Source organism: Streptomyces sp. NPDC107471 (genome assembly GCF_055582845.1).
This window is the reverse complement of the sequence record NZ_JBVJPC010000002.1, coordinates 55928-112955: the sequence shown is the minus strand read 5'-3', so window position 1 is coordinate 112955 and position 57028 is coordinate 55928. Positions and strand designations below refer to the sequence as shown.

Below are 57028 nucleotides of genomic sequence, written 5' to 3'. Positions count from 1 at the left end.
CGTGACCTCCTCCCACGTGAGCCTTCGAGCCTCGTCCGCCGGAAAGTAGGAGGTGGCGGACTCGAAGTCGCCTTTCCATAGCTGGTGCAGCTCGGCAAGGACCTTGGAGGAGGCGGCGCCGTACCGGTCCCGGAGGCTGCTCTGCAGGAGACGTACGTAGTCGTCGACCTGGTTCCTGACATGGCCCTGCACGTTGGTGAAACGGGTGACGTGCACGAGCATCGAATTGTGCACGTTGACTTGGCCGCGGGCACGGCGTGCGGCACACGTAAGGACGAACGAATGGATCGCTCTTACGAGGGTGTCCGGCAGATCCGTGCTTGGGGCGTGGGTCGACTTGTGCTTGTCCGGTATCCACGCCGCAGCGTCCTCGACGTGTCGCACGAGCGGCAGCGGATCGATGTCGTCCTCGTCCTCAACGAAGGCGCGTAGCCCGAAAAGGCGTTCCGGCCCGAGGTAGTTGGACGGCGCCCGAAGGGTCCGGATGAAACTGTCGGGGAACAGGTCGGAGCCGAGGAAGTCGTGGTCGGCGTCGGGATTAATGTAGATGTTGGCGAACGGGGTGGCGGTGTAACCGACGTATGACGCCTTGTCGAAACTCTGCACGAGGTCGCGGACTGCCGCGTTAATTTTCGTCGGGTCGGCCTCGGGGTCGGCCGTGTTGATGGACGCGTTGTCCGCCTCGTCGTCGATGACGAACAGAGGCACGTCTCGTACCATCTTCCGCCCCTTGCCGGAATCCCAGTCACCGTGCACCTCGGTGACCCAGGTCCGCAGGTAATTGATGATCTTGGGGTGCTTCTTCACGACGAGGACGACGGGGAAGTTCCCGATGGGAAGGTTCGCCTTCGAGGCGGTCTTCCGGTCGAAATCACCCTTCTCGGCGCTGTTGGTGAGTGACGCCGCGGGGAGTCGCTCCGATCCGGCCATGGCTCCCACTCCGATGTACCGGTTCGCGCCCTCCTCGTCGGAGCGCAGCTGGTACTGGGTGTCGAAGCCGAGCAAACCCTCGTCGATCCGCAGCTGTGTCTGGGCGCGCAGGTCGTTGTGGACCCCCGCAAATACGACGATCAGCCGGTAGCCGACGTCTGCGGCCTTTGAGGCCAAGCCGATGAACTGTCCAGTCTTCCCGGACTGGACCTGTCCGATGACCAGGCCGGTGCGGCGCCACGGCCCGGGGCGTTGCGGGTCCTCCAGTTCACCGAGAACCTCGTCCGTGCTGCGGTCGATTCCGCGGACGACCGACAGCGGCATGTCTCGTACGTATGTCAGGAAGCGCTCATACCGCTGCCAGAACGACCAAGTACGGTCGTTCTTCGCATCCGCTAGCCATGGCACGTGGTCTTCGTCGCTCCGCAGACCCGACGAGTCCTCCTGAAAGACGTTCGTCCGACCTTCCACGATCTTCGTCAACATCGCTGGGTCGACCGTGACGCCTTTCAATCCAACCACGGCAATGGCAGTCGACACCGCGGTCGCCACATCGGCCGGGGTGGCCTGCCGGTCCTCGGGCAGGAACTGGATCGCAACCTTCAGGGCGTATGCCAGTTCCTCACCGATGGTCGAGTCCACGGAGTCTCCTGATCGGGTGGGATAGGACGGTCAAGAAGCAAAAACCGTTATAAGTAAAACTTCTGATGAAAATTCAATTATTCCAGAAGCCGATTAGCTGATCGAACGGTTGTGTCGTGCTGATCACCTTCCGCGCCTCTTCCGGAGACCTCCCCTGGGAGACCAAGACGTCGAACATCTGATGAGCCACCTCACTGGCGTGATCGTCGGCCTCTCCAGGTCCGCCGAACGGCTCTGGGTCGTCTGCCGTGTCCGCCTCGTGCAGCACCCGCAGCGCCGACACCGGAACCGTCTCCTCCAGCAGACGCAGCAAGGCGCGTACGCGGGCAGGCTCACCGCCCCCTTCTTGAAGCACGCCCTTCACGAGTGGATGGTTCCGGTTCACGCGGCAGCTGATCTTCCCGTCAGAACGACGCACGTTCCACGCGAACGCCAGGTTCCCTCCGTGCTGTCGGGCCGCGATCTGGCCGCGGGTCCGTACCGCCTCGGAAGCCGAGGCGCGTACAAGCCCAGCGATCCGCGTCAGGTGTCGGCGCAGCGCCACCGGCGGCACCACCACCGCCTTTCGCACATCGACCTGCCAATGGGCGTCTGTCTCCGCGGGAATGTCCACGGCGACGCGTGCCAGGTTGTACCGCTCCTCGCGTCGCAGTCCTCGCAGACCCAGCCAGCTGCCGGACAGGATCAGCCGGTCCCGCCGATATACGTAGAACCCCTGCTGCCGCAACCAGCCTCTCGGACCGCCGGCCCGTTCGGCCTCCAAGCCCGAAAGGCGTTGCGGTCCGGGCAACACGAAGGGCCGCACCGTAACGGTGTGCCCGTCGAGTGGGAGTTGCTCAACGGGAAGTCGTCGCACCGACGGGTGGATTGACAGGAACGGGTCCCACGGCGGCACCACTACGCCGACAACTCTCAGTGCCAGCGGTGACGAGCCGGTCAAGAACCGGGCATACACCAGGCCAAGGTGGGCACCGACCTTCTCCGACTCGTCATAGAACTGCTGCTGGGTCTTCTGGTCGTCGACGGCCACACCGCGGTAGCCGGAAAGCCGTTGCCACAGCACCACTGTTCCGTGATTCAAGCCCTCGGTTAGGCGATCGAGGAGTGCCCCGGTCCCAGAGGGGGGCTCATGCAGCAGTCGCCACTCGCCAGTCCGCTCCACCACGTCCAAGTCCCACGTGCGGGTACACCAGCTTCCGTCAATCTTCGCCGTGCAAACGGTCAGCAGTCGGCACTGGGAGAACGAGGCGGACTTTAGGCCCACACCGTACCTTCCGAGGTCCGTGGTCGACCTGTCGGTCGCGGGACCGCGGGCGGCCACAGTCATTGCCGTGACCAAGGCACCCTCGGACATGCCATCGCCATCGTCAATGACCGCGATCCAGGAGTCGGCGCCATTCCATGTGAACTCGACGTCGATCGTGCGCGCACCAGCCGAGACGCTGTTGTCGACCAGGTCCGCGAGGGCATCTGGCAGGGAGTAGCCGAGCGAACTGAGAGAAGCCACCATGCCGGCGGGCTCGGGTGGAGCGAGGTCATACCCCATTAGTCCCTGTCCTGTAAACAGCGTCTTTCAACCTGCACGAAGAGAACCGCGGGCCGCGAGATCAAGGCTGAACCTGCGTGCGCACAGTTCCGCATTTTCATCTACGCTCCCTCTCTTCGTTTGCGTTCGCCGGCGTTACCGTGGAGAAGCCGGGCAATATCTAGCCCGTTTGTGCAATCTCAGCCAGTCGGCTCTAGATCTTCTGAGCCGTCACTAGCCAGTGAAGATTGCAGACGCTGCATGACAGTTGTTATCGATAGATCGGGGGTGCCCATTCTTCCGAGGTAGCGCGTGAATTGAGAGATTAGCGATTGAGAGTATGGGGAGTCGAGTGTTGCCAAACGGCGAGATTCGAGAATCTTCTCATATTCGACATGAATGATCTGCTGGAAGTCCACGACTAGATTGGGCGTATCCCAAGCTGCCGGAAGAAAGTAGAAACGTTCGCGCTGGCCACCCCGGTTGTTGCCGATCAGTTTCTCCATCGAGCTGACTGCGCCCGTTGTGGCTCCTCCAGTACTGCTAGTTTGTGAGCTCCACTTGCGATATTCTGGCGTATCTTCAAGCGGCAGGCATCGGGCCATTACAACAAATTCGGCCTTTCGACGTTCCTCCACTAGATCGCAAGCTGGTGTCAGCATTACCCAATAGTGAGTTGCCGTTTCCTGTACTTCTGTACCCTGAACGTCACCTCGGTCTTCATCCTCGTCTGCTGCCAGTTGAGGCTTTGAATCTGCTGAGTATTCAAGTATATCGCCTGTGGTCCAAGAGCCGACCGGAGGGACTATGTACATTCTCATAGGGTGTATCTTGGAGTTGTCGGTTCCATGATAATCAAAGGCGTCCAAGTACGGAGCCAGCGCTGGTGCGCCTTCGGTCAAGGACATTGCTAGTCGGCGTACCAGCAAATGAGCCAGATCTCCCTGGTTTTGTCTTCCGCCAAACGTAGACCAATGTTTGCGAACGAACTCAGACATGAATTGTCGATGTAGTGATTCGACATGCGAGCTGAGTGCTCTGTTTAGCTCCGGGAGGCCAGAGTCAAATGCTTCCATGACAGCTTTTCTTATCTTGGCCTCATCTTCGTCCAGTTTTGATACAACCGACGTGAAGGGGGGCGAATGCAAGTCGGCTGCGAGGTCTGGGAGCGCCGTATGAAAGACAACCGGAACGAATCGCTTTTGCTTGATTGCTTCATAAGCGTCCAATCCCCGATCAGCGGCTGTTACTGCGTTTCCATCAGGCGGGAGACCCTGGCTGGCGGCCATTCCTTGATCACGGATATCGAGAATTAGCAGGTCATATTGTTCATGCTCCAGGATGTTGAGTGCCGAAGTGAAGCTCGTCGTCGTTTCGACTCGGCATCGATCCCCCTGACTGGAAACTGCCCGTCGTTCCAGAAGGTCTTTAATCGAGGAAACCGAGGTCTCGTCGTCGTCGACTGCAAGAATGTTCCAGGTCTTCACTTCCCCACCCTTCGGCGTAGAGTTGCACGGAAAGTCGCACCACCAAGCGGCCCTGATGGTTCGAGTTCTAGTTCTCCACCGTAATAATCTGAAACAATCTCCCCGGCGATCGTCAAGCCAAGTCCCATACCGCCATCGCGGTTGGAGAAGTACGGGTCGAAGATTTGAGCACGGATCTCAGGGGGCACGCCGGGGCCCGAATCCGAGAAGATGAGCGAGAGTTCGTTCTCCGAAATTCTTTGAAGCGCGATCTCGATCTTTCGTGGGTCCCCAGCAGGCATCCGTGACACCCAGTAGATGCTATTTGATAGCAGGTTGATCACGACTTCTTGGATCTCCGTGTTGTCAACTTTTACAGGCGTCTCGCTCTTTGGGAGGGAGACATCGACTTTGGCCTTTCTGATGTCACCTTCGAGGATATGCGCGGCATCCGCGATAGCCTTTTCTAGAACAATAGTATGAGGCCTGCCCCGCCTCCTGCCGCCGAATGGAGTGAAGCGATGTAGTACATCATTAATTGCGCCCGCCTGTTGACGGATCATCTCAAACTTCTTGCGAGTACCTTCTAGGGTCTCATCTAGACTAGGCTTGCCATCTGAAAAAGGAGGATTGAACCAATCCTCGATTACTTCGATACCTGCTAGGGCCGCTTTCCGGCAGGCAGAGACTGGTTGCCCAACTTCATGCACCACTTGGTCAATCAATTGTCCAAGCGTCGCGAGTCGCTGATAGCGCGCTAGGACCTCTCGGATTTCAGTGTCCCGAGCTTCAATCTTTTCCTCGGCGTCTTGGACCAGACGCAGCAATGAGTCATCACTTCTTGAGGCCAAAACCTCTTTGATCTCGGACAGTTCATTTCGTTCGAATAGACGACCGATCGGCTCTCGTGACTTCTTTCGAGGTCGGAGGGCGTTTCGACGGCTCTCAAGCTCGGTGATCAGTTGCCTAACCTTGAACTGTAGGTCAGAAAGGGCTGGGCCGGACACCAGTCCCTCTCTGTTGGTTTGGTCCACAAGGTCAGGATTGTCATCGCGGCTAATGATAAGTTGGCCGACAATTTGATTATTTGACAGTCTTCGGCTGGGCGAGTTAATCCTCCGGCGGTCCAAGGCCAACCAGTCATCGCCAGGCTCGCCGTATGGGAGAACTCGAAATCCATCTCGATAAACAGAGATTCCGGATGCTGCGTCAAGTACTTCCCGGATCTCCTTGTAGTTTGCTGCCCCCCCTCCCGACTCAAGTGAAAGGCGATCTCTATCCCAGACTCTTAGGTGAAGTTCGAACGGGCCGCACGTCTCTTTGCCTGAAGGGAGTCGGGTATCGAAATTCACGGATTTTTGCTCTCCGCGAAGCCGAAGTTTGACTTGGGCATGTCCTGATCGATTTACTTTTGCCTCAAGCTGGTAATGCGGTGATCCAAGTTCCTCGGGAGGCCCAACGAGCCCCGAAAATTCAGATAGTCTTGCCGGGAGGTCAAGCATGATACGGAAGTCGGAAGCCGTTCCGTGTCGCGCTCTGTCGGCGAAGGGAGAAATAAGCCGCGTGAGTGACCGCTGTGCTTCCTTTACTTCTTCGGCGGTCCAATCGCTATGGAGTCCTGTAATCCTTACGAGTGTTCCATGCCCGCTTTTTGGCTTCGGCAGGCCGGACTGATCGGAAACGTGGCTAGTTGGAAGCTCTGCAAGGGTAGAGGTCCAAAGCCGTGTTGCTGCACCTTGAGGATCGAAATAATGTGCTGGCCGTGATTCTACGGGAACTTTAATTTCGTCCAAGTAGGCGTCTTCGTCTTGGAAGTCGCTCCAGTCCAAAGAAAGCTCCACTTCGCTGGCGCTTCCTTGGTGGCGACTAACAATCGTCAGGAATCGGCCCAATTTGGCGGCAGCGAAGCGTCCAACGCCCTTTTCCCCCAAAACCCGTCGCCCGCTTGGACTTTTTCGGGAGCGGCGCCGATTAGGGGTAGCTGGCTCGAGCCATGTCCGCGAGACAGCGTCCAAGCTCATTCCCGTACCATCATCGAGAACGGTGATTGAGGGGGGCTCAGGTCCGTCCGTCTCTTCGAACTTGATCAGGACATAGCTGGCGTCTGCGTCGTAGCTGTTCTTCACGAGCTCAGCGAGCGCCACTGTCGGACTGCTGATCAGCTCGGACCCTAGGGTCAGCATCAATCGCGCCCGTGGACGGAAGGCCTGTGACCCGCTGTCAGTTTCCTTCACGCAACCTCCCCTTGCAGATGGGAAAGTTTAGCGGCTCCCGCACTTGCGGGAGGGCATGTTGATCAGGTTGTGGCTGCTGTGGCGGCACTCGCAACGGCTGTCGTTGTGAGCCTCTTGCGCAGATTGCCGTGTTTGGGACGCAATAGTCGACTTGTTCGTCGCAGTGGGCTGTGTCAGATGATCCATGGGATCGCTCAGAGCCGCAATTGCTGATGGAGCGGGAAGCCTCCACGTGCCGCCATGGTCCAGGTCGGTGGAGCGGCTTTGGGGTGGCGCTGCTTTGGCGCGAGTGATCATGGCCCCGTAAGCTTCCGGCGCGTCGGGCAGTCTGTGGACCTGCCCGGTAAAGCACGACGTTGGGGCCATGATCTTCGAGGCTCGCGCCAAAGTGGCTCCGTAAAGCCGTGGAGCCGACCGCCCCAGCCACGACGTACCCCTTCTCTGGCATCAGGCGGTTACATGCTTTGAGCGCGGCACGGGCGCTGGCCGGGCTGGAGCGGGGCGGAGACAGGAGTGCAGGCCCGGCCGGGGGCCGGGCCGCGCGCGGGGAGCGGAGCGAGCCGCCTTGAACCCGTGAAGAAGGTTGTTACTCAGTCGCGGCTGGGACGCTCCAAAGCGGCGCACAGTATCGCTCCGGTCGGCTGCTGATGAGTAGCTGGCGTAGATCGTCCCGCTGGGTGCCGCTGAGGTTCAGGACCTCTGTCAGATGGCGGAAGGTCGTGTGGGTGACTCCGCGGCTTCGGGCCTCGTCCTCGAACGCATCGAGCTCCGAGAGCACGGTGTCCGGATCGAGCTTCACCGCTGGCTGCTCCTTGAGCCAGGCCGCCTTGTTGCGTTCGTAGTCGATCTCCGAGTACCCGCAGATCTCTCGGCTGCGGGACTCGGCCTCGACCAAGCTGGTGGTCGACAGGACGGCGCGGGCCAGCTCGTTGCGGTGCAGAGCGTCGTCCATGTCGACTTCGTGCACTGTCGGGCTGTCATCTGTGAGTGGGATGAGGAGTCCTGCGTCGCGTACCTCGCACACGCCCCTCGCCCCTCTCGCTGCCGCAGCTAGCATTCCCGTGGCCTCGGACGGATGCCACTCGAGAACGTCGCTCACCGGCTCCGTGTCCTTCGGAGCGAACGTGTGCACCAGAGTTCCGAGCATGCTGCGTACGTCGTCGGCCGGGAGTTCGCCGTCCAGGCCGGGGCCGGCCACCAGGAGCCGCACGGGAGCGTTCACCTGACAGCAGGCGGCCAGGGTCAGAGCGTCCCCAAGAGGGCTTTTGAGGGTCGGTTCGTCGCCTCGCGCGAGGATGTCTCCCCCCACGTCCAGGAGATCGACTGAGGTCGGCGCCAAGAGGGCTATTAGCTCTTCGAGTTGGCGCGCTACGCCTTCGGCGCCATGGTGCGGGTCGATCATGGCGAAGGTGTGGGGGAGCTCCGCGGCGAGCCGGGGCAGGGTGGATCCTGCCGGGGCGATCGGGTGGGCCGCGGCTGGCACTGACCACACGGTCTTGGTGAGCTGCCGTAGGCCGGTGAAGTCGGAGGGGGCGCGGGGGCCCGGCACCGGGTCGACCAACAGGCGGTCCCACGCATACGTGAGGATCACCGCTTGGCCGTCGTCGCCGTACAAGACGGCGTCAAGCACTGCGGCGGCGACTGCGTCGCCCCCTCCTCCTGCTGCGACGATCAACCGCGTCATGTGCTCAACATTACGGGTTCGGGGTCTGGCCACCGACCCTATAGTGGCTAGAGGTCATAGCCACTTGGACGAGGAGGGGACATGCCTCAGATCGAAGAGGCGCAGCCGAAGTATCTCCAGATCGCTCACTACATCCGCGATCAGATCCTTCGGGGCGACCTGAGGCCAGGGGACGAGGTCCCCTCGGAACGGCAGCTTGCGGCCAACTGGAAGGTGTCCAGGCCGACGGCGGCGCGGTCCCTGGAAGCACTGAGCCACCAGGGGCTCGTCGAGAAGCGGCAGGGGTCGGGCACGTATGTGCGCAGTCTTGAAGTGAACCGACGTGCACGGGAGTTGTACGGGCGGGCACGGCAGACCGGGAAGATCTACACGCCTGGTGAGTACGCGGTCATCACGTCGGCCGGGTGGCTGGATGCTCCTGACTACGTCGCTGAGGCGCTGGGGCTGGGGAAGGATCGTCGGGCAGTACACCGCCGGCGCGTGACCAACAACCAGGACGGCCCCATCACGCTCTCCACATCGTGGTTCGCGCCTGACGTCGGGCAGCGAGCGCCCAAGCTGCTGGACCCGGAACGGATCCAAGAGGGCACGCTGATGTACGTCGAGAACGCGACCGGACGGCAGGGGAGTTACGCCGAGGACCGCATGTGTGCCCGGCAGGCGACCGAAGAGGAGTCGGCGGACCTGCGACTCGAGTCCGGATCACCGGTCTTGGTCGTGCACCACGTCGTCCTCGACCTGCAGGACCGGCCGTTGGAGTTCGCCGAGGCCACCTACCCACCGCAGCGCTGGGCGTTCGAGCAGGGCTACCCCCTCACCTGATGAATCGCGCCATTTCAGCGAACGGCTTGCATCCTCCAAGTGGCTAATGCCACTATCCATTCAGTGGCTAAGGCCACTTGGAGAAGGGGGTGCGGTAGTGACGAGTCAGGAGTCGGTGCAGGGCGGGCACTTAGTTTGCCGGGCATGCCGTGGTCGGGGTCGGAAGCGGGTCAGCTCGCGCTCCGCCCTGGCGCTCTCCGCCGTCAACGACCGTGCCCGTGCCGCATCGAAACGGCGCTGCCTCGACTGCGACGGTAGCGGCAAGGAGTGAGCACGGATGGCCTACATGATCGACCGCTATCCCTCTGAGGACTCACCGCGACTCGGGGCGATGACCTTGTACCCCGTAGCGGAGTCCGCGGCTCTGTCCCGGCGCTGGTTCCGCAAGTTCATCGCACCGTACAACCCGGCCTGCTCGGTCGACGACTGCGTGCTGATGATCTCGGAACTGGTCACCAACGCCATCCGTTACGGCCAGTCGGACGAGGTCTGGCGAGTGCGAGTGGAGTGGTTCCGGGAAGGCACCTCGCTCAAGGTTGAGGTACACAACGCCGGCTTCCCGGCGAGGGTTCGGCTACGGCGACCGGACGCCGCCGACGCGCACGGACGCGGATTGCTCCTCGTCGATTCGATTGCCGACTCCTGGCGCTGTGGGCCCAGTCGTTTCGGCGGAACGGTCGTCTCCTTCGTGATGGCCGATGCCTGGCCTTCCTGAGGCGGGAGCGGGCACCCGGTACTGCGCCATCGGATTTATCGCTAGTCTGGTTGACCAGTTGACTTGGCCAATCCCGACGGGCGGCGTTCATGGCGTATGAAGTGGAGGCACCCAAGTACGTACGCCTCGCCCAGACGATCCAGGGTCGCATCGAGGATGGGACGTACCCTCCGGGCTCGAAGGTGCCCAGCGAAAATCAGCTGGTGCAGGCCTTCGGTATGTCCCGGCCGACGGTCGTGCGCGCCCTTGAGCTGCTGAAGCGAGATGGCTGGCTGGAGTCCAGGCAGGGATACGGAACGATCGTGCGCGGTCGGCCGGCCGGTGTCGAACAGGGGGACCGCCGCGGGCGGGAAGTGCTGGAGCGCGATGAATCGCAGAGTTCAGGACGCCTGATTGCTGTCGATCAGGTACCGGTTCCCGCGCGCGTTGCTTCAGCGCTCGGCCTGCCTAAGCGAGCCAAGGTCCTCATGCGCCGCTTCCTGGTTGTGCAGGAAGGTGAGCCCGTCGAACTCGTCTCGTCCTACTTCCCCGCCAGCCTGGTTCACGGCACCGAGTTGCAGAGTGCTGAACTCCTGATCGGCGGTACCCGTGAGCACCTTGAGACGCGAAAAAAGGTTCGCTTCGATCACGTGACGGAACGGGTGTCGGCCAGACTGCCCGAGCGTGCTGAGGCCGATCTCCTGGAGCTGCCGGACGGTGTGCCCGTCCTCAGCGTCCTAGTCGTCGCGTGCGACGCCTCAGGTCAGGCGCTGCAAGTCTCTGACGTGCTCCTCCCGGCTGACCGGCAGGAACTCGAAGACACGTACCGACTCGGCTGAACCTGGGGGCGCCCACTGCGGCTTGGCTGGGACGGCTGAAGCTCACGCACGTCGTGTGGCGAGTCGGTACACGACATAGGTAAAGCCGAGGATGACGTCGACTGCCGCCCACAGTCCGATGATGAGTCCCACGCCGATTGTGGTTCCGACGTCGTCGGCGTCCTCGCATAGCTTCAGGTTGTCGCCGGTTAGCCCTCGGCAGTCTTCGGGAGTGCCGCTGCCGCTCGCGGCGCCTGTGATCACCCAGATCAAAAACAGAACCTGGATGGCGAGAAAGATCCAGAGGAAGAAGCGGCGCCGCTTCTTAGGCTGCGGTGGTGTTCCGCCATCGTGCGGACTGCCCGCCGGGGGACCTTGTGGCGGTGCTGCCCAGCCATCCGGTGGCCGTGCGGGTGTCTGCGGCTCGCGTGGATCCCACGATTGCGGCTCCTGAGCACGGTGTTCTCTGCCCATGTCCGCCCTCCTCCGTGTGGCTGATTTCATGGTGCGCTTGCGTTACCGCGTCCGCTCGTTGACGAACGGTAAGCCACTTGACAAGTCAACTTGGCATCCCTAACTTCGAACTTGCTAAGTCAACCTGTCAGGTGGCGGGTTGATCCATCTCAGAAGGAGAACTCTCTGTGCGTGTGATCCGCGTTGACGCCTCGACCGCGACGATCCTGCTCACCGAAGCGCCGGCGCCGAAGGTGCGTGATCGGCAGACCGGTGAGATCGCCAAGGACGCCGTGAGCGGTGAGGCGCTGATGGCCGTCGGCGTCGTCTTCATCGACGAGGGGGACTCGTCGCTCATCCAGGTCACCGTTCCCGAAAGCGGTGTGACGGAGGGTCTGACCGTCGGCGCTCCCGTCTCCCTGCCGGGGCTCATCGCCCGGCCGTGGGAGAGCGTGTTCAACGGCCAGCAGCGGCATGGCATCGCCTACCGCGCTACCGCGATCACGCCGGGTGCCTTCCCGGTCCCGGTCGCTCAGGCGGGCTGATCGTCGTGGCGGACCTGATCTCGTTGGCCGAGCTGGGCGTACCTCTCGCTGCGATGGGCGGCGCGATATACGTCCGGCACGCCAACCCGGCGGCGTACTGGTCCACGGTCGGGCTGCCGGTCTCGGTGGCTCGGCTGCTGGCCTCGTACTCCTCGACCATGGACGCCTGCGGTCTGACCGTCGAGCCATCCCGGTTGCGGGTGCTGGCCATCAGGGCGACCAGCCGTCGGGAGATCCGGCCGGTCCCGCCTCGGCGGGGCATCATCCGGCCCACTACGACTGGCCTGCGCGTCCGGCTTCGCCTCGCTCCCGGCCAGGAACCGGCCGACGTCGCCGCCTCGGCGGAACGGCTGCGCCACGCCTGGGGCGTGCACGGCGTGTATGTGAAGGACGTCAAGCCCGGTGTCGTCGAACTGTGCCTCATCGGCTTCGACGTCCTGCGCAAGGTGCGCATGCCGCGGCGGACTGAGGGCGGATTCCTCAGAGTGCCGGTGGCCTTGAGGGAGGACGCGACCGCGTTCTTACGGGACTACCGCGCTGTGCCGCATGGACTCGTCCTCGGCGCGACGCTGTCGGGCAAGTCCATGTACCTGCGGAACCTCATTGCCGGGCTCGCGCGGCAACCCGTCGCCCTGGTCGGCGTCGACTGCAAGCGGGGCGTCGAACTGGCTCCGTTCGCCTCCCGGTTCACCGCGCTGGCCACCGACCCGGACGAGGCGGCCGAGCTGCTGCCCGTCCTGGTCAAGGAAATGGAGGACCGATACGACCTCATCAAGGCCCGGCAGGGCATCGCTCCCGGCACCCGCGACGAGGAGATCACCTCGGACATCTGGGGCCTGCCCGACAGCGAACGGCCCACCCCCATCGTGCTGTTCATCGACGAGGTGGCCGAACTCTTCCTCGTCGCGACCCGCAAGGACGAGGAACGCCGGGACGAGATGGTCACCCACCTCATCCGCCTCGCTCAGTTGGGCCGGGCGGCCGGCATCTACCTGGAGGTGTGCGGGCAGCGCTTCGGTGCCGAGCTGGGCAAGGGCGCGACCATGCTCCGGGCCCAGCTCACCGGCCGCGTCTGCCACCGCGTCAACGACGAAGCGTCGGCCAAGATGGCTTTGGGGGACATCGCTCCGGAAGCTGTCGATGCCTCCTGCGCCATCGCCGCCGAGCTGCCGGGCCTGGCTGTGGCCGGTGACACCTCCGGCGGCTGGTCCCGCATCCGCACTCCGTACCTGTCCCTCGCCGCTGCTGCGGCCACCTGCCGCGAGACGGCCCACCTCGCCCCGGACGTTCCGGCGCTCACGCCGTTCCGGCCGTACGTCCCGCCTGTCGCCCTCGACCGCCCGGAACCGGTACCTACCGCGCGCCTCGCCTCCGACGCACAGGGGGACTGATCAATGCGCACCTCCGGCATCCGCCTGGACCCCATCCTGATCCAGGCGGCCATCGCCGCGGCGCTCTCCTTCGCCCACCTGCACGACCTCGCCGCGGCTGCCGGGCAGGACGGTTGGAAGGCGTGGGCCTATCCGATCAGCGTTGACCTGCTCCTCGTCGCGGCATGGCGGCGGCTGCGCTCCGGTATAGCGAAGGCCGCTGGCTGGTGCTGGTTCATCGTCGCTCTGGCCGCGTCACTCGGTGCGAACGTCGCCACCGCCGGCCTGCTCGACCTCGGACACGTCCCGGCCTGGCTGCGCATCCTCGTCGCCGGATGGCCCGCGGTCGCCTTCCTCGGCGGAACACTCCTCGCGCACGGCACCCCGGACCGCGACCAGGCACCGGTACCGGAGCAGGACGAGACACCCGCGCCCCGCCTCACGCCAACTGCCCCCGAACTGCCCGTCGCCGACCCACAACCGGCCACACCACTCGCCGCTGCTCCCCTCCCACCTGCCCTCGTCGCCCTCGCCCGCAAGGTCGCCGACGACCACCGCACCCGGACCGGATCGGACATCGACACCCCAACCCTGCGCACCCGCCTCGGCGTCCCGCTCCCGCTCGCCGAAGCCATCGCAGCCCAACTCGCCTGACCTCGGAGGACCTTCCACCTTGCGCCCGTCCACGCTCCGCACGCTCAACCGTGCCGCTGAGCTGACCCGTCAGAACCGCCTCACCGAAGCAATGCTCATCGCCGAACCCGTGATCCTCACCGCCGACGAGTACGAGGGCGCGGAGATCCGGCGCTGGCTGCTTGACCACGTCGCCGACTTCGCCGGCGAGAACCAGAACCACGACGAACCGAAGGAGCTGCCCTGATGCCCGCCAACCGCCGCTTCCGCCGAACCGTCCGCATCGGACCCGTCCAGGTTGGCACCGCCTATGACGGCCGCGGTCACGAGAAGCACACAGCCGTCTGCACCGCACCGCGCTGCGGCTTCTCCAACGACTTCGACACCCGCGCCGCCGTCGAACTCGCCGCCCGCACCCATCGCTGCCGCGTCCGCTGAGGAGACCTCTGTGACCGTCTCGCTCCCGCTCGTCTTCGTCCTGGGCGTCATCGCCTGGGCTGCGATCAAGTTCCTCGGCGTGCGCATGTGGGTCGCCGTCGTGATCGCCCTCTTCGGCTTCTGGCTCTCCCACACCTTCCTCGCCCTCGCCATCGAGTCCGGCACCCGCTCCGGGGTCGGCGTCGTCAACGGCGACAACCGCTGAAAGGAGCTCCGCCATGTTCCGTCCCAAGCTGCCCGACGTCCCCACTCCGCCGCCAACCCTCATCCCGCAGCGTCGCCAGCACAACCCGGCTCCCACCACCGCCGGCCGCTCGCTCAGCCCCTACGCGGGCCCGGTCACCGCCCTCCTCGTCGGCGGAGTCGTCCTCACCGCGCTCCTGGCCGCTGTCGCCGTCACGGCCATCTCCGTGGCCATCGCCGCCGTGGTCCTGCGCTCGCTCCTCAACAACGCCAACAGGCGCTGACCGGCCGCCGGGGCGGCAAACGCCGCCAAGCATCCCGCCGCCCCGGGGCCGTCCCTCCCAACCGCAGAAACAGCCGAAAGGATCCACCATCAGCACCCGGCAGACTCCGCCTCCGCTGGCGGAACTCTCCATGCTGGCGTGCCTCGGCACAATGCCCGAGCTTGCTCGCCAGCTCTCCGGCCTGGGCGGCTGCACCCACCCCGTCCGCCTGGACGGCCACCGCACCGAATACGCCGTCGACACATCAACCGGTGAGATCGGCCGCACCCTGCACCACCTCGACTCGACCGCCCTCCCGGCCGGCCAACTCCTCGTCCGCTGCAACAACCGTCGCGCGACTCGCTGCCCGGCCTGCGCCGAGACCTACCGCCGCGACACGTACCACCTGATCACCGCCGGACTGCGCGGCGGCAAAGGCACCTCGGACCAGGTCGCCACTCACCCGCGCGTCTTCGCCACCTTCACCGCCCCCGGCTTCGGCCCGGTCCACAACCGCCGCACCGATGGACGTCCCTGCCGCTGCGGCGCCAGCCACGACGACAACGACAGCACGGTAGGCACGCCCCTCGATCCGGACCGGTACGACTACGAAGCGGCCGTCCTCTGGAACGCCCACGCCGGGCACCTCTGGCGGCGCTTCTCCATCTACCTCCGCCGGGAGATCGCCAAGCGCGCTGGCCTCACCCAACGCACCTTCCGCCACCATGCCCGCGTCTCGTTCGCCAAGGTCGCTGAGTATCAGAAGCGCGGTGCCGTGCACTTCCACGCGGTCATCCGCATCGACGGCCCGGAAGGCGGCGACACCCCACCGCCTGCCTGGGCGACGGCAGAGCTCCTGACGGACGCCATCCGAGCCGTGACCACCGCCGCCCGCGTCGACGGCCCGACTGTCGATGGACGCCCACACACCTTCGCCTTCGGTCGCCAACTCGACGTCCGCACGATCCGATCCGCCGACTTCGACGACGGCCAAGAGTTGACTGAACGAGCCGTCGCCTCGTACATCGCGAAGTACGCAACCAAAGGTGCCGAGACGGCGACCGGCACCCTCGACCGCCCCCTCAAGTTCCTCGCCGAACTCGCCCAAGCACGCATCTCCGACCATGCCCGACGCATGATCCGCGTCGCCTGGACCCTCGGCGCCCGCCCCGAGCTCGCCGAGCTCCGCCTACGCGCCTGGGCACACATGCTCGGCTTCCGCGGCCATTTCTCCACCAAGTCCCGCCGCTACTCCACCACTCTCGGCGCGCTCCGCACTGCCCGCGCCGACTGGCGACGCGCACAGGTCGCCGCGGTGGTCGAGACAGAGCCGACGGAAACGACCCTCGTTCTCTCGCACTGGATCTTCGCCGGAACCGGCCTCTCCCGCGCCGAAGCCTGGCTGTCCGCATCCCTCGAACCGGCCGCCGGAACGGAAGGAGAACCAACATGGACGCCCGTCGGGACGAGCTGATGACCGTTCGCCAGGTTTTGGACGAGCTGGGCGGCGTCTCTCGCCGCACCTTCTACCGCTGGCGGGAGCTGGGGTGCGGGCCTGCCGCGTTCAAGCTGCCCAACGGAGAGCTCCGTGTGTGGCGAAGCGACTTCACCACATGGCTTCGACAGTTGGAGGCAGCGGCGTGAAGTCCCTTGACGTGAAGGTCTGGGCGGTTCGCAAGCGGGACACAAAAACGCCCTCGTACGGTGTCCGCTGGTCCGTTGCCGGCAACGTGCTCTCGGAGTCATTTCGCACAAAGGCGCTCGCCGACCACTACCGCACGAAGCTCATGCGAGCGATGCGTGACGGTGAAGAGTTCGACACCGAGTCGGGCCTTCCGGCCTCGATGGAAGAGAAGAAGTCGGCCGTGTCCTGGTACGCCTTCGCCCTCAGATACCTCGCCATGAAATGGCCCCATGCCGCCCCCAATACGAGGGACGGCATCAATGAGTCCCTCACCAGCGTGACACTGGAGCTCCTCGACGACCGTGCCGGACGGCCATCCGATGAGATCATCCGCAAAGCTCTACGCAACTGGGCCTTCGTCTTGCCGGGGCCCGACGATCGGGAAATCCCGGACGACGTACGGAACATCCTCCACTGGGTGTCCAAGGCTTCCCGACCGCTCGCCGACCTTGCTGATCCAGCCACGGCCCGCGCGGTCCTCGACTCGCTGAAGCTCAAGCTCGACGGCACGGCGGCAGCAGCAGAGACCGTGCGGCGCAAGCGTCGGACCCTCGTCAACGCCGCGAACTATGCCGTCGACCTGGGGGAGCTGCGCGAGAACCCCATTACGGCTGTCCGCTGGCAGAAACCGAAGGTATCCAACCAGGTTGACCCGCGCGTGGTCGCCAACCCGGAGCAGGCTCGCAATCTCCTGGCGGCCGTCTCCTATGTGGGCGGATACCGGCGTGCCCGCGGCCGTCGTCTCGTGGGTCTGTTCGCCGCGATGTATTTCGGTGGTCTCCGTCCGGCTGAAGCGGTCGGCCTCGCCGAGACGGACCTGATCCTCCCGGAACAGGGCTGGGGCTCGGCGCTGCTCCACCGGACCCGCCCTTCGGTCGGCAAGCAGTGGACCGACTCGGGGGAGACCCACGACGACCGCGGGCTGAAGAACCGGCCGACCGAGGACGTCCGGCGGGTCCCCATTCCGCCTCACCTCGTCGCCGTGTTCCGTGAGCACCTGGCCACCTTTGGCACGGCGGACGACGGGCGCCTGTTCTTCAGCGAGAAAGGTTCGGTCGTCCCGTCCTCGACCTACTACCGCGTGTGGCAGGAGGCCCGGCTCCTAGCGCTTCCGCCGGCCGTCGCGGCCTCGCCGCTCGCGAGTAGGCCGTATGACCTGCGGCACTCGGCGCTGTCGACGTGGCTCAATGCCGGGGTCGACCCGACCGAGGTCGCCGAACGTGCTGGTAATAGCGTTGAGGTCCTGCTGACCCGCTACGCGAAGTGCCTCGACGGACGGCAGGACGTTGCGAACCGGCGTATCGAGGACCTGCTCCGCGAATACGAGTGAGACAACCTGCACGGACACCGAGGCCCCAGGCATGCCGCCTGGGGCCTCCCTCGTTCCGGCCCTACCCGCGCCAATGCTCGTTTCGTAACGGGCCGGTAGCAGCCCTACTGGGATTCCTCGGAACCGTCCTCGGTCACTCCAGCGGCTCTGCCGCCGACGAACGCCACGCTCAGCGCGAGGGCGGCTACACCGGTGGCTGCTACCAGCTTCATCCCCGCCCCCTGGAACTGCTTGCTCTCGCTGTCCTTCTCGAATACCCGCCCCACGTTTCGTTCGAGGCGGTCGTGGAGGGACTCCCGCTGTGCCTCGCTTAGGTCGTCCCGAGCGAGGTCGGCCTGCAGAGCGTCCCGCTGGTCCTGTGCAGCCTTATAGAAGTGGTTCTGACTGTTCTCGTTGGCTGCGAGAGTGGACCTGTGGGCCTCTGCGACTGCATCGATGTTGGCCTTGCCCAGGTCCTTGAATGCAGGGAACTGCTCGATGAGCTTGAGCCGCGCCTCGGTGGCCATCTCGGGCATCGCTGCCGCGAACTTGAGCACCTTGTCCTTGGACAGGTTCCGCCAGTCCGGGATACCCAACTTCCGCTTGACCGCTGATTCGTTCACGTCGCCCATCCCCTGACTCCACTCGTCGTCCCGTGAGGCATCCCGGATAGTAGCGGTGCCCATCGACAAGCCCCTCTTCCTCGGCCTGCTCGCCATGACTCTGTGAACCGTATTCGCTGCTCAGGTACACCCAATACGCGTCAGTCGACGGGACGACCGGACCAACGATTGGATGGGACGGTACGACGCAGGTCAGCTCGTCTCTGACTCCGGCCTCGTCGTTCGTCTGGATCCATAAGAGAACCCCTGGGTGCTGGCAGCACTCACGGGCGCCGTTAGTAGGCCCGGTGGCGCGACGACATGTACCTGGGTCTGGCGTTAGCGCGAGCGGCGCCTTCTTTTAGACCTCACCTGCGGAGATGTCCCAAGATCCCGTCCACGCCTCGTCCACAGACCCCGGCATACGCCCGCTCCGCGCCGCATACGGCTGCACATACGCGAAGACCCCGGCCTCAGCGTTTCCGCTGGTGACGGGGTCTTTGGGCACCGTATGAAGGGTGCCCCCGGCAGGATTCGAACCTGCGCACACGGCTCCGGAGGCCGTTGCTCTATCCCCTGAGCTACGGGGGCGTGTCGGTGTCGAGCTGGTGGCTCGCGGCGACGGGTGAAACACTACCAGCTCCCTCGGGGTGATCAGGAACGGGTTTCGCGGGCCCGGTCCCCCGCACGGGGTGGAAGTGGGGAAAACCCGGACGCGGTGGCCGGTCCGCACCTACTCTCGAGTTGTGCCAGGCGCGTCGGGTCGGGTGCTTGTTGTGGACGACAACAAGGTCATCCGGCAGTTGATCAGGGTCAATCTCGAGCTGGAGGGTCTCGAGGTCGTGACCGCGGCCGATGGTGTCGAGTGTCTGGATGTCGTTCATCAGGTGCGTCCCGATGTCGTGACCCTCGACGTGGTCATGCCCCGGCTGGACGGACTGCGCACCGCCGAGCGGCTGCGTTCCGACCCCCGTACCGCTCACCTTCCCCTCGCCATCGTCAGCGCCTGTACCCAGCACGAGGTCGAGAGCGGTCTCGACGCCGGCGTCGACGCCTTCCTCGCCAAGCCCTTCGAACCCGCCGAACTCGTGCGTCTCGTACGGCACTTGATCGAGACGAGCCGGGAAGGGCGGGACCCGGGGGAGGACGGCAGTTCACTCGTCGGAGGCGCCCTCGGCAGCGTCGGCGCCGGCGGAAGCGGCAGCGGCAGCGGGAGCGCAGAAAGCGGGCGGGCCGGTCGCGCCTGAGCGTCGGCCAATCTCCCAACCCGCTCGACCGTCGAACCAATGGCAGCGCGGCACCACGCGTCCGGACGGCGGGGCAGCCCTCGCTCACACCTCACATCGCACACCCCACGCCCCACCACGCCCCACCCCTCGGCCCCCCGTCCCACATCCCGGACCCCCGCCCAAACCCGCTCGCCCTCCCACCCCCCTCCTCCCATACGCTTGTCCCGTGACCCCCGTCGAGCTCTCCCGTACCGTGCTGTGCGCGGTGCGTCGTGCTGTCGATGACGGGGAGCTGGACGTGGTCGTGCCGGGGCGGACCGACGTCACGCCTCCGGGGCCCGGTGGCTGTGGGGACTACGCCACCAACGTCGCCCTCAAGCTCGCCCGGCCGGCCGGGCAGCCGCCGCTTCGGGTCGCCGAGATCCTCCGCCGGCGCCTCGCGCAGAGCGACGGCATCAGCGACGTCGTCATCACCGGACCGGGGTTTCTCAACATCAGCCTGCGGGGGAGCGGAGACGCCCTCGTGCGGGAGATCCTGCGGCTCGGACAGCGGTACGGCCATGTCGAGCGGCCCACCGGGCAGCTCGTGCAGCTCCACGCCGCCCACGAGGTCCGCGCCGTCGTCGTGATGGACGCCGTCGCCCGCATTCTGCGCTCCCAGGGCGCCCTCGTCCGCACCAGTTGCGTCGCCCGCCCGGAGCCGGCCTGGAGCGGTGTCCTCGACGCCCAGGTCGACGCGTACGGCACCCCCGAGGCCCCCGCTCCTCTCGACGTCAACATCCGTCCCGTCCCGGCCCCCGCCGACCCCACCCCCCTCGGCCGTGACGCCGGACGCTGGGCGCTGCTCCATCCCGCCCCCCACGACCGGCCCCGCAGCACCGCCGACCATCTGGTCCAGGGGGAGAGCAACCCTCTCTTCCGGGTCCGTTACGCCCACGCCCGCACCCGGGCCCTCAGCCGCAACGCTGCCGACCTTGGCTTCCACGCCGAACCCGGGGACATCCACCCCCAGGGCACCGACAAGGCAGCCGCACCGGAGACCCCCGTACCCGGAGCCGTCGTACAGGAGACCCCCGTACCGGAAACCGCCGTACGGAAGGCCCCCCGACCGCAGCCCGCCACCCCGCAGCCCCCCGTCCCGGACCCCACCCCGCAGCTCCCCGTCCTCCGGCACGCCCTCGCCGATCACCCCCGTGTCCTCCAGGCCGCCGCCGCGCAGCACGCTCCCGACCGGCTGGCCCGGCATCTCGTCACCGTTGCCGATGCCGTGCTTCCGCTGCTCGCCGCCGTGCTGCCGCGGGGTGCGGAGAAACCCTCGGCCGCCCACCGTGCCCGGCTCGCGCTCGCCGAAGCCGCCGGGGCGGTGCTGGCCGGTGGCCTGTCCCTGCTCGGCATCGACGCACCCGAACACCTCTAGAGAGCCAGTCACCAAGATGAGCCGTTCCGCACACCCCGCCGGGCCCCGTCACGCCGACGTCCTTCCCGAGGGCCACTACTCCGCCCCGCCGGCCGACCTCAACACCCTCGACCCCAAGGTGTGGGCGCAGACGGTCGGCCGCGGTGAGGACGGTGTCGTCACCGTCGGCGGCATCGACGTCAAGACCCTCGCCGAGGAGCACGGCACGCCCGCCTACGTCATCGACGAGGCCGACTTCCGGGCCCGGGCGCGGGCGTGGCGCACCGCCTTCGGTCATGACGCCGACGTCTTCTACGCCGGCAAGGCGTTCCTGTCCCGGGCCGTCGTGCGCTGGCTGCACGAGGAGGGGCTCAACCTCGACGTGTGCTCCGGTGGCGAGCTCGCCACCGCGCTCTCGGCCGGTATGCCCGCCGACCGCATCGCCTTCCACGGCAACAACAAGTCGACGGAGGAGATCCACCGCGCGATCAGCGAGGGCGTCGGCCGGATCGTGCTCGACTCGTTCCAGGAGATCGTCCGTGTCGCGCACATCGCCCGGAGCCTGGGGAAGCGGCAGCGGGTCCAGATCCGGATCACCGTCGGCGTCGAGGCGCACACCCACGAGTTCATCGCCACCGCGCACGAGGACCAGAAGTTCGGAATCCCGCTGGCCGGGGGCCAGGCCGCCGAGGCCGTGCGGCGGGCCCTTCAGCTCGACTCGCTGGAGCTCATCGGCATCCACTCCCACATCGGGTCGCAGATCTTCGACATGTCCGGCTTCGAGGTCGCCGCGCACCGCGTGGTCGGGCTCCTCAAGGACATCCGTGACGAGCACGGCGTCGAGCTTCCCGAGATCGACCTCGGCGGCGGTCTGGGGATCGCGTACACCAGCGACGACGACCCACGCGAGCCGCACGAGATCGCCAAGGCGCTCACCGAGATCGTCACCCGTGAGTGCGAGTCCGCCAGGCTGCGGACGCCCCGGATCTCCGTCGAGCCCGGGCGGGCCATCGTCGGTCCCACCGCTTTCACGCTCTACGAGGTGGGCACCATCAAGCCCCTCGACGGACTGCGCACCTACGTCTCCGTCGACGGCGGGATGTCCGACAACATCCGCACCGCGCTGTACGACGCCGAGTACACCGTCGCCCTCGTGTCCCGCACGAGTGACGCCGAGCCCATGCTCGCGCGGGTCGTCGGCAAGCACTGCGAGAGCGGGGACATCGTGGTCAAGGACGCGTTCCTGCCGGCCGACCTGGCACCGGGTGACCTGATCGCCGTACCGGCGACGGGTGCCTACTGCCGGTCCATGGCGAGCAACTACAACCACGTGCTGCGTCCGCCGGTCGTCGCCGTCGGCGACGGTGCGGCCCGCGTCATCGTCCGCCGCGAGACCGAGGAGGACCTGCTGCGGCTCGACGTGGGCTGAGAGACGCCGGGACGGAACGTCCACGGTCTTCCGGCCGGAAGATCCACGGTCTTCCGGCCCCGTGGAAATGAAATAGATGTCTCATCATCCGGACGAGGGGCAGAAACTCCCGTCCGGTGAGTGAGACTGGATCCACCGTAGACGGTATGAGGAAACGAGGTCGGATGATGCGTACGCGTCCGCTGAAGGTGGCGCTGCTGGGCTGTGGAGTGGTCGGCTCAGAGGTGGCGCGCATCATGACGACGCACGCCGACGACCTCGCCGCCCGGATCGGGGCCCCCGTGGAGCTCGCGGGGGTCGCGGTACGGCGTCCCTCCAAGGTCCGTGAGGGCATCCCGCAGGAGCTCGTCACCACCGACGCCACCGCCCTCGTCAAACGCGGCGACATCGACGTGGTCGTGGAGGTCATCGGCGGCATCGAGCCCGCGCGCTCCCTCATCACCACCGCCTTCGAGCACGGCGCCTCCGTCGTCTCCGCCAACAAGGCGCTCCTCGCCCAGGACGGCGCCGCCCTGCACGCGGCGGCCCAGAAGGCCGACAAGGACCTCTACTACGAGGCCGCCGTCGCCGGTGCCATCCCGCTGATCCGCCCGCTGCGCGAGTCCCTCGCCGGCGACAAGGTCAACCGGGTGCTCGGGATCGTCAACGGCACCACCAACTTCATCCTCGACAAGATGGACAGCACGGGCGCCGGATACCAGGAGGCCCTCGACGAGGCCACCGCCCTGGGGTACGCCGAGGCCGACCCGACCGCCGACGTCGAGGGGTTCGACGCCGCCGCCAAGGCCGCCATCCTCGCCGGGATCGCCTTCCACACGCGCGTGCGCCTCGACGACGTCTACCGCGAGGGCATGACCGAGGTCACCGCCGCCGACTTCGCCTCCGCGAAGGAGATGGGCTGCACCATCAAGCTGCTCGCCATCTGCGAGCGCGCCGAGGACGGCCGGTCCGTCACCGCGCGCGTGCACCCGGCGATGATCCCCCTCACGCACCCGCTCGCCTCCGTCCGCGGCGCGTACAACGCCGTGTTCGTCGAGTCCGACGCCTCCGGCCAGCTCATGTTCTACGGCCCGGGCGCGGGCGGCGCCCCCACCGCATCCGCCGTCCTCGGCGACCTCGTCGCCGTCTGCCGCAACCGGCTCAGCGGCACGACCGGACCCGGTGAGTCCGCGTACGCCGCCCTCCCCGTCTCGGGCATGGGCGAGGTCGTCACGCGCTACCACATCAGCCTGGACGTGGCGGACAAACCGGGTGTTCTCGCCCAGGTCGCCACCGTGTTCGCCGAGCACGGGGTGTCCATCGATACCGTTCGGCAGCAGGGGAAGGACGGCGAGGCCTCCCTCGTCGTCGTCACGCACCGCGCGTCGGACGCCGCCCTGGGCGGGACCGTCGAGGCGTTGCGCAAGCTCGACACCGTGCGGGGTGTCGCCAGCATCATGCGGGTTGAAGGAGAGTAACCAGCAATGACCCACCAGTGGCGCGGAATCATCGAGGAGTACCGGGACCGGCTGCCCGTCTCCGACACCACGCCGGTCGTGTCGCTCCGCGAGGGCGGCACGCCCCTCGTGCCCGCGCAGGTGCTCTCCGAGCGCACCGGGTGCGAGGTCCACCTCAAGGTGGAGGGCGCCAACCCCACCGGTTCCTTCAAGGACCGCGGTATGACCATGGCCATCACGCGGGCCAAGGAGGAGGGCGCCAAGGCGGTCATCTGCGCCTCCACCGGCAACACCTCGGCCAGCGCCGCCGCCTACGCCGTCCGCGCGGGCATGGTCTGCGCCGTGCTCGTCCCGCAGGGCAAGATCGCGCTCGGCAAGATGGGCCAGGCCCTCGTGCACGGCGCGAAGATCCTCCAGGTCGACGGCAACTTCGACGACTGCCTCACCCTGGCCCGCTCGCTGAGCGACAACTACCCGGTGGCGCTGGTCAATTCGGTCAACCCGGTGCGCATCGAGGGCCAGAAGACCGCCGCCTTCGAGATCGTCGACATGCTCGGCGACGCGCCCGACATCCACGTGCTGCCGGTCGGCAACGCCGGCAACATCACGGCGTACTGGAAGGGCTACAAGGAGTACGCCGCCGACGGCGTGGCCGCGCGGACGCCCCGGATGTGGGGCTTCCAGGCCTCCGGCAGCGCCCCGATCGTGCGCGGCGAGGTCGTCAAGGACCCGTCGACCATCGCCACCGCCATCCGCATCGGCAACCCCGCCTCCTGGCAGTACGCGATCGCGGCGAAGGAGGAGTCCGGCGGGTTCATCGACGAGGTGACGGACCGTGAGATCCTGCGCGCCTACCGGCTGTTGGCCGCTCAGGAGGGCGTCTTCGTGGAGCCCGCCTCCGCCGCCTCGGTGGCCGGTCTGCTGAAGGCGGCCGAGCAGGGCAAGGTCGACCCGGGCCAGAAGATCGTGTGCACGGTCACCGGCAACGGCCTCAAGGACCCCGACTGGGCCGTCGCGGGCGCCCCGCAGCCGGTCACCGTCCCGGTCGACGCGGCGACGGCGGCCGAGCGCCTCGGCCTCGCCTGAGACCCGATCCGCGGCACCTGAGCAGGGAATCCCCACGAGGGGTGCACAGGGGGCTTACGACACGCATCGTGCGCCTCCTGTGCGCCCTATGTCGCCACAGAACCTTCCTTCGATAGGCTGTACCGAACCCGCCCGCTGCATATGCCCTCGCGTACAGCGGGGTGCCGTGTCGTCTCAGCGGCCCGCAGGGTCTTCGTACGTCATCGAATGTCATTCGACAGTCACGCAGCTCAAGGAGAGTCATCGAGAGATGGCCGGTCCCGCCTTCCGCGCCGCCGCCGTCCGGGTGCGCGTTCCCGCCACCAGCGCCAACCTCGGCCCGGGCTTCGACGCCCTGGGCCTCTCGCTGGGGCTCTACGACGACGTCGTCGTCCGGGTGGCCGACTCCGGGCTGCACATCGACATCGCGGGGGAGGGGAGCGAGACCCTCCCGCGCGACGAGAAGCACCTGCTCGTACGCTCCCTGCGCACCGCCTTCGACCTGCTGGGCGGCCAGCCGCGCGGTCTGGAGATCGTCTGCGCCAACCGCATCCCGCACGGCCGCGGTCTCGGCTCCTCCTCGGCCGCCATCTGCGCCGGGATCGTCGCCGCCCGCGCCGTGACCATAGGCGGCGAGGCCCGGCTCGACGACACCGCGCTCCTGGAGCTCGCGACCGAGATCGAGGGCCACCCCGACAACGTGGCGGCCTGTCTGCTCGGCGGTTTCACGCTCTCCTGGATGGAGGCCGGTGCCGCCCGGGCGATCAGGATGGAGCCCGCCGGTTCCATCGTTCCGGTGGTTTTCGTGCCCGGGAAGCCCGTCCTGACCGAGACCGCGCGCGGACTGCTCCCGCGCTCCGTGCCGCACGTCGACGCCGCCGCCAACGCCGGCCGTGCCGCGCTGCTCGTCGAGGCCCTCACCCGGCGCCCCGAGCTGCTGCTGCCGGCCACCGAGGACCGTCTGCACCAGGAGTACCGCGCTCCCGCCATGCCGGAGAGCGCCGCACTGGTGGAGCGGCTGCGGGCCGACGGAGTCCCGGCAGTCATCTCGGGGGCGGGACCGACCGTGCTCGCGCTCGCCGACGCGGACAGCGCCGACAAGGTGGCCCACCTGGCGGGCGAGGGCTGGGCCGCCAACCGGCTGGAACTCGACGCCCAGGGGGCCTGTGTGCTCCCGCTCGCGGCCGCCAGTGACATCTGAGATCCGGCGTGTGCCGGATTTCGAGAGGGGGAATGTTTGTTGGATCCGGTAGTGTTAATCTCAAGTCTGCACCCGACCCCACCATGGCGAGGTGCTTCACGTCCCCGTCCGGGACAGACATTCTTCCGGGAGCCTCCCAAGCCGCACTGCGTTCCGTACGACGTACATGGGCAGTACCTCGTACGCGAGCACTGAGCGACTTGCCGGGCACGCTCCGGAACCGGTGCGACCAAGCCAGCGTGACACGGACACTCAGTGCCACGGCTCTCGGAAGCGCCGTCACCACATTCCTCCGCCGCTTAGGCGGACCACCGCCCCGGCACGGTCCACAAGGATGGGACCGCCGTCGGACAGCACAACCGGTCGCCGAGCCAGACAGGCCGACGTCCGCTCCAGGGAAGGACCCTTCGTGAGCGACACCACCGATCTGATGGGCGCACGTGTCGAGGAGACCGCTGCCGCGCCCGCCACGGACGCCTCCGCGCCTGCCAGCGGTGCCGGCTCCCGGCGGCGCCGCGGTACCGGCCTCGACGGCATGGTGCTGGCCGAGCTGCAGCAGGTCGCATCCGGCCTCGGTATCAAGGGCACCGCGCGTATGCGCAAGAGCCAGTTGATCGAGGTCATCAAGGAGGCGCAGGCCGGGGGAGGTGCCGCGGCTCCCAAGGCTGCATCCTCGCCCGCCGGCGACGCCGCCGAGACCAAGCCGAAGCGCCGCGCCACCTCCAAGGCTCGTACGGGCGACGCCGCCGAGAAGAAGGCGGAGGCCGCCACCGAGGCCCCCGGCGAGAAGGCCGTGGCCCAGCAGCAGATCGAGATCCCCGGCCAGCCGGCCGCCGAGCGCGGGGGCGACGACGCTCCCGCCGAGCGCCGTCGCCGCCGTGCCACCGCCGAGGCGGGCGCCCCCGCGGGCAGCCCCGAGACCGTCGTGGCCGAGGCGAAGAGCGAGCCCAAGGCCGAGACGTCCGCGCAGCAGCAGCCGCAGGGCGACGCCGGTGACGGCGAGGGCCGTGGCCGCCGGGACCGCCGTGACCGCGGCCGTGACCGCGGGGAGCGGGGCGAGCGTGGAGACCGCGGTGACCGCGGTGACCGTCGCAAGAGCGACGACCAGCAGGGCCAGGGCGGGCAGCGCCAGCAGAACCAGCAGCAGAGCGGCGGTCGTCAGGACCGTCAGCAGCGCGACAACGGCCCGCAGGACGACGACGACTTCGAGGGTGGCCGCCGTGGCCGCCGGGGTCGTTACCGCGACCGCCGCGGCCGTCGTGGGCGTGACGAGATGGGCGCCCCCGAGCCGCAGATCAACGACGACGACGTCCTGATCCCGGTCGCGGGCATCCTGGACATCCTCGACAACTACGCCTTCATCCGTACCTCGGGCTACCTGCCGGGCCCCAACGACGTGTACGTCTCCCTCGCCCAGGTCCGCAAGAACGGCCTGCGCAAGGGTGACCACATCACCGGTGCGGTCCGTCAGCCCAAGGAAGGCGAGCGGCGCGAGAAGTTCAACGCGCTGGTCCGCCTGGACTCCGTCAACGGCATGGCGCCCGAACACGGCCGCGGCCGCCCGGAGTTCAACAAGCTCACCCCGCTGTACCCGCAGGACCGCCTCCGCCTGGAGACGGACCCGGGTGTGCTCACCACCCGCATCATCGACCTCGTGTCGCCGATCGGTAAGGGCCAGCGCGGTCTGATCGTGGCCCCGCCGAAGACCGGCAAGACCATGATCATGCAGGCGATCGCCAACGCGATCACGCACAACAACCCCGAGTGCCACCTGATGGTCGTCCTGGTCGACGAGCGTCCGGAAGAGGTCACCGACATGCAGCGGTCGGTGAAGGGCGAGGTCATCTCCTCGACCTTCGACCGCCCCGCCGAGGACCACACCACCGTCGCCGAGCTCGCCATCGAGCGCGCCAAGCGTCTGGTGGAGCTGGGCCACGACGTGGTCGTGCTGCTCGACTCGATCACGCGTCTGGGCCGTGCGTACAACCTCGCCGCGCCCGCCTCCGGCCGCATCCTGTCCGGTGGTGTCGACTCGACCGCCCTGTACCCGCCGAAGCGCTTCTTCGGTGCGGCCCGCAACATCGAGGACGGCGGCTCGCTGACCATCCTCGCCACCGCCCTGGTGGACACCGGGTCCCGCATGGACGAGGTCATCTTCGAGGAGTTCAAGGGCACCGGCAACGCCGAGCTCAAGCTCGACCGCAAGCTCGCCGACAAGCGGATCTTCCCCGCGGTGGACGTCGACGCGTCCGGCACCCGTAAGGAAGAGATCCTGCTCGCCCCCGACGAGCTGGCCATCGTCTGGAAGCTGCGCCGGGTGCTGCACGCCCTCGACCAGCAGCAGGCGGTGGAGCTGCTTCTCGACAAGATGAAGCAGACGAAGTCGAACGCCGAGTTCCTGATGCAGATCCAGAAGACGACCCCGGCGCCGGGCAACGGCGACTGACGTCAAGCGTTCGGAAAGAGGGCCGCCCCTGTTGCCAGGGGGCGGCCCTCTTTGGTTTACGATCACGCTCTTCGGTCGAATTTTCGATCTCTGAGCTTCTGATCCCTGGGGGGACTTGCATGGGCATACCCATGTCCGGAGGCGCCGGCCGGTACAGACGGCGTGCGTGGATCGCTCTGCCCGTCGCCGCGGCCGCCGCGCTGCTGGCCACGTCGGCGAGCGCGGCCACCGTCGGGCCCGGTCCGCAGGCACCGGCTCCGGCCGCCGCCACCGCGTCCACGCCGTCGCAGGCCGAGCTGGAGCGGCGGATCACCGGTGCGATCGCGGCGGAGGACACCTCCGGCACGACGACCCGGTCGCCGATGAGCGGCGGCACGGTCGACTCCACCGTCTCGCCGATGGTCATCGGCGGCACGACGACCACCATCAGCTCCGCCCCGTGGATGGCCCAGCTCTGGTACACCGACGACAAGGGCACCACGGACACCAGCGACGACACCGGCTTCTTCTGCGGCGGCACGGTCGTCGCGCCGACGAAGATCCTCACCGCCGCGCACTGCGTCAAGGGCGCGAACTGGGCCAAGGGCGGCGCCGTGGTGACCGGGGCCACCCAGTTGCCCTCGGAGGACGGCGACCTGCACGGCGGTACCGCCACGGCCGTCCTGCGGCAGTGGTACCACCCGTCGTACAACGCGGACACCATCGACAACGACATCGCGGTCCTGACCCTGGCGGCGCCCGTCAAGGCCACCCCGATCCGCATGACGACGTCCACGGACACCACGTCCTACGACCCCGCCACCACCGGCGCCAAGACCGCCAAGGTGTACGGCTGGGGCCGTACCAGCTCCACCAGCGACGACATCTCCGAGACGCTGAAGACGGCCACGCTGCCGATCAAGTCGGACACGACCTGCGCCGCGGCCTACGGCTCCTGGTTCATCAAGGGGCACATGACCTGCGCCGGCCCGCCCGCCAGCGGCAGCAACTCCGGTACGACCGCCATCTGCAGCGGTGACTCCGGCGGCCCCCTCGTCGTCAACGGCCGGATCGTCGGCGTCGTCTCCTGGAACGTGACGGACTGCGTCGCCAAGGGTGCCTACAGCGTCTTCACCAAGGTCAGCAAGTACGTCGGCGCCGCCTACCCGCGCGTCGACGACACCAACCTCAGCTTCGACCACAAGGCCGACCTGTGGGTGCGCGGCTCCTCCAGCAAGGTCGGCTACGAGCTGGACTCCAAGGGCACGACCCTGGCGGCCCGGCAGTCCTGGGGCGACTGGAACGGCGTGAACCTCGTCCGGCAGACCGACCTCAACCGGGACGGCTTCCAGGACCTCGTGTACCGCGTCTCCGCCACCGGTGACGTGTACTGGCTGCGGTACCTGCCCGCCACCGGCGCCTGGGCCGCCCCCAAGAAGGTCTTCACCGACTGGCGGACCCGCACCCGGATCGTCACCCCCGGCGACGTGACCGGCGACTACAAGCCCGACCTGCTCTCGGTCGACTCGGCGGGCGTCCTGTGGATCTACCCGGGCAACGGCGACGGCAGCTTCGCGGCCCGCGTCCGGGTCGGCGGCGGCTGGAGCCAGTACAACTTCCTGCTGGGCCACGGCGACTTCACCGGCGACGGCAAGGCGGACGTGCTCGCCCGCAACAAGAGCACGGGCGACATCTACCTGTACAAGGGCACCGGCAAGTCCGGCACGGGCGTCTTCGCGGCCCGCGTCAAGGTGCGCAACTGGAGCAGCACGACGTACAACGCCTTCGACGCCGTCGGTGACATCACCGGCGACGGCAGGGCCGACCTCGTGGCCCGCACGCCCGGCGGCACGCTCTACCTGTACAAGGGCACCGGCAAGGCGACCAGCGAGATCTTTGCCACAAGGACCAGCATGGGCACCGGTTTCCAGCAGTACGACATCTTCGGCTGAAACCGCTGGTGGACAGGGCCCGCCCTGTCGCTCTCGTGACGTGCTGTGACCACCGCTTCACGTGGGGGTCACAGCACGTTGTGCAACCCTTTCTCGAGTTTCGCCGTCTGACCAGGCAGAGCGAACATGGTGCGGTACGGGTCTTTTGTGACCACGTCTGACCCTGAAAGCAGGGGGTAACCGACCGGACGAGATTCGAGGAGCACATGTCAGCCGAGAGCACGCCGATACCCGGTCAACCGGGTGGCAAGGGACGCCGCCGCAAACCCCGCAGCAAGGGGCGCAGGGGCCTGCTGATCACCGCGTGGGTCGCGGCGGGGATCGTCGTGCTGGGCGGCACCGGGGCCGGCTACGTGTACTTCAAACTCAACGGCAACATCAAGAGCGTCGACATCGACCAGGTCCTCGGCAGCGCCCGGCCCACCAAGGTCGACAACGGCTCCGAGAACATCCTCGTCCTGGGCTCCGACACCCGCTCCGGCTCCAACCGGAAGCTCGGCGGCGGCACCGACGACGGCAGCGCCCGCTCCGACACCGCGATGATCATCCACGTGTACGAGGGCCACAAGAAGGCCACCGTGGTCTCCGTCCCGCGCGACACCCTGATCGACCGCCCGGAGTGCACCGACACCGACGGCGAGGAGCACGACGCCGCGACGGACGTCATGTTCAACTCGGCGTACACCACCGGCGGGGCGGCCTGTGCCGTCAAGACCGTCGAGACCATGACCGACATCCGCATGGACCACTACCTGGAGGTCGACTTCAGCGGCTTCGAGAAGCTGGTCGACGAACTCGGCGGGGTCACGGTCACCACGACCAGGAACATCAAGGACACCGACAGCCACCTCGACCTCAAGGCCGGCACCCACGAGCTCACCGGCGCCCAGGCCCTCGGTCTCGTCCGCACCCGGCACGGCGTCGGCGACGGCTCCGACCTCGGCCGCATCCAGCTCCAGCAGGCCTTCATCAAGGCACTGGTCAAGCAGGTCAAGAGCGTCGGCGTGCTGACCAACCCGAAGAAGCTGTACGACCTCGCCGACACCGCCACCAAGGCCGTCACCACCGACTCCGACCTCGGCTCGGTCAACTCCCTGGTCTCCTTCGCGAGCGGCCTCAAGGGCATCAGCCCATCCGACATGACCATGGTCACCCTGCCGGTCCGCTACGACCCGGCGAACCCGAACCGGGTCCTCGTGCAGCAGGCCAAGTCCCAGCAGATCTGGACGGCCCTGAAGAACGACCGGCCGATCCCGAAGGCGGCCACCGAAGGCACGGCCACGGGCCAGGCCAAGGGCGTCGTGACCTCCTGAGGGAGCCGTCCGGAACGCGCGGGAATAGACCGGGGCACCCCCTCGTTTTGGGGGATGCGGCCAGTGCTGGCAGACTGGTACGTCGGCCCCGGTTCACGCCCCCGCAGCCCGCGGTGGCGACCCGGTGCCCTCCCGAAACTAGGAGACACCTTGAAGCGCGACATCCACCCCGAGTACGTCGAGACGCAGGTCTCCTGCACCTGCGGCGCGTCGTTCACCACCCGCAGCACGATCTCCAGCGGCACCATCCGCGCCGAGGTCTGCTCCGAGTGCCACCCGTTCTACACGGGCAAGCAGAAGATCCTCGACACCGGTGGCCGTGTGGCCCGCTTCGAGGCCCGCTTCGGCAAGGCTGCTGCCAAGAAGTAGCGAGCCACCAGCGCCGGTCCACGCCGTACTCCTCGGAGTGCGCCGGGACCGGCGTTTTTGGTCGCCCGCCCACCCCTTTCTTCACGCAGTTCAGGAGCCAAAGATGTTCGAGGCCGTCGAGGAGCTCGTCGGTGAGCACGCCGACCTGGAGAAGAAGCTCGCCGACCCGTCGGTCCACTCCGACCAGGCCAACGCGCGCAAGCTGAACAAGCGCTACGCCGAGCTCACCCCGATCGTCGCCACGTACCGCTCCTGGAAGCAGACCGGCGACGACATCGAGACCGCGCGCGAACTGGGCGCCGACGACCCGGAGTTCGCCGCCGAGGTCAAGGAGCTGGAGAAGGCCCGCGAGGACCTGACGGAGAAGCTGCGCCTCCTCCTCGTCCCGCGCGACCCCAGCGACGACAAGGACGTCATCCTCGAGATCAAGGCGGGCGCGGGCGGCGACGAGTCCGCGCTGTTCGCCGGCGACCTGCTGCGCATGTACCTGCGCTACGCCGAGCGCGTCGGGTGGAAGACCGAGATCATCGACGCCACCGAGTCCGAGCTGGGCGGCTACAAGGACGTCCAGGTCGCCGTGAAGACCAAGGGCGGCCAGGGCGCCACCGAGCCCGGACAGGGCGTGTGGGCCCGTCTGAAGTACGAGGGCGGCGTGCACCGGGTGCAGCGCGTCCCGGCGACGGAGTCCCAGGGCCGGATCCACACCTCCGCGGCCGGTGTGCTGGTCACGCCCGAGGCGGAGGAGGTCGACGTCGAGATCAACCCGAACGACCTGCGCATCGACGTGTACCGCTCCTCCGGGCCCGGCGGGCAGTCCGTCAACACCACCGACTCCGCCGTGCGCATCACGCACATTCCCACCGGAGTCGTCGCCTCCTGCCAGAACGAGAAGAGCCAGTTGCAGAACAAGGAGCAGGCCTTGCGTATCCTGCGCTCCAGGCTGCTCGCGGCGGCGCAGGAGGAGGCGGAGCGCAATGCCGCCGACGCCCGGCGCAGCCAGGTCCGCACCGTCGACCGCTCCGAGAAGATCCGTACGTACAACTTCCCGGAGAACCGCATCTCGGACCACCGCGTCGGCTTCAAGTCGTACAACCTGGACCAGGTCCTGGACGGCGACCTCGACGCGGTGATCCAGGCCTGTGTCGACGCGGACTCGGCAGCGAAGCTGGCGGCCGCGTAAGACACGTACGACCGAGTACGACACGGAGGACTTGCGTGCAGCCATCATTTGGGGGACGACCCCCAAACCCCCGCGGCCTGCTGCTCGCAGAGGTGGCCCAGGCCACCCAGCGGCTGGCCGACGCCGGCGTGCCCTCGCCGCGCAACGACGCGGAGGAGCTCGCCGCGTTCGTGCACGGCGTGAAGCGGGGCGAGCTGCACACCGTGAAGGACGCGGACTTCGACGCCCGCTACTGGGAGGTCATCGCGCGCCGTGAGCAGCGCGAGCCGCTCCAGCACATCACCGGCCTCGCCTACTTCCGGTACCTCGAACTCCAGGTGGGGCCCGGCGTGTTCGTGCCCCGCCCCGAGACCGAGTCCGTGGTCGGGTGGGCCATAGACGCCGTGCGCGCGATGGACGTCGTCGAGCCGTGCATCGTCGACCTGTGCACCGGCTCCGGTGCGATCGCGCTGGCCCTCGCCCAGGAGGTCCCGCGCTCCCGCGTGCACGCCGTGGAGCTGTCCGAGGAAGCGCTCAGGTGGACCCGCAAGAACGTCGAGGGATCGCGGGTCGACCTGCGTCAGGGCAACGCCCTCGACGCCTTCCCCGACCTCGACGGCCATGTCGACCTCGTCATCTCCAACCCGCCCTACATCCCGCTCACCGAGTGGGAGTACGTCGCCCCCGAGGCGCGGGACTACGATCCCGAACTCGCCCTGTTCTCCGGCGAGGACGGCCTCGACCTCATCCGCGGTCTGGAACGCACCGCACACCGGCTCCTGCGCCCCGGCGGGGTCGTCGTCATCGAGCACGCCGACACCCAGGGCGGCCAGGTGCCGTGGATCTTCACCGAGGAGCGGGGCTGGGCCGACGCGGCCGACCACCCCGACCTCAACAACCGTCCCCGGTTCGCCACGGCCCGCAAGGCGCTGCCGTGAGCACGCCCCGCACTTCCATCCCGCAGTACGTGTACGAGGAGGCCCGCTAGATATGGCACGGCGATACGACACCAACGACGCGACCGACCGCACGACCGGTCTGCGCGAAGCCGCGTCCGCCGTCCGCCGTGGCGAGCTCGTGGTCCTCCCGACCGACACGGTGTACGGCATCGGCGCCGACGCGTTCTCCTCCGAGGCCGTCCACGACCTCCTGGAGGCCAAGGGCCGGGGCCGCAACATGCCCACCCCCGTGCTGATCGGCTCCCCGAACACCCTCCACGGTCTCGTCACCGACTTCTCCGAGCTGGCCTGGGAGCTCGTCGACGCCTTCTGGCCGGGCGCACTCACGCTCGTCGCCAAGCACCAGCCGTCCCTCCAGTGGGACCTGGGCGACACCCGGGGCACGGTGGCCGTCCGGATGCCCCTGCACCCCGTCGCCATCGAGCTGCTGACCGAGGTCGGCCCCATGGCGGTCTCCTCCGCCAACCTGACCGGCCACCCGTCGCCGGAGAACTGCGACGCGGCCCAGGAGATGCTCGGCGATTCGGTCTCCGTCTACCTCGACGGCGGCCCGACCCCCGGCAACGTCCCCTCCTCGATCGTCGACGTCACCCGCGAGGTGCCCCTGCTGCTGCGCGCGGGCGCGATCTCCGCGGACGAGCTCAGGAAGGTCGTACCCGACCTCGAGGTGGCGAATTGACGGCCCCTGACGCGGGGCGTGGCATATGGGACGGGGAAGAGACGCGGACCTTCACAGGGCTCCCGCGTGACAGCTTCCGCATCCTCCACGTCAGCACCGGCAACGTCTGCCGCTCGCCGATCACCGAGCGGTTGACCCGGCATGCCCTGGCGGACCGGCTGGGCGACCCGCTGTGGGGCGGCCTGGTCGTGGAGAGCGCGGGGACCTGGGGCCACGAGGGCGCGCCCATGGAGGCCAACGCGGAGACCGTGCTGGCCGAGTTCGGCGCGGACCCCTCCGGCTTCACCGGACGGGAGCTGCTGGACGAACACGTGATCATGGCGGACCTGGTCCTGACCGCCACCCGCGACCACCGCCAGCAGGTGATCTCCATGGGCCACTCGGCGGGCCTGCGCACCTTCACCCTGAAGGAGTTCACCCGGCTGGTGAAGGCGATAGACCCGGCGACCCTGCCGCCCCTGGAGGACGGCCTGGTGGTCCGCGCCCGCGCCCTGGTCCGCGCGGCGGCCGCTCTACGCGGGTGGCTCCTGGCCCCGACCGCCGAGGCCGACGAGGTCTTCGACCCCTACGGCGCCCCGCTGACCTTCTTCCGCTCGATCGGCGACGAGATACACGAGGCGCTGGATCCGGTGGTCACGGCGCTGACGGGGGTGCCGGCGCGGGCCTGAGCGCCGCCCCTTCAGGGCGCTGTGCGCACCCGCGTGCACCAACGACCGAGCCTCTCACCGGCCTCCGGCCTACATTGGACGTACGTCACCGTCGACGCCCCGGAGTCCACCATGTCGGTCACCCATGCGCCCCAGACCGCCGAAGTCCTCGCGCGGCAGGACCCCGAGCTGGCCGAGATCCTGCTCGGGGAGCTCGACCGGCAGTCGTCGACCCTCCAGCTCGTCGCCGCCGAGAACTTCTGCTCGCCGGCCGTGCTGGCCGCGCTCGGCTCGCCACTGGCCAACAAGTACGCCGAGGGCTACCCGGGCGCCCGTCACCACGGCGGCTGCGAGATCGTCGACGTGGCCGAACGCCTCGCCGTGGACCGCGCCACGGCCCTCTTCGGCGCCGAGCACGCCAACGTGCAGTCCCACTCCGGCTCTTCGGCCGTCCTGGCCGCCTACGCCACGCTGCTGCGCCCCGGCGACACCGTCCTCGCCCTCGGCCTGCCCTACGGCGGCCACCTCACCCACGGCTCGCCCGCCAACTTCTCCGGCCGCTGGTTCGACTTCGTCCCCTACGGCGTGGACGCCGAGACCGGGCTCATCGACCACGACCAGGTGCGGACGCTGGCCCTGAACCACCGCCCCAAGGCCATCGTGTGCGGCTCCATCGCCTACCCCCGGCACATCGACTACGCCTTCTTCCGCGAGGTCGCCGACGAGGTGGGCGCGTACCTCATCGCCGACGCCGCCCACCCCATCGGACTCGTCGCCGGGGGAGCGGCGCCCAGTCCGGTGCCGTACGCCGACGTCGTCTGCGCCACCACGCACAAGGTGCTGCGCGGCCCCCGCGGCGGAATGATCCTGTGCGGGGGCGAGCTGGCCGAGCGGGTCGACCGGGCCGTCTTCCCGTTCACCCAGGGCGGCGCCCAGATGCACACCATCGCCGCGAAGGCGGTCGCGTTCGGGGAGGCGGCGACACCGGCGTTCACCGCGTATGCCCATCAGGTGGTCGCCAACGCGCGGGTGCTCGCGGCCGGACTGGCCGACGAGGGTCTCGCGGTCACCACCGGCGGCACCGACACCCACCTCGTGACGGCCGATCCGGCACCGCTCGGCGTGGACGGCCGCACGGCACGGGGCCGGCTCGCGGCCGCGGGGATGGTGCTCGACTGCTGTGCGCTGCCGCACGCGGACACCCGCGGACTGCGCCTGGGCACCGCAGCGGTCACCACCCAGGGCATGGCCGAGAAGGAGATGACGCGGATCGCCGCCCTGCTCGCGGGGGTGGTGCGCGGCGAGGTCGAGAGCGCCCGGGCACGTGAAGAAGTGCGGGACCTGGTCGGCGGATTTCCGCCGTATCCGGCCTGAGCGAGGGTATCCGCACCTGCGTGCACAGCCGCACGTGCAACCATCGGCCCTACCCGGAAGTCCACAACCATATGCGTGCGTCGCTAGGGTGTGGGGCTGAGATGGCCAGCGAGACCTGTGGGGAAGCCTGTGCGTGAATACCTGCTGACGCTCTGCATCACGGCCGCGGTGACGTATCTGCTGACAGGGCCGGTACGGAAGTTCGCGATCGTGGCCGGAGCGATGCCGGAGATCAGGGCCCGTGACGTGCACCGGGAACCGACTCCGCGGCTCGGCGGTATCGCCATGTTCTTCGGACTGTGCGCGGGCCTGCTGGTCGCCGACCACCTGACCAACCTCAGCGAGGTCTTCGAGAAGTCGAACGAACCGCGGGCGCTGCTCTCCGGGGCGGCCCTGATCTGGCTGATCGGCGTCCTGGACGACAAGTTCGAGATCGACGCCCTGATCAAGCTGGGCGGCCAGATGATCGCCGCGGGCGTGATGGTCATGCAGGGTCTGACGATCCTGTGGCTGCCCATCCCCAGCGTCGGCTCGGTCGCGCTGACCCAGTGGCAGGGCACCCTGCTGACGGTCGCGCTCGTCGTCATCACCATCAACGCGGTCAACTTCGTCGACGGCCTCGACGGTCTCGCGGCCGGCATGGTCTGCATCGCGGCGGCGGCGTTCTTCCTGTACGCCTACCGCATCTGGTACTCGTACGGCATCGAGGCGGCCGCCCCGGCCACGCTGTTCTCGGCGATCCTGATGGGCATGTGCCTGGGCTTCCTGCCGCACAACATGCACCCGGCGCGGATCTTCATGGGCGACTCGGGCTCGATGCTCATCGGGCTGGTGCTGGCCGCGGGGGCGATCTCCATCACCGGGCAGATCGACCCGGACGCCCTGAAGCTGTTCGCCGGGTCCGAGAAGGCGGCCGTGCACCAGACGGTCCCCGTCTACATCCCGCTGCTGCTGCCGCTGACCATCATCGCGGTGCCGGCCGCCGACCTGATCTCGGCGATCGTGCGCCGCACCTGGCGCGGCCAGTCGCCGTTCGCCGCCGACCGCGGGCATCTGCACCACCGGCTCCTGGAGATCGGGCACTCGCACAGCCGGGCCGTGTGGATCATGTACTTCTGGTCGGCGCTGATCGCGTTCGGCTCGCTCGCCTACTCGGTCAACTCCGCGTCCATGTGGATCGTGCTCGGCGTCGTGTTCCTCAGCGCGATCGGTCTGGTGCTGCTCCTGCTGCCGCGCTTCACGCCGCGCGTCCCGATGTGGGCCCAGCACCTCGTGCCGCCGCGCTACCGCCGTCGCAGGCGGGCCGCGGTGGAGGAGCCCGTGGAGGTGGAACAGCGCGCCCCGGTGGCCGTGGGAGTGGCGGGTGTCAACGGCGCGACCGCGCTGGGCGCCCGTTCGCACGTCCCGGAGAGGCGTAAGGCCGAGACCTCGCGCTGACGCCCAAGGTAAGAATCTGACTAAAGCATTGCCAACGCGTGGGAGTTCGGCGGGGCGACAAATCGCCCTTATACCAGACAACTCGGCCGCGTTTCCGCACAGACGCGCAGCTTCACTCTCATGTGTGACAGCGGGCACACCTTCTAGGTAAAGACCGCATCAAATAGTTTGTGATACGGTTCACGAGAACCCGGGACAGAGCCGAAGGACCGTAGTGCGACGGTCCCTTGGCGTGAGGGTCACTCTCAGCCCGGGACTACGCTCGTCCATGACGACACACCCCCCCCCTTTTGAAAGCGGAGTTGCCGCCATGCCGTCCAACGACGTCCGGATCCTGGCTCAGGCCGCCGTGCCCACGGCCGCCGTCGGCGCTGTCGCCGCCGTCGTCAGTGGTGTGGTCGCCGGTGGCAAGGGTGCGGTCGGGGCGGGAGTGGCGACGCTGGTCGTGATCCTCTTCATGGGCATCGGCCTCTACGTCCTGCAGCGCACTGCCAAATCGCTTCCGCACCTCTTCCAGGCGATGGGCCTGATGCTCTACACGGCTCAGATCCTGCTGCTGTTCGTCTTCGTCGCGGTGTTCAAGAACACCACGCTGTTCCACCCCAAGGCTTTCGCTCTCACGCTCGTCGTCGGCACCCTCACCTGGATCGCCGCACAGACACGCGCCCACATGAAGTCCAAGATCCTCTACGTCGAACCCGATTCGGGCACCAAGCCCGAAAAAACCGGGCACTCGTCGTGAGAGGTAGGGCCGGGATAAATGCGACTGAGAGACCCTGCTATCGTCCGGTGCCAACTGCGGCATCGCGGGCGCGGGCATCCGAGCTGACGCCTGCTCGAACGCGAGGCTCGATGCCCCCCGGCCGCCCCCACATCCGTTACACCAGTCCCGTGCCGAACTGCGGCCTACCGCCGCGCCGACACAACGAGGTTGCCGTACCTATGCGCCACGACGAAGGAGCCCGCGGTGAGTGCTGACCCGACGCAGACGCTCGCTTTCGACACGAGCTGTCACCTGTTCGACGGGTGTGGCTTCCCGGCTCCGGGCCTGCACTCGTTCATGTTCGAGCCCCTGTGGGGCGACGCGGACGGCAACGGCCTCTACTTCAACAAGCCGATGCTGCTGGCCCTGCTCGGCTCGGTCATCATCGTGGGCTTCTTCTGGGCCGCCTTCGCCCGCCCGAAGGTCGTCCCCGGCAAGCTCCAGATGATCGCCGAGGCCGGCTACGACTTCGTCCGCCGCGGCGTCGTCTACGAGACGATCGGCAAGAAGGAGGGCGAGAAGTACGTACCGCTCGCCGTCTCGCTGTTCTTCTTCATCTGGATGCTGAACCTGTGGTCGATCATCCCGGTCGCCTCCTTCCCGGTGACGTCGATCATCGCCTACCCGGCCGTCCTGGCCGCGGTCGTCTACATCACCTGGGTCTCGCTGACGTTCAAGCGGCACGGCTTCGTCGGGTTCTTCAAGAACGTGACGGGCTACGACAAGTCGCTCGGCGCCGTGCTCCCGCTCGCCATGGTCATCGAGTTCTTCTCGAACCTGCTGGTGCGCCCCTTCACGCACGCGGTGCGACTGTTCGCGAACATGTTCGCCGGCCACACCCTGCTGCTCCTCTTCACGATCGCTAGCTGGTACATGCTGAACGGCATCGGCATCGCCTACTCCGGCGTCTCGTTCGTGATGGTCATCGTGATGACGGCCTTCGAGCTCTTCATCCAGGCGGTCCAGGCGTACGTCTTCGTCCTCCTGACCTGCACCTACATCCAGGGCGCGCTCGCCGAGCACCACTGAGCACCGTCCCGCCACACCCCAGAGACATCCGGTGGCCAACCCCCACCGGTCACTGAAAGAGAAGGAAGAACCGGCATGTCCGCTCTCCAGACCCTCGCTGCGGTCGAAGGCAACCTCGGCTCCATCGGTTACGGCCTCGCCGCGATCGGCCCGGGCGTCGGCGTCGGCATCATCTTCGGCAACGGCACCCAGGCCCTCGCCCGCCAGCCCGAGGCGGCCGGCCTCATCCGCGGTAACCAGATCCTCGGCTTCGCGTTCTGTGAGGCGCTGGCCCTCATCGGCCTCGTCATGCCGTTCGTCTACTAAGACGAACCACGACGACAGCCCCATTCGACGAAAGGCACTGATGTGAACCACGCACTGGTTCAGCTTGCGGCCGAGGCGGAGAAGGAGAATCCCCTCATTCCGCCGTGGCCGGAGCTCGTCATCGGCCTGATCGCCTTCGTCATCGTCTTCGGCTTCCTCGCCAAGAAGCTCCTCCCGACCATCAACAAGGTTCTGGAAGAGCGTCGCGAGGCCATCGAGGGCGGTATCGAGAAGGCCGAGGCCGCGCAGACCGAGGCCCAGAGCGTCCTTGAGCAGTACAAGGCACAGCTCGCCGAGGCCCGCCACGAGGCCGCGCGCCTGCGCCAGGAGGCTCAGGAGCAGGGCGCCACGCTCATCGCCGAGATGCGCGCGGAAGGCCAGCGGCAGCGCGAGGAGATCGTCGCCGCCGGTCACGCGCAGATCGAGGCAGACCGCAAGGCCGCGTCCGCCGCGCTTCGCCAGGACGTCGGCAAGCTCGCCACCGACCTGGCCGGCAAGCTCGTCGGTGAGTCCCTCGAGGACCACGCCCGGCAGAGCCGCGTGATCGACCGCTTCCTCGACGACCTCGAGGAGACGGCTGAGGCGGCCCGATGACTATGCACGGAGCGAGCCGCGAGGCCCTGGCAGCCGCACGCGAGCGTCTCGACGCACTGACGGACAACACGTCCGTGGACGCCGGCTCGCTCGCCGACGAGCTGGCCGCCGTCACCGCGCTGCTCGACCGCGAGGTGTCGCTGCGTCGGGTCCTGACCGACCCGGCGCAGGCCGGCGAGGCCAAGGCCGACCTGGCCCAGCGCCTGATCGGCACGCAGGTCGGTGGCGCGGCCGCGGACCTGGTGGCCGGGATGGTGCGCTCCCGCTGGTCGCAGTCGCGCGACCTGGTGGACGCGCTGGAGGAGCTGGCGAACCTCGCCGACCTCACCGCCGCCCAGCGGCGGGGCAAGCTCGACAACGTCGAGGACGAGCTGTTCCGGTTCGGCCGGATCGTCTCCTCGAACACCGAGCTGCGCGCCGCGCTGACGAACCGCGCCGCGACGGCGGCGGCCAAGGGCGAGCTGCTGCGCAGCCTGCTCGGCGGCCGTGCCGAGTCGACGACCGAGCGTCTGGTGACGCGCCTTGTGGCCGCGCCCCGGGGACGTAGCCTGGAGGCGGGACTGGAGTCCCTGTCCAAGCTCGCCGCCGAGCGCCGGGACCGCATGGTGGCCGTCGTCACCTCGGCGGTTCCGCTGAGCGACCCGCAGAAGCAGCGTCTGGGCGGTGCCCTGGCGAAGCTCTACGGCCGCCCGATGCACCTCAACCTCGACGTGGACCCCGAGGTCCTCGGCGGGATCCGGGTGCAGGTCGGTGACGAGGTCATCAACGGCGCCGTCGCGGACCGCATCGAGGACGCCGGCCGCCGCCTGGCGGGCTAGCAGCAACTTCATAGCAGTACGTACGGACGACGGCCCTGGTTGGGCCGTACATGAAGAATCCTGGGGGTCGCCCCCAGACCCCCAAAGTGAAACTTCGGGCCCAACAAGGAGAGCAGGGAACCCAGATGGCGGAGCTCACGATCCGGCCGGAGGAGATCCGGGACGCGCTGGAGAACTTCGTCCAGTCGTACAAGCCGGACGCGGCCTCGCGCGAGGAGGTCGGTACGGTCACCCTTGCCGGCGACGGCATCGCGAAGGTCGAGGGTCTGCCCTCGGCCATGGCCAACGAACTGCTGAAGTTCGAGGACGGCACCCTCGGCCTCGCGCTCAACCTGGAAGAGCGCGAGATCGGCGCCATCGTCCTCGGTGAGTTCAGCGGCATCGAGGAGGGTCAGCCGGTCTCCCGTACCGGTGAGGTCCTCTCCGTGGCCGTCGGCGAGGGCTACCTCGGCCGCGTCGTCGACCCGCTCGGCAACCCCATCGACGGCCTCGGCGAGATCGAGACCAGCGGTCGCCGCGCCCTCGAGCTGCAGGCTCCGGGCGTCATGGCCCGTAAGTCGGTGCACGAGCCGATGGAGACCGGCTACAAGGCCGTCGACGCCATGACCCCGATCGGCCGTGGCCAGCGCCAGCTCATCATCGGTGACCGTCAGACCGGCAAGACCGCCCTGGCCGTCGACACGATCATCAACCAGCGTGACAACTGGCGCTCCGGCGACCCGAAGAAGCAGGTCCGCTGCGTCTACGTCGCCATCGGCCAGAAGGGCTCGACCATCGCCTCCGTGCGTGGCGCCCTCGAAGAGGCCGGCGCGCTGGAGTACACGACCATCGTCGCCGCCCCGGCGTCCGACCCGGCCGGCTTCAAGTACCTGGCGCCGTACACCGGTTCGGCCATCGGCCAGCAGTGGATGTACGAGGGCAAGCACGTCCTCATCATCTTCGACGACCTCTCGAAGCAGGCCGACGCCTACCGCGCCGTGTCCCTGCTGCTGCGCCGCCCGCCGGGGCGTGAGGCCTACCCGGGTGACGTCTTCTACCTGCACTCGCGTCTCCTGGAGCGCTGCGCCAAGCTCTCCGACGAGATGGGTGCCGGCTCGATGACCGGTCTGCCGATCGTCGAGACCAAGGCCAACGACGTCTCGGCGTTCATCCCGACCAACGTCATCTCCATCACCGACGGCCAGTGCTTCCTGGAGTCGGACCTGTTCAACGCCGGTCAGCGCCCCGCGCTGAACGTCGGTATCTCCGTCTCCCGAGTCGGTGGTTCCGCGCAGCACAAGGCGATGAAGCAGGTCTCCGGCCGACTGCGCGTGGACCTCGCCCAGTTCCGTGAGCTGGAGGCGTTCGCCGCCTTCGGTTCCGACCTGGACGCCGCGTCGAAGGCGCAGCTCGAGCGGGGCCAGCGCATGGTCGAGCTGCTGAAGCAGGCCCAGTACCAGCCGATGGCGACCGAGGACCAGGTCGTCTCCGTCTGGGCCGGCACCACCGGCAAGATGGACGACGTGCCGGTCAACGACATCCGCCGCTTCGAGAAGGAGCTCCTGGAGTACCTGCACCGCAAGGAGCAGGGCCTCATGACCTCCATCAAGGAGGGCGGCAAGATGTCGGACGACACCCTCACCGCTGTTGCCGACGCGATCGCCGACTTCAAGAAGCAGTTCGAGACCTCGGACGGCAAGCTTCTCGGCGAGGACGCCCCGGCCGCGGCCAAGTGACGTAAGGAAGGGACCTGACTCATGGGAGCCCAGCTCCGGGTCTACAAGCGTCGCATCCGATCCGTCACCGCGACCAAGAAGATCACCAAGGCGATGGAGATGATCGCCGCCTCGCGCGTCATCAAGGCGCAGCGCAAGGTGGCGGCCTCCACGCCGTACGCGACCGAGCTCACCCGCGCGGTCACGGCGGTCGGTACCGGGTCGAACACCAGGCACCCGCTGACCACGAAGGCCGACACGGTCACGCGGTCCGCGGTGCTGCTCCTGACGAGCGACCGCGGTCTGGCCGGCGCCTTCAACTCCAACGCCATCAAGGCCGCGGAGCAGCTCACGGCGCGGCTGGAGCGCGAGGGCCAGGAGGTCGAGATCTACGTCGTCGGCCGCCGTGGTGTCGCGCACTACAACTTCCGTGAGCGCAAGATCGCGGAGTCGTGGAGCGGCTTCACGGACGAGCCCACGTACGCGGACGCCAAGAAGGTCGCGGGCCCGCTGATCGAGGCCATCGAGAAGGACACGGCCGAGGGTGGTGTGGACGAACTCCACATCGTCTTCACCGAGTTCGTCTCGATGATGACGCAGACGGCGCTCGACGACCGTCTGCTGCCGCTCAGCCTCGAAGAGGTGGCCAAGGAGGCCAAGCCGCAGGGCGAGATCCTCCCGCTCTACGACTTCGAGCCCTCGGCGGAGGACGTCCTCGACGCCCTGCTGCCGCGGTACGTGGAGAGCCGTATCTACAACGCGCTGCTCCAGTCGGCCGCCTCCAAGCACGCCGCCACGCGGCGCGCGATGAAGTCGGCCACCGACAACGCGGGAGAGCTCATCACCACGCTCTCCCGACTTGCCAACGCGGCCCGCCAGGCCGAAATCACCCAGGAAATCAGCGAGATCGTCGGTGGCTCCGCAGCCCTGGCCGACGCGACCGCGGGGAGTGACAGGTAATGACGACGACAGTTGAGACGGCCGTTGCCACGGGCCGCGTCGCCCGGGTCATCGGCCCGGTCGTCGACGTGGAGTTCCCCGTCGACGCGATGCCGGAGATTTACAACGCCCTTCACGTCGAGGTGGCCGACCCGGCCCAGGACGGCGCGAAGAAGACGCTGACCCTGGAGGTCGCCCAGCACCTGGGTGACGGCCTGGTCCGCACCATCTCCATGCAGCCCACCGACGGTCTGGTCCGCCAGGCCGCGGTCACCGACACCGGCACGGGCATCACCGTCCCGGTCGGCGACTTCACCAAGGGCAAGGTGTTCAACACCCTCGGTGAGGTGCTGAACGTCGACGAGACCTACGACGGCGAGCGCTGGTCCATCCACCGCAAGGCCCCGAACTTCGACGAGCTCGAGTCGAAGACCGAGATGTTCGAGACCGGCGTCAAGGTCATCGACCTTCTCACCCCGTACGTCAAGGGTGGAAAGATCGGTCTGTTCGGTGGTGCCGGCGTCGGCAAGACGGTGCTCATCCAGGAGATGATCTACCGCGTCGCCAACAACCACGACGGTGTCTCCGTGTTCGCCGGTGTCGGTGAGCGCACCCGTGAGGGCAACGACCTGATCGAGGAGATGTCGGACTCCGGCGTCATCGACAAGACCGCGCTGGTCTTCGGCCAGATGGACGAGCCCCCGGGCACCCGTCTGCGCGTGGCCCTCGCCGGTCTGACCATGGCGGAGTACTTCCGCGATGTGCAGAAGCAGGACGTGCTGTTCTTCATCGACAACATCTTCCGCTTCACGCAGGCCGGTTCCGAGGTGTCGACCCTGCTCGGCCGTATGCCCTCCGCGGTGGGCTACCAGCCGAACCTGGCCGACGAGATGGGTCTCCTCCAGGAGCGCATCACCTCGACCCGTGGTCACTCGATCACCTCGATGCAGGCGATCTACGTCCCCGCGGACGACCTGACCGACCCGGCCCCGGCCACCACCTTCGCCCACCTCGACGCGACGACGGTGCTCTCCCGTCCGATCTCCGAGAAGGGCATCTACCCGGCCGTGGACCCGCTGGACTCCACGTCCCGCATCCTGGACCCGCGCTACATCGCGCAGGACCACTACGAGACCGCCATGCGCGTCAAGGGGATCCTCCAGAAGTACAAGGACCTCCAGGACATCATCGCGATCCTCGGCATCGACGAGCTCAGCGAGGAGGACAAGCTGGTCGTCCAGCGTGCCCGCCGCGTCGAGCGCTTCCTGTCGCAGAACACCCACGTCGCCAAGCAGTTCACCGGCGTCGACGGTTCGGACGTGCCGCTGGACGAGTCGATCACCGCGTTCAACGCGATCTGTGACGGCGAGTTCGACCACTTCCCGGAGCAGGCGTTCTTCATGTGCGGTGGCCTGGAGGACCTCAAGGCCAACGCCAAGGAGCTCGGCGTCTCCTGAACGCCCTGAGTTCGAAGTGAACCCTGTGGTTCACACCTGAGGGGGCGGGGCACGTCCCGCCCCCTCTTTCACGCCCACTAGACTTGTAACCAACACCCGGCAGACCCGCCGGGTGGTGACCCGAGGAGCCACCTTGGCTGCTGAGCTGCACGTCGCGCTGGTCGCGGCCGACCGAGAGGTCTGGTCCGGCGAGGCCACCCTGGTCGTCGCGCGCACCACGTCCGGCGACATCGGCGTCATGCCCGGTCACCAGCCGCTGCTCGGTGTGCTGGAGTCGGGCCCGGTGACCATCCGTACGAGCGACGGCGGGACGGTCGTCGCCGCGGTGCACGGCGGTTTCATCTCGTTCGCGGACAACAAGCTGTCGCTGCTGGCCGAGATCGCCGAGCTGTCGGACGAGATCGACGTCCAGCGCGCGGAGCGGGAGCTGGAGCGCGCGAAGGCGGAGGGCGACGCCGCCGCCGAGCGTCGCGCGGACGTACGACTGCGCGCGGCGACTTCGCGCTGAACCAGCGCGGAGCCGTATGACGTCACTCAGCCGCGGCCGGCACCGGAGCGATCCGGAGCCGGTCGCGGCTGAGGCAGATCTGGATGTTTTTTCCGTTCCGTTACCTATTGAAGGTACCTAGGAGACGAGGAGGTCGGTGCCGATGGTCCTCGCTCTGACTGTGTGCGGAATCGTCGTGGCCCTGGTGGTACTGGGGCTGTTCGTCTTCGGTCTGCGGCGCAGACTCATCCAGCGCTCCGGTGGCACCTTCGACTGTTCCCTGCGCTGGGACGTGCCGGAGAAGACCGACACCAGCGGCAAGGGCTGGAGCTACGGCGTGGCCCGCTACAACGGCGACCGCGTCGAGTGGTACCGCGTCTTCTCCTACGCGTATCGCCCGCGCCGCGTCCTGGAGCGGGCCGCGATCGAGGTCGCCGGCCGCCGACTCCCCGACGGGGAGGAGGAGATGGCCCTTCTCTCCGACGCCGTGATCCTGACCTGTCTGCACCGCGGCACGCGTCTCGAGCTCGCCATGAGCGAGGACGCGCTGACCGGGTTCCTGGCCTGGCTGGAGGCAGCTCCCCCCGGTCAGCGTGTCAACGTGGCCTGAGCCGAGGGTCACGGTGACCGTGACGGGCCAGGCGGCCAGGAGTGCCGCGACCGTCGTCCCGGCGAACATGCCCACATAGGCCGTCCTGGGCCTGGCCGACGGCCTGCCGGACTGTCGCCTGTTGGTTGACCTGCGTTTCATTCTTCCCCCCGAATGAGTCATTCCGCTTGCGGTCGAGATAGCGATTGTTCCCGTTCGGGAGCTGTCTCTCGGCCGCCGATGGTCCCTCGGTGAGGGCCGAACGGCCCTGGGGGGAGTACGCCGAAGGCGCGCGGCACAGGCCGCGCGCCCTCAGTGGTTCGTGGTTCAGCTCAGGCCGCTGTTGATGGCGCTCACCAGCTCGCCGTTGCTCGTGTCGCCGCTGAACTCCCAGAAGAACGCGCCGCCCAGGCCCTGGTTCTTGGCCCAGGTCATCTTCCCGGCGATCGTGGCGGGAGTGTCGTAGGACCACCAGTTGTTGCCGCAGTAGGCGTACGCCGTGCCCGCGACGGTGCCGGTGGCCGGGCAGGACGTCTTGAGGATCTTGTAGTCCTCGATGCCCGCCTCGTAGGTGCCGGGTGCCGCGCCGGTCGCCGTGCCGCCGGGGGCGGCCTGGGTGACGCCGGTCCAGCCGCGGCCGTAGAAGCCGATGCCGAGCAGCAGCTTGTTCGAGGCCACGCCCTTCGACTTCAGCTTGGCGATCGCGTCGGCCGAGTTGAAGCCCGCCTGCGGGATGCCGGCGTACGAGGTCAGCGGCGAGTGCGGGGCGGTCGGGCCCTGCGCGTTGAAGGCGCCGAAGTAGTCGTACGTCATCACGTTGTACCAGTTGAGGTACTGGGAGGCGCCGCCGTAGTCGGCCGCGTCGATCTTGCCGCCGTTGGAGCCGTCGGCCGTGATGGCCGCGGTGACCAGGTAGTTCGAGCCGAACTCGGTGCGCAGCGCGGACATCACGTTCTTGAAGGCGGCGGCACCGGAGGTGTCACAGGTCAGACCGCAGGCGTTGGGGTACTCCCAGTCGATGTCGATGCCGTCGAAGACATCGGCCCAGCGGGGGTCCTCCACGACCGCCTTGCAGGACTTCGCGAAGGCGGCCGGATTCTGCGCGGCCTGGCCGAAGCCACCGGAGTAGGTCCAGCCGCCGAAGGAGTAGAGCACCTTGATGTGCGGGTACTTGGCCTTCAGCTCGCGCAGTTGGTTGAAGTTGCCGCGCAGCGGCTGGTCCCAGGTGTCGGCGGCGCCGCTGACGGACTGGTCGGCGGTGTAGGCCTTGTCGTAGGCGGCGTAGGTGTCGTCGACGGTGCACTGACCGTTCTTGACGTTGCCGAACGCGTAGTTGATGTGGGTGATCTTCGAGGCGGAGCCCGAGGTCACCAGGTTCTTGACGTGGTAGTTGCGGCCGTAGACGCCCCACTCGGTGAAGTAGCCGAGCTTGACCTTGTCGCCGGTGGTGGGCGGCGGGTCGGTGGTGCCGCCGGTGGTCTTGACCGCGACGGCGCCGCTGGCCGGACCGGTCTGGTCGGCGGTGTCACGGGCCTGCACGGTGTACGAGTAGGAGGTGCCGGCGGTGAGGCCGGTGTCCGTGTACGACGTCGTCGTCACGGTCGCCACCTTGGCGCCGTCGCGCAGCACGTCGTAGTTCTTGACGCCCTTGTCGTCGGTGGCGGCGCTCCAGGCCAGTTTCACCGAGGTGTTGGTGACGTCGGAGGCGGTGGGGGTGCCGGGGGCGGACGGTGCCGCGTCGCCCGGGACCGAGCCTCCGTCACAACTGCCGCCGTTGAGCTTGCAGTTGGCGGGGGAGCCGGTGCCGGCGCCGTTGAAGCCGAAGGAGACGGTGGCGCCGGGGGCGAGGGTGCCGTTCCAGGACTTGTTCTTGGCGGTCCAGTGGGTGCCGGACGAGGTGACGTCGGCGTCCCAGGCGGAGCTGACGGAGGTGCCGGAGGGGAAGTCCCACTCGACGGTCCATGAACTGAGGCTGGTGGTGCCGGTGTTCTTCACCGTCCACTTGCCTTCGAAGCCGCTGCCCCAGTCCTGGGTCTTGGCGTAGGTCGCGGTGGCGGAGGTCGCGGCCTGGGCGGGGCTCGCGAGACCGACCAGGCCGGCGAAGGGGAGCAACAGCGTCGCGAATCCTGCCGCGGCTCTGTGTCTGAAGCGCATCGTGCGCCTCCTAGGGGAGTTGGGGGCGTGACTGAGCCTTCACACCCACGGTGCCGCGAGAATAGAAAGGTCTGGACCACGGGTCAATAGGTCTGGACCACTCTCGTGGGCGGACTCCTTCTAAACCCCCAACTCCTGCGCGAGAACCGCCGCTTGCACCCGGCTGCGCAGCTCCAGCTTCCCCAGCAGCCGGCTGACGTGCGTTTTCACCGTCGCCTCCGCCATGTCGAGGCGGCCCGCGATGTCGGCGTTGGACAGCCCCTCCCCGAGGCAGGAGAGCACCTCGCGCTCCCGGCGGGTGAGGACGTCGAGGACGGCCGGGTCGGCGCCCGTACCGCGCACCGGCCCGGCCGCGAACTCGGCGATCAGCCGCCGGGTGACGGCCGGGGCGACGATGCCCTCGCCCCGGGCCACCGTGTGCACGGCCGTGATCAGGTCCTTCGCCTCCGTGTTCTTCAGCAGGAAACCGGCGGCGCCGGCCCGCAGCGCCCCGAACACGTACTCGTCGAGGTCGAAGGTGGTCAGCACGAGGACGTCCGCGAGCCCCTCGCCGACGACCTGCCGGGTCGCCGACACTCCGTCGAGCCGCGGCATCTGCACGTCCATGAGCACCAGGTCCGGGCGCAACTCCCGGGCCAGCGACACCGCCTGCTCACCGTCCGCCGCCTCACCGACCACCTCGATGCCGGGCGAGCTGCGCAGGATGAGGACGAGCCCGGCGCGCACGGCGGACTGGTCCTCGGCGACGAGGACGCGGATCATTCGGATTCTCCTTCCGACACGGGCAGCGTGGCGTGCACGGTCCACAGCGCACCCACCGGTCCGGCCCGGAACGTGCCGCCGAGCAGCGCGGCCCGCTCCCGCATGCCGGTCAGTCCGGCACCGGAACCGGGCGCCCGAGGGCCGTCCCGATGGCCGTAGGGGCTGGTCACCCGTACGTCGAGGAGGCCGTCGCGGCGGTCGAGGGCGACCGTGACCCGGCCGGGGCAGGCGTGCTTGAGGGCGTTGGTCAGGGACTCCTGGACGATGCGGTACGCGGCGAGCTCGACCGGCGCGGGCACCTTGCCGGACCGGCCGGCGTCGAGGCGTACGTCGAGGCCGTTGGCGCGGGCGCCGTCGACCAGCGCAGCGAGCCCGTCGAGGGTGGGCGCGGCGACGGGCTCGCCGTCCCCGGCGGCGTCGCGCAGGATGCCGATCAACCGCCGCATCTCGGCGAGGCCCGCCACGCTGTTCTCCCGGATGACGGACAGCGCCTCCCGGGAGGTGGCCGGTTCGTCGATGGAGAGCGCGGCCGTGGAGTGGATGGCGATCGCCGACAGGTGGTTGGCCACCATGTCGTGCAACTCCCTTGCCATCCGGGCGCGTTCGGCGGTGACCGCCTGGGCACGGTCCATCTCGGCGAGCAGCGCGGTCTGTTCGGCGCGCAGCCTGGCGGCCTCGGCGGCGTCCCGGTGGTTGCGCACGATCCAGCCGGTGGAGGCGGGCGCGTAGGCCACGACTCCGACGACCACGCCGATCAGCAGCGCCTCCGGCACCCGCCACACCGCGAACGGCACCAGCGTCGCGGCCACGGTCAACAGCCCGGTGATCCACTGGATGCGCCGGGCCGAGGCGAGCGGACCGTACAGCACGGCCGCGTAGACGACGTCGGTGAACATCAGGAGGGTGGAGAGGTTGCCCTGGGTCAGGACGTCGGCGCAGACCGCGAAGGTGCCGGTCAGCAGGGCCGTGCGGGGAGCCGCCCGGCGCAGCAGCTCGCAGCCGGACAGCACGGTGAGCGGCACGAGGACCGGCCATGGGCCGTCGAAAAGCGTGATCGGGTCGTCGGCGGGCCGGGTGCTCAGACCGATGGCCACCAGCAGCAGCCCGCCGAGCAGCCCGCCGACCGCGATGTACACGTCGAAGCGGTGCGGGCGGGGGAGGGCCATGGCCCCATCCAACACGGTGTCCGAGCCCCGCGCCTGATCCCCGGGGACGGTCCTGGACTGCATCTTTCGATGTACGGCGGTTTCCTCACCGCCGACGACGAAAGGGGCCGGGAGCGCCGGGAGCCTGGAAGGGTGAGCGGAGGGAGCGTGTCGTGGTCGTCGGACTGATCATCGCCTGTGAGGTGGCCTTCTGGGTGCTGCTCGCGGCCGGACTGGCCTTCCGCTACGGGCTGCGGATGCCACGGGTGGGACTCGCCCTGCTGCTGTGCGAGCCGCTGCTGGAACTCGTGCTGTTCGCGGTGACCGCGATCGACCTGAGGAACGGTGCCGAGCCGGACTGGAGGCACGGCCTGGCCGCCGTCTACATCGGCTTCACCGTGGGCCTCGGCCACTCCACGATCAAGTGGGCGGACGCCCGGGTCGCCCACCGGTTCGCGGGCGGCCCGCCACCGGTGCGGCCGCCGAAGTACGGCACGGCCCGCGCCGTCCACGAGTGGAAGGTCGCGGGCCGCTGGATCCTCGCAGCCGTGGTCGCCGCGGCCCTGCTCCAGGCCGCGGTCTGGTACGTCGGCGACGGCCGGACCGACTCGCTGCGCGCCTGGCAGCAGCGCATGCTGTGGCTGATCGGCATCAACCTGGTCATCGCCGGCAGCTACACGCTGTTCCCGAAACGCGAGCGCTAGCGCTCCCCGCCAGGCACCCACAGGACGTCGCCCACATCCTTGTTGGCCGTACGGGCCAGGATGAACAGCAGGTCCGAGAGGCGGTTCAGGTAGGTCGCGGTGAGCGGGTTCATGTGCTCGCCGTGGACCTCCAGCGCCGCCCACGTCGAGCGCTCGGCCCGGCGTACGACCGTGCAGGCCTGGTGGAGCAGGGCCGCGCCCGGGGTGCCGCCGGGGAGGATGAAGGAGCGGAGCTTCTCCAGTCGCTCGTTGAAGCGGTCGCAGTCCGCCTCCAGCTTGTCGACGTAGAACTGCTCGACCCGCAGGGGCGGGAACTGCGGGTTCTCCACCACGGGCGTGGAGAGGTCGGCGCCGACGTCGAACAGGTCGTTCTGGACGCGGGTGAGGACCTTGACGACCTCCTCCTCCAGCCCGCCCAGCGCGATCGCGGTGCCGATCACGGCGTTCGCCTCGTTGGCGTCCGCGTAGGCGGAGATCCGCAGATCGGTCTTGGTGACCCGGCTCATGTCGCCGAGGGCGGTGGTGCCCTGGTCGCCGGTCCTGGTGTAGATGCGCGTCAGATTGACCATGGGGCCAGCGTAATTACGCCCCGGCCGTGCGGAACACGCGTGTGCCGACCGTCACCGCCAGTACCGCGAAACCGACGGCGACCAGGACGCCGTACAGCATGTGGTCCGTGGTGTACGAGCCGACGTACGCGTCCCGCATGGCGTCCACCAGATAGCGGAACGGCATGAAGTGCGAGAGGACGTCCAGCCAGGCCGGTCCCAGGGTCATCGGGAGCATCAGGCCGGACAGCAGCATGGAGGGCATGCTGACCGCGTTGACCAGCGGACCGAACTCCTGCGGTGTGCGGACCTTCATCGCCAGCGCGTACGACAGCGAGGCCAGCGAGACGGTCAGCAGGGCGACGAACCCGAAGCCGATCAGGACGCCGGCCAGTGGGGCCCGCAGTCCCATCGCGACCGCGGCCAGCACCAGCAGCACCGCCTGGAAGACGAAGACCGTGGCGTCCCGCAGCACCCGGCCCAGCAGCAGGGCGAGCCGGCTGACGGGCGTGACCCGCATCCGCTCCAGGATGCCCTGGCCCTTCTCCAGGATGATCATGAAGCCCGCGAACAGCGCGCCGAACAGGCCGAGTTGGAGCAGCAGCCCCGGCACCAGCACCTGCCAGGAACTGCCCTGCCCGCCGAGCGGGAGCCCGGTGAGCAGCGGACCGAAGAACACCAGGTACAGCAGCGGCATCAGGACGCCGAACAGCAGCGCGAAGCGTGAGCGCAGGGACTGACGCAGATAACGGCCGTAGACGATCGCGGTGTCGTGAAGAAGCATGGCTTTCCTGTACGGCCTTTCCTATACGGCTACGGGGGCGGCGTCGGCCGGGGTCGGACCCCGGCCCGTGATCGCGAGGAACGTGTCCTGGAGCGGGGCGTCGATCGAGCCCGCGTGCTCCAGCTTCAGGGCGCTCGGGGTGCCCTCGGCGACCACCACGCCCATGTCGACGATCACGAGGCGGTCGGCGAGGGCGTCGGCCTCGTCGAGGTAGTGGGTGGTCAGGAAGACGGTCGTACCGTGCTCGTCGCGCAGCCGGCGGATCAGGTCCCACAGGTCGGCGCGGCTGCCGGGGTCGAGCCCAGTCGTGGGTTCGTCGAGGAACAGCACCGCGGGTCGGTGCGTGAGCGCCATCGCGATGTCGAGGCGGCGGCGCTGACCGCCCGAGAGCGTGCCGCACCTGCGGTCGAGCAGTTCGGTGAGGCCCAGGTCGCGGGCCAGCTCGACGGCGCGGGCGGCGGCCCGTGCCGCGGTCAGGCGGTAGAAGCGGCCCTGGGTGACCAGTTCCTCCCGCACGGAGATCTGCGGATCGGTGCCGCTCGACTGGGCCACGTACCCGCACGCCCGCCGCACCCCCGCGGCGTCGGTCGCGAGGTCGTGGCCGGCGACGGCGGCGGTCCCGCCGGTGGGGGCCAGAAGGGTCGTGAGCATCCGGAGCGTGGTGGTCTTGCCGGCGCCGTTCGGGCCGAGGAAGCCGAGGATCTCGCCCGCGTGGACGGTGAGGTCGACGCCGCGGACGGCCTCGACGGGCCCGTGCTTGGTACGGAAGGTGCGGGCCAGTCCGGCCGCGCTGATGACTGCTGTCATGCCGTCCAGAAAAACAGAGTCCCTGAAATTTTGCAATGACTCCAAAAATCAAGAAGGTCCAGGGACGTCTACGATGCCGACATGGCAGAGGGGCTCAGGGAGCGGAAGAAGCGGCAGACCCGGCAGTACATCTCGGACGTCGCCACGGCCCTGTTCGTCGAGCGCGGGTTCGACGCGGTGACCGTCGCCGAGATCGCCGACGCCGCGAACGTCTCCGTCAACACCGTCTACAACTACTTCCCGGCCAAGGAGGACCTCTTCCTCGACCGCAGCAAGGGGGTCGTCGACCGGCTCTCGCGCTGGGTGCGCGGACGCGACGCGGGGGAGTCGGCGGCCGCGGCCGTCCTGCGGGAACTGCGCGACGAGGTCGAGGCGGTCTCGCCGCGGGTCGGCCTGCTGAAGGGCTACGACCGCTTCATGCGGGTCATCCAGGACGCGCCCGCGCTGCGCTCCCGGCTGTGGAGCATCCAGCAGGAGGTGCAGGAGAACCTGGAGGAGACCCTGCGCGAGGAGGCCGGCGCCGCGCCCGGCGACCCGCTGCCCGCCCTGATCGCCGGTCAGATCAACTGGCTGCACCACACGGTCATGGGCTCCATCGGACGCGAGATGGTCGCGGGGCGCGAACCGGACGAAGTGTCACGAGAGACGCTTGTGCTTCTCGACCGCATGGAGGAGTTGTTGAGCGATAAGGTGCTCAACTACGCCGTACGAGACCACTCGTGACAGCTACCGGTGTGATGTCCGTCAGATGAGACGTGACGCGCGTTACTAACCGGTCACACAGCCCTTCACGAGCGCTAGTGTCCGCCGCAGAGGCAACGTAAACAGGGCGTAAGGCGTTTCAAAGGGGAGTCGCAACAGTGGCACGGAAGCTTGCCGTCATCGGCGCCGGCTTGATGGGTTCCGGCATCGCCCAGGTCTCCGCCCAGGCGGGCTGGGACGTCGTCCTGCGGGACGTCACCGACGAGGCGTTGAAGCGCGGCACCGACGGCATCAAGGCTTCGTACGACAAGTTCGTGAGCAAGGGCAAGCTGGAGGCGCACGACGCCGACGCGGCCCTCGCCCGGATCACCGCGACCACCGATCTGGACGCGGCCGCCGACGCCGACGTCGTCGTCGAGGCCGTCTTCGAGAAGCTCGAGGTCAAGCACGAGATCTTCCGTGCGCTCGACAAGATCGTGCGCCCGGACGCCGTGCTCGCCTCCAACACCTCCGCGATCCCGATCACCAAGATCGCGGCGGCCACCGAGCGCCCGGAGCGGGTCGTCGGCGTGCACTTCTTCTCGCCGGTGCCCATGATGCAGCTCGTCGAGCTGGTCCGCGGCTACAAGACGAGCGACGAAACCCTCGCCACCGCGCGGGAGTTCGCCGAGTCCGTCGGCAAGACCTGCATCGTCGTGAACCGGGACGTGGCGGGGTTCGTGACCACCCGTCTCATCTCCGCCCTCGTCGTCGAGGCGACCAAGCTCTACGAGTCGGGCGTCGCGACCGCCGAGGACATCGACCTCGCCTGCAAGCTGGGCTTCGGCCACGCCATGGGCCCGCTCGCCACGGCGGACCTGACCGGCGTCGACATCCTGCTGCACGCCACCAGCAACATCTACACCGAGTCCCAGGACGAGAAGTTCGCGCCGCCGGAGCTGATGCGCCGGATGGTGGACGCCGGTGACATCGGACGCAAGAGCGGGCAGGGCTTCTACAAGCACTGACGGCTTTTTCCGTCACCGTAACCGCACAAACCCCTCAGGTTTCACACGCGGGGGTGAATTCGGTATCGGTTCGCTTACAGACGGCAACCTCCGACCGCCCTACGCAGTCAGAGGTGTCATCACTGGACATCACATTCGTGGAGTACTACACGCACTCACGGGGAGCGCATATGTACATCAGGGGCGACCACGCCGAGCTGGTCGTCGGGGGCCGCCTCGACGTCCGCAGCGCGGCGGACGCCCGTACGGTCCTGCACTCGGCCGTCGACGACGGAGCCGGCGACCTGGTGCTCGACCTGTCCGAGCTGGATTCCTGGGACGCCACCGGCCTCGGCGTGATCATGGGAGCCCACCGCAGGGCCGGCCGCTGCGGCCGCCGGCTGGTGCTGCGCGACGTACCGCCGCAGATGCAGCGCCTCCTCGTCGCCACCCGGCTGCACCGGATCCTGGCGATCGAGGGCGGCATCGGGGTGGAGTCCCTGCCCCGCGTCTGACCCGGGCCGTCGTGGTGAAACGCGCGTCCCGCGCAATCCTCACGAGACTGTGACGTCTCGGACGGCGCGGTACCCCGGGCTGTCGTAGATACTGTGCGAAGGTTTAGGGTTCGGTCGCCCGCTGTCTGCATCCCTTCCAGCGGGCCCGGACCAGAAGCGACAGCGCGGTGTGCTGCAGGCCGGGAGGGGCCACTGACGGCACACAAGACGCTTTTGGGGGGCTTGAACCTATGGACCCGAACAACCGGGGACCCGAGGAGTACGGCCATGACGACGACGGCGGCTCGCCGCGTCAGCGGCCTCCCAGGGACTCCCTCACATCCGAATTCGGCCAGCACTCGCCCGCGCTCGCCCGCACCGTGCAGCTCGTCGCCGGCGACTTCCTGCTCACCGTCAACCCCGTCGACGGCAGCGAGATAGAGGCCTGCCCGCCCGGCGAGCGGCCCGGACGGCCCGAGAAGCACGGCACCGCGCAACGCGCCGAGGTGGACCGCGCGGCCCGCCCGCCCGTCCCGCCCGGGCCCACCCGCACCGCGCTGGGACTCCTGGCCCGCCAGGACGAGCGCGAGCGGCTGGTGCGCCTGCTCGCCCGCGGCCGCTCGGTACGCCTGACCGGCCCCGCCGGCTCCGGCCGCACCAGCCTCCTCGACGTCGTCGCCGAGGACTGCTCGGACCTCGCCCCCGACGGCGTGGTCCGCCTCAACGGCTTCAACCGCACGGCCGACGAGCTGCTGTACGACCTCTACTACGGCGTCTTCGACTCGCCCCTGCACCGCCCCGACCGGGACGAGCTGCTCTCCTGCGTCCGGGAGATCGGCGCGGTCGTCGTCCTCGACGACATCGAGTTCGGCGGCGCGGCCCTCGACGAACTCCTCGACGC

57 protein-coding genes and 1 tRNA gene (2 of these 58 cut by a window edge) are annotated in these 57028 nt (G+C 68.0%); 44 read left to right on the top strand and 14 right to left on the bottom strand.

Annotated elements, in window-relative coordinates:
• The 5 genes from ACZ66S_RS05375 to ACZ66S_RS05355 form a co-directional block, all read right to left on the bottom strand.
• Positions 1–1572 carry the 5' portion of a Z1 domain-containing protein gene (locus tag ACZ66S_RS05375; protein ID WP_469899827.1) on the bottom strand. It extends 1224 nt beyond the left edge of the window, so the window shows 1572 of its 2796 coding nt (coding positions 1–1572); it begins with the start codon at positions 1570–1572; its stop codon lies off the left edge, out of view.
• A 73-nt stretch (positions 1573–1645) separates the two neighbouring features.
• Positions 1646–3082: an ATP-binding protein gene (locus ACZ66S_RS05370; protein ID WP_469899825.1), complete on the bottom strand. Its 1437-nt coding sequence runs from the start codon at positions 3080–3082 to the stop codon at positions 1646–1648.
• Positions 3083–3297: 215 nt separating this feature from the next.
• Positions 3298–4584, bottom strand: a complete 1287-nt coding sequence (locus ACZ66S_RS05365; protein WP_469899824.1) for a response regulator — start codon at positions 4582–4584, stop codon at positions 3298–3300.
• Complete coding sequence (locus ACZ66S_RS05360) at positions 4581–6746, bottom strand: sensor histidine kinase (protein ID WP_469900851.1); 2166 nt, start codon at positions 6744–6746, stop codon at positions 4581–4583. Before ACZ66S_RS05360 ends, ACZ66S_RS05365 begins: the two co-directional genes overlap by 4 nt.
• A 637-nt stretch (positions 6747–7383) precedes the next feature.
• A complete protein-coding gene (locus ACZ66S_RS05355; protein ID WP_469899823.1) occupies positions 7384–8481 on the bottom strand; it encodes a DUF1152 domain-containing protein in 1098 nt (365 codons plus the stop codon).
• A gap of 81 nt (positions 8482–8562) precedes the next feature.
• Here ACZ66S_RS05355 and ACZ66S_RS05350 point away from each other — a divergent pair, with 81 nt between their 5' ends.
• From ACZ66S_RS05350 to ACZ66S_RS05340, 3 genes are all read left to right on the top strand, one after another.
• Positions 8563–9303, top strand: a complete 741-nt coding sequence (locus ACZ66S_RS05350; protein ID WP_469899822.1) for a GntR family transcriptional regulator — start codon at positions 8563–8565, stop codon at positions 9301–9303.
• 277 nt (positions 9304–9580) lie between these two features.
• Positions 9581–10018 (top strand): ATP-binding protein, encoded by a 438-nt coding sequence (locus ACZ66S_RS05345; protein WP_125192321.1) that lies wholly within the window; start codon positions 9581–9583, stop codon positions 10016–10018.
• Positions 10019–10107: 89 nt separating this feature from the next.
• Positions 10108–10836: a GntR family transcriptional regulator gene (locus tag ACZ66S_RS05340; RefSeq protein ID WP_469899821.1), complete on the top strand. Its 729-nt coding sequence runs from the start codon at positions 10108–10110 to the stop codon at positions 10834–10836.
• A 42-nt stretch (positions 10837–10878) separates the two neighbouring features.
• On the opposite strand, the gene ACZ66S_RS05335 is transcribed toward ACZ66S_RS05340, so the two are convergent.
• Positions 10879–11289 (bottom strand): hypothetical protein, encoded by a 411-nt coding sequence (locus ACZ66S_RS05335; protein ID WP_469899820.1) that lies wholly within the window; start codon positions 11287–11289, stop codon positions 10879–10881.
• A 167-nt stretch (positions 11290–11456) separates the two neighbouring features.
• Here ACZ66S_RS05335 and ACZ66S_RS05330 point away from each other — a divergent pair, with 167 nt between their 5' ends.
• The 10 genes from ACZ66S_RS05330 (at position 11457) to ACZ66S_RS05285 (ending at position 17714) form a co-directional block, all read left to right on the top strand.
• On the top strand, positions 11457–11813 hold the full coding sequence (locus ACZ66S_RS05330) for an SCO3933 family regulatory protein (protein ID WP_469899819.1): 357 nt from the start codon (positions 11457–11459) through the stop codon (positions 11811–11813).
• Between the two features lie 5 nt (positions 11814–11818).
• Complete coding sequence (locus ACZ66S_RS05325; protein WP_469899817.1) at positions 11819–13204, top strand: FtsK/SpoIIIE domain-containing protein; 1386 nt, start codon at positions 11819–11821, stop codon at positions 13202–13204.
• A gap of 3 nt (positions 13205–13207) precedes the next feature.
• Positions 13208–13837 (top strand): DUF2637 domain-containing protein, encoded by a 630-nt coding sequence (locus ACZ66S_RS05320; protein ID WP_469899815.1) that lies wholly within the window; start codon positions 13208–13210, stop codon positions 13835–13837.
• A 19-nt stretch (positions 13838–13856) separates the two neighbouring features.
• Entirely contained in the window at positions 13857–14063 is a 207-nt protein-coding gene (locus tag ACZ66S_RS05315) for a hypothetical protein (protein WP_469899814.1), read from the top strand.
• Positions 14063–14254, top strand: a complete 192-nt coding sequence (locus tag ACZ66S_RS05310) for a mobile element transfer protein (protein WP_469899812.1) — start codon at positions 14063–14065, stop codon at positions 14252–14254. The genes ACZ66S_RS05315 and ACZ66S_RS05310 overlap by 1 nt, the downstream gene beginning before the upstream one ends.
• Positions 14255–14264: 10 nt before the next feature.
• Complete coding sequence (locus tag ACZ66S_RS05305) at positions 14265–14459, top strand: hypothetical protein (RefSeq protein WP_469899810.1); 195 nt, start codon at positions 14265–14267, stop codon at positions 14457–14459.
• Between the two features lie 13 nt (positions 14460–14472).
• Positions 14473–14721 (top strand): SpdD protein, encoded by a 249-nt coding sequence (locus ACZ66S_RS05300; protein ID WP_469899809.1) that lies wholly within the window; start codon positions 14473–14475, stop codon positions 14719–14721.
• 130 nt (positions 14722–14851) lie between these two features.
• Entirely contained in the window at positions 14852–16174 is a 1323-nt protein-coding gene (locus ACZ66S_RS05295) for a replication initiator (RefSeq protein WP_469899807.1), read from the top strand.
• Entirely contained in the window at positions 16150–16344 is a 195-nt protein-coding gene (locus ACZ66S_RS05290; RefSeq protein ID WP_469899806.1) for a helix-turn-helix transcriptional regulator, read from the top strand. The genes ACZ66S_RS05295 and ACZ66S_RS05290 overlap by 25 nt, the downstream gene beginning before the upstream one ends.
• On the top strand, positions 16341–17714 hold the full coding sequence (locus ACZ66S_RS05285) for a tyrosine-type recombinase/integrase (protein WP_469899805.1): 1374 nt from the start codon (positions 16341–16343) through the stop codon (positions 17712–17714). The genes ACZ66S_RS05290 and ACZ66S_RS05285 overlap by 4 nt, the downstream gene beginning before the upstream one ends.
• Before the next feature lie 104 nt (positions 17715–17818).
• Here ACZ66S_RS05285 and ACZ66S_RS05280 read toward each other — a convergent pair whose 3' ends face one another.
• Both ACZ66S_RS05280 and ACZ66S_RS05275 read right to left on the bottom strand, forming a co-directional pair.
• Complete coding sequence (locus tag ACZ66S_RS05280; RefSeq protein ID WP_469899803.1) at positions 17819–18412, bottom strand: hypothetical protein; 594 nt, start codon at positions 18410–18412, stop codon at positions 17819–17821.
• Between the two features lie 402 nt (positions 18413–18814).
• Positions 18815–18886 (bottom strand) — tRNA-Arg (locus ACZ66S_RS05275).
• 101 nt (positions 18887–18987) lie between these two features.
• Here ACZ66S_RS05275 and ACZ66S_RS05270 point away from each other — a divergent pair.
• The 26 genes from ACZ66S_RS05270 (at position 18988) to ACZ66S_RS05145 (ending at position 47062) form a co-directional block, all read left to right on the top strand.
• Positions 18988–19542 carry a response regulator gene (locus ACZ66S_RS05270; RefSeq protein ID WP_469899802.1) on the top strand — a complete coding sequence of 185 codons (555 nt, stop codon included), beginning with the start codon at positions 18988–18990 and terminating at the stop codon, positions 19540–19542.
• A 208-nt stretch (positions 19543–19750) separates the two neighbouring features.
• Complete coding sequence (gene nrtL, locus ACZ66S_RS05265; RefSeq protein WP_469899801.1) at positions 19751–20941, top strand: ArgS-related anticodon-binding protein NrtL; 1191 nt, start codon at positions 19751–19753, stop codon at positions 20939–20941.
• 16 nt (positions 20942–20957) lie between these two features.
• The gene (gene lysA, locus ACZ66S_RS05260) at positions 20958–22349 is read left to right on the top strand and encodes a diaminopimelate decarboxylase (protein ID WP_469899799.1); all 1392 of its coding nucleotides are present in this window, start codon (positions 20958–20960) and stop codon (positions 22347–22349) included.
• A gap of 164 nt (positions 22350–22513) precedes the next feature.
• The gene (locus tag ACZ66S_RS05255) at positions 22514–23806 is read left to right on the top strand and encodes a homoserine dehydrogenase (protein ID WP_469899798.1); all 1293 of its coding nucleotides are present in this window, start codon (positions 22514–22516) and stop codon (positions 23804–23806) included.
• A gap of 6 nt (positions 23807–23812) precedes the next feature.
• Positions 23813–24871, top strand: a complete 1059-nt coding sequence (thrC, locus tag ACZ66S_RS05250; protein WP_469899796.1) for a threonine synthase — start codon at positions 23813–23815, stop codon at positions 24869–24871.
• A 250-nt stretch (positions 24872–25121) separates the two neighbouring features.
• The gene (gene thrB, locus ACZ66S_RS05245) at positions 25122–26051 is read left to right on the top strand and encodes a homoserine kinase (protein ID WP_469899795.1); all 930 of its coding nucleotides are present in this window, start codon (positions 25122–25124) and stop codon (positions 26049–26051) included.
• A 409-nt stretch (positions 26052–26460) separates the two neighbouring features.
• Positions 26461–28497, top strand: a complete 2037-nt coding sequence (gene rho / locus ACZ66S_RS05240; RefSeq protein ID WP_469899793.1) for a transcription termination factor Rho — start codon at positions 26461–26463, stop codon at positions 28495–28497.
• 131 nt (positions 28498–28628) lie between these two features.
• Positions 28629–30428, top strand: a complete 1800-nt coding sequence (locus ACZ66S_RS05235) for a trypsin-like serine protease (protein WP_469900849.1) — start codon at positions 28629–28631, stop codon at positions 30426–30428.
• A 206-nt stretch (positions 30429–30634) separates the two neighbouring features.
• The gene (locus ACZ66S_RS05230; RefSeq protein ID WP_469899791.1) at positions 30635–31741 is read left to right on the top strand and encodes an LCP family protein; all 1107 of its coding nucleotides are present in this window, start codon (positions 30635–30637) and stop codon (positions 31739–31741) included.
• Between the two features lie 150 nt (positions 31742–31891).
• Positions 31892–32110 carry a 50S ribosomal protein L31 gene (rpmE, locus tag ACZ66S_RS05225; protein WP_007384712.1) on the top strand — a complete coding sequence of 73 codons (219 nt, stop codon included), beginning with the start codon at positions 31892–31894 and terminating at the stop codon, positions 32108–32110.
• A gap of 103 nt (positions 32111–32213) precedes the next feature.
• Positions 32214–33290, top strand: a complete 1077-nt coding sequence (gene prfA, locus ACZ66S_RS05220) for a peptide chain release factor 1 (protein ID WP_469899789.1) — start codon at positions 32214–32216, stop codon at positions 33288–33290.
• Positions 33291–33367: 77 nt separating this feature from the next.
• Positions 33368–34207, top strand: a complete 840-nt coding sequence (gene prmC / locus ACZ66S_RS05215; RefSeq protein ID WP_469900848.1) for a peptide chain release factor N(5)-glutamine methyltransferase — start codon at positions 33368–33370, stop codon at positions 34205–34207.
• A 52-nt stretch (positions 34208–34259) separates the two neighbouring features.
• Positions 34260–34907, top strand: a complete 648-nt coding sequence (locus ACZ66S_RS05210) for an L-threonylcarbamoyladenylate synthase (protein ID WP_037721443.1) — start codon at positions 34260–34262, stop codon at positions 34905–34907.
• Positions 34904–35575, top strand: a complete 672-nt coding sequence (locus ACZ66S_RS05205) for an arsenate reductase/protein-tyrosine-phosphatase family protein (RefSeq protein WP_469899788.1) — start codon at positions 34904–34906, stop codon at positions 35573–35575. Before ACZ66S_RS05210 ends, ACZ66S_RS05205 begins: the two co-directional genes overlap by 4 nt.
• A 111-nt stretch (positions 35576–35686) precedes the next feature.
• Positions 35687–36928 carry a serine hydroxymethyltransferase gene (locus ACZ66S_RS05200; RefSeq protein ID WP_469899786.1) on the top strand — a complete coding sequence of 414 codons (1242 nt, stop codon included), beginning with the start codon at positions 35687–35689 and terminating at the stop codon, positions 36926–36928.
• A gap of 129 nt (positions 36929–37057) precedes the next feature.
• Entirely contained in the window at positions 37058–38365 is a 1308-nt protein-coding gene (locus ACZ66S_RS05195; RefSeq protein WP_469899785.1) for an MraY family glycosyltransferase, read from the top strand.
• A gap of 310 nt (positions 38366–38675) precedes the next feature.
• Positions 38676–39107: a hypothetical protein gene (locus ACZ66S_RS05190; protein ID WP_212669926.1), complete on the top strand. Its 432-nt coding sequence runs from the start codon at positions 38676–38678 to the stop codon at positions 39105–39107.
• A 225-nt stretch (positions 39108–39332) separates the two neighbouring features.
• Complete coding sequence (atpB, locus tag ACZ66S_RS05185) at positions 39333–40157, top strand: F0F1 ATP synthase subunit A (protein ID WP_469899783.1); 825 nt, start codon at positions 39333–39335, stop codon at positions 40155–40157.
• A gap of 75 nt (positions 40158–40232) precedes the next feature.
• Positions 40233–40463 (top strand): ATP synthase subunit c family protein, encoded by a 231-nt coding sequence (locus ACZ66S_RS05180; RefSeq protein WP_031040683.1) that lies wholly within the window; start codon positions 40233–40235, stop codon positions 40461–40463.
• A gap of 42 nt (positions 40464–40505) precedes the next feature.
• Complete coding sequence (locus ACZ66S_RS05175; RefSeq protein WP_469899781.1) at positions 40506–41057, top strand: F0F1 ATP synthase subunit B; 552 nt, start codon at positions 40506–40508, stop codon at positions 41055–41057.
• A 2-nt stretch (positions 41058–41059) separates the two neighbouring features.
• Positions 41060–41875: a F0F1 ATP synthase subunit delta gene (locus ACZ66S_RS05170; protein ID WP_469900847.1), complete on the top strand. Its 816-nt coding sequence runs from the start codon at positions 41060–41062 to the stop codon at positions 41873–41875.
• Between the two features lie 125 nt (positions 41876–42000).
• Positions 42001–43590, top strand: coding sequence for a F0F1 ATP synthase subunit alpha (gene atpA / locus ACZ66S_RS05165; protein ID WP_125189021.1), 1590 nt, complete (start codon positions 42001–42003; stop codon positions 43588–43590).
• A gap of 21 nt (positions 43591–43611) precedes the next feature.
• Complete coding sequence (locus ACZ66S_RS05160) at positions 43612–44529, top strand: F0F1 ATP synthase subunit gamma (RefSeq protein ID WP_469899779.1); 918 nt, start codon at positions 43612–43614, stop codon at positions 44527–44529.
• Positions 44529–45965, top strand: coding sequence for a F0F1 ATP synthase subunit beta (gene atpD / locus ACZ66S_RS05155; protein ID WP_469899778.1), 1437 nt, complete (start codon positions 44529–44531; stop codon positions 45963–45965). The genes ACZ66S_RS05160 and atpD overlap by 1 nt, the downstream gene beginning before the upstream one ends.
• 133 nt (positions 45966–46098) lie before the next feature.
• Positions 46099–46473 carry a F0F1 ATP synthase subunit epsilon gene (locus tag ACZ66S_RS05150; RefSeq protein WP_037721615.1) on the top strand — a complete coding sequence of 125 codons (375 nt, stop codon included), beginning with the start codon at positions 46099–46101 and terminating at the stop codon, positions 46471–46473.
• 142 nt (positions 46474–46615) lie between these two features.
• The gene (locus tag ACZ66S_RS05145; RefSeq protein WP_355751279.1) at positions 46616–47062 is read left to right on the top strand and encodes a DUF2550 domain-containing protein; all 447 of its coding nucleotides are present in this window, start codon (positions 46616–46618) and stop codon (positions 47060–47062) included.
• 306 nt (positions 47063–47368) lie between these two features.
• Here the strand turns inward: ACZ66S_RS05145 and ACZ66S_RS05140 are convergent, their stop codons facing one another.
• The 3 genes from ACZ66S_RS05140 to ACZ66S_RS05130 form a co-directional block, all read right to left on the bottom strand.
• Positions 47369–49195: a glycosyl hydrolase family 18 protein gene (locus ACZ66S_RS05140; protein WP_469899776.1), complete on the bottom strand. Its 1827-nt coding sequence runs from the start codon at positions 49193–49195 to the stop codon at positions 47369–47371.
• 120 nt (positions 49196–49315) lie between these two features.
• A complete protein-coding gene (locus ACZ66S_RS05135) occupies positions 49316–49957 on the bottom strand; it encodes a response regulator (protein WP_469899775.1) in 642 nt (213 codons plus the stop codon).
• The gene (locus ACZ66S_RS05130; protein WP_469899774.1) at positions 49954–51123 is read right to left on the bottom strand and encodes a sensor histidine kinase; all 1170 of its coding nucleotides are present in this window, start codon (positions 51121–51123) and stop codon (positions 49954–49956) included. The genes ACZ66S_RS05135 and ACZ66S_RS05130 overlap by 4 nt, the downstream gene beginning before the upstream one ends.
• Positions 51124–51275: 152 nt before the next feature.
• Between ACZ66S_RS05130 and ACZ66S_RS05125 the strand changes: the two genes are divergently transcribed.
• The gene (locus ACZ66S_RS05125) at positions 51276–51806 is read left to right on the top strand and encodes a hypothetical protein (protein ID WP_469899772.1); all 531 of its coding nucleotides are present in this window, start codon (positions 51276–51278) and stop codon (positions 51804–51806) included.
• Here the strand turns inward: ACZ66S_RS05125 and ACZ66S_RS05120 are convergent.
• The 3 genes from ACZ66S_RS05120 to ACZ66S_RS05110 are packed head-to-tail and all read right to left on the bottom strand — an operon-like array spanning position 51803 to position 53945.
• Positions 51803–52375: a cob(I)yrinic acid a,c-diamide adenosyltransferase gene (locus ACZ66S_RS05120; RefSeq protein ID WP_469899771.1), complete on the bottom strand. Its 573-nt coding sequence runs from the start codon at positions 52373–52375 to the stop codon at positions 51803–51805. The two genes, ACZ66S_RS05125 and ACZ66S_RS05120, sit on opposite strands and share 4 nt — an antisense overlap.
• Before the next feature lie 13 nt (positions 52376–52388).
• A complete protein-coding gene (locus ACZ66S_RS05115; RefSeq protein ID WP_469899769.1) occupies positions 52389–53138 on the bottom strand; it encodes an ABC transporter permease in 750 nt (249 codons plus the stop codon).
• 21 nt (positions 53139–53159) lie between these two features.
• A complete protein-coding gene (locus ACZ66S_RS05110) occupies positions 53160–53945 on the bottom strand; it encodes an ABC transporter ATP-binding protein (RefSeq protein WP_469899767.1) in 786 nt (261 codons plus the stop codon).
• Between the two features lie 81 nt (positions 53946–54026).
• Here ACZ66S_RS05110 and ACZ66S_RS05105 point away from each other — a divergent pair, with 81 nt between their 5' ends.
• The 4 genes from ACZ66S_RS05105 to ACZ66S_RS05090 form a co-directional block, all read left to right on the top strand.
• Positions 54027–54668 (top strand): TetR/AcrR family transcriptional regulator, encoded by a 642-nt coding sequence (locus ACZ66S_RS05105; protein ID WP_469899765.1) that lies wholly within the window; start codon positions 54027–54029, stop codon positions 54666–54668.
• A gap of 137 nt (positions 54669–54805) precedes the next feature.
• The gene (locus ACZ66S_RS05100) at positions 54806–55654 is read left to right on the top strand and encodes a 3-hydroxyacyl-CoA dehydrogenase family protein (RefSeq protein ID WP_037721477.1); all 849 of its coding nucleotides are present in this window, start codon (positions 54806–54808) and stop codon (positions 55652–55654) included.
• 170 nt (positions 55655–55824) lie between these two features.
• Positions 55825–56148 carry an STAS domain-containing protein gene (locus ACZ66S_RS05095; RefSeq protein ID WP_020136551.1) on the top strand — a complete coding sequence of 108 codons (324 nt, stop codon included), beginning with the start codon at positions 55825–55827 and terminating at the stop codon, positions 56146–56148.
• A gap of 230 nt (positions 56149–56378) precedes the next feature.
• On the top strand, positions 56379–57028 hold the 5' end (the start) of the coding sequence (locus ACZ66S_RS05090) for a P-loop NTPase family protein (RefSeq protein ID WP_469899763.1). Its footprint extends 1870 nt past the window's final position; only the first 650 of its 2520 coding nucleotides appear in the window; the start codon lies at positions 56379–56381; the stop codon falls past the right edge of the window.

Coding starts and splice junctions, on each gene's coding strand:
- ACZ66S_RS05095 (WP_020136551.1), top strand. CDS start 55,825: ATGTACATCAGGGGCGACCACGCCGAGCTGGTCGTCGGGGGCCGCCTC.
- atpD (WP_469899778.1), top strand. CDS start 44,529: ATGACGACGACAGTTGAGACGGCCGTTGCCACGGGCCGCGTCGCCCGG.
- ACZ66S_RS05130 (WP_469899774.1), bottom strand. CDS start 51,123: ATGGCCCTCCCCCGCCCGCACCGCTTCGACGTGTACATCGCGGTCGGC.
- ACZ66S_RS05320 (WP_469899815.1), top strand. CDS start 13,208: ATGCGCACCTCCGGCATCCGCCTGGACCCCATCCTGATCCAGGCGGCC.
- ACZ66S_RS05370 (WP_469899825.1), bottom strand. CDS start 3,082: ATGGTGGCTTCTCTCAGTTCGCTCGGCTACTCCCTGCCAGATGCCCTC.
- ACZ66S_RS05145 (WP_355751279.1), top strand. CDS start 46,616: ATGGTCCTCGCTCTGACTGTGTGCGGAATCGTCGTGGCCCTGGTGGTA.
- ACZ66S_RS05230 (WP_469899791.1), top strand. CDS start 30,635: ATGTCAGCCGAGAGCACGCCGATACCCGGTCAACCGGGTGGCAAGGGA.
- ACZ66S_RS05140 (WP_469899776.1), bottom strand. CDS start 49,195: ATGCGCTTCAGACACAGAGCCGCGGCAGGATTCGCGACGCTGTTGCTC.
- ACZ66S_RS05105 (WP_469899765.1), top strand. CDS start 54,027: ATGGCAGAGGGGCTCAGGGAGCGGAAGAAGCGGCAGACCCGGCAGTAC.
- ACZ66S_RS05235 (WP_469900849.1), top strand. CDS start 28,629: ATGTCCGGAGGCGCCGGCCGGTACAGACGGCGTGCGTGGATCGCTCTG.
- ACZ66S_RS05160 (WP_469899779.1), top strand. CDS start 43,612: ATGGGAGCCCAGCTCCGGGTCTACAAGCGTCGCATCCGATCCGTCACC.
- thrB (WP_469899795.1), top strand. CDS start 25,122: ATGGCCGGTCCCGCCTTCCGCGCCGCCGCCGTCCGGGTGCGCGTTCCC.
- atpA (WP_125189021.1), top strand. CDS start 42,001: ATGGCGGAGCTCACGATCCGGCCGGAGGAGATCCGGGACGCGCTGGAG.
- thrC (WP_469899796.1), top strand. CDS start 23,813: ATGACCCACCAGTGGCGCGGAATCATCGAGGAGTACCGGGACCGGCTG.
- ACZ66S_RS05170 (WP_469900847.1), top strand. CDS start 41,060: ATGCACGGAGCGAGCCGCGAGGCCCTGGCAGCCGCACGCGAGCGTCTC.
- ACZ66S_RS05115 (WP_469899769.1), bottom strand. CDS start 53,138: ATGCTTCTTCACGACACCGCGATCGTCTACGGCCGTTATCTGCGTCAG.
- ACZ66S_RS05300 (WP_469899809.1), top strand. CDS start 14,473: ATGTTCCGTCCCAAGCTGCCCGACGTCCCCACTCCGCCGCCAACCCTC.
- ACZ66S_RS05210 (WP_037721443.1), top strand. CDS start 34,260: ATGGCACGGCGATACGACACCAACGACGCGACCGACCGCACGACCGGT.
- ACZ66S_RS05345 (WP_125192321.1), top strand. CDS start 9,581: ATGGCCTACATGATCGACCGCTATCCCTCTGAGGACTCACCGCGACTC.
- ACZ66S_RS05290 (WP_469899806.1), top strand. CDS start 16,150: ATGGACGCCCGTCGGGACGAGCTGATGACCGTTCGCCAGGTTTTGGAC.
- ACZ66S_RS05335 (WP_469899820.1), bottom strand. CDS start 11,289: ATGGGCAGAGAACACCGTGCTCAGGAGCCGCAATCGTGGGATCCACGC.
- ACZ66S_RS05355 (WP_469899823.1), bottom strand. CDS start 8,481: ATGACGCGGTTGATCGTCGCAGCAGGAGGAGGGGGCGACGCAGTCGCC.
- ACZ66S_RS05340 (WP_469899821.1), top strand. CDS start 10,108: ATGGCGTATGAAGTGGAGGCACCCAAGTACGTACGCCTCGCCCAGACG.
- ACZ66S_RS05200 (WP_469899786.1), top strand. CDS start 35,687: ATGTCGGTCACCCATGCGCCCCAGACCGCCGAAGTCCTCGCGCGGCAG.
- ACZ66S_RS05295 (WP_469899807.1), top strand. CDS start 14,852: ATGCTGGCGTGCCTCGGCACAATGCCCGAGCTTGCTCGCCAGCTCTCC.
- ACZ66S_RS05360 (WP_469900851.1), bottom strand. CDS start 6,746: ATGCTGACCCTAGGGTCCGAGCTGATCAGCAGTCCGACAGTGGCGCTC.
- ACZ66S_RS05190 (WP_212669926.1), top strand. CDS start 38,676: ATGCCGTCCAACGACGTCCGGATCCTGGCTCAGGCCGCCGTGCCCACG.
- ACZ66S_RS05110 (WP_469899767.1), bottom strand. CDS start 53,945: ATGACAGCAGTCATCAGCGCGGCCGGACTGGCCCGCACCTTCCGTACC.
- lysA (WP_469899799.1), top strand. CDS start 20,958: ATGAGCCGTTCCGCACACCCCGCCGGGCCCCGTCACGCCGACGTCCTT.
- ACZ66S_RS05120 (WP_469899771.1), bottom strand. CDS start 52,375: ATGGTCAATCTGACGCGCATCTACACCAGGACCGGCGACCAGGGCACC.
- ACZ66S_RS05280 (WP_469899803.1), bottom strand. CDS start 18,412: ATGGCGAGCAGGCCGAGGAAGAGGGGCTTGTCGATGGGCACCGCTACT.
- prfA (WP_469899789.1), top strand. CDS start 32,214: ATGTTCGAGGCCGTCGAGGAGCTCGTCGGTGAGCACGCCGACCTGGAG.
- ACZ66S_RS05255 (WP_469899798.1), top strand. CDS start 22,514: ATGATGCGTACGCGTCCGCTGAAGGTGGCGCTGCTGGGCTGTGGAGTG.
- ACZ66S_RS05180 (WP_031040683.1), top strand. CDS start 40,233: ATGTCCGCTCTCCAGACCCTCGCTGCGGTCGAAGGCAACCTCGGCTCC.
- ACZ66S_RS05310 (WP_469899812.1), top strand. CDS start 14,063: ATGCCCGCCAACCGCCGCTTCCGCCGAACCGTCCGCATCGGACCCGTC.
- ACZ66S_RS05135 (WP_469899775.1), bottom strand. CDS start 49,957: ATGATCCGCGTCCTCGTCGCCGAGGACCAGTCCGCCGTGCGCGCCGGG.
- ACZ66S_RS05350 (WP_469899822.1), top strand. CDS start 8,563: ATGCCTCAGATCGAAGAGGCGCAGCCGAAGTATCTCCAGATCGCTCAC.